This window comes from Cohnella rhizoplanae (assembly GCF_948329515.1).
In the GTDB taxonomy this organism is placed as follows: Bacteria; Bacillota; Bacilli; order Paenibacillales; family Paenibacillaceae; genus Cohnella; species Cohnella rhizoplanae.
Genome location: NZ_CAOJCN010000002.1, coordinates 469,769 through 526,595, shown reverse-complemented (window position 1 = coordinate 526,595; position 56,827 = coordinate 469,769). Strand labels below are relative to the sequence as shown.

Here is a 56,827-nt window from a genome sequence, read left to right as displayed (position 1 = left end):
TCCGGCTGCACGCCGGCGCTGGGATTCCAAGCCGTCCAAGGGAGAAAAAAGGCGACAAAAAAAGAAGCACCTCATCCCGCGCTTGGCGTTAGAGGTGCTTCCTCATCCGTTCGACCTGTCTGCTTCAGCGTAGCAAAAAAAGGCCACTTTGACAAGAGGGTTCGCCCCGCGATTTCACAGGATCGACTTTTGCCGGGCCATGGCCGATATGATAAGGTAAATTCAACATGCAGCGGAGTCCGCCGAATCGCGGGCGACAAGAGGAGCCGTTCACTATGACAAGCACCCGCGCAACCGATCTTGGCGCAATGTCCGCGCTTCCGTCCGAAGCCGGCAGCTTTCTCGCTCGTTATGCCGAAGAGACAGGCATGGAGCAGACTGCCGCCTCTGCGCGCATCCGAGAAGCGCTCGACGCAATCGCCGCCGACGGCACGTACCGGCATCGCCCCGACGAGCTGCGTCACGGCGCCAGGATGGCCTGGCGCAACGCGAATCGCTGCATTGGCCGCCTGTTCTGGAATCGGATGCACGTGTTCGACGAACGGGGTGCATCCAGCGAGACAGAGGTGTTCGAAGCGCTGCTCCGGCATCTCGCTTTCGCCACCAACGGCGGAGAGATCCGCCCTGCGATCACGATCCTGCCGCCTGCCGGAGAGGGCCGTGCCACGTTCCGGATCTGGAACCACCAACTGCTGAGGTACGCCGGTTACGAGAGGCCGGACGGCATCGTCGGCGACCCTGCTTCCGTCCGGTTCACCAAGGTATGCGAAAGGCTTGGCTGGCGCGGAGAAGGCACGCCCTTCGACCTGCTGCCGCTCGTCGTTCAGCATGGCAACAAGACGCCGCGACTGTTCGATATACCGCGCTCTCACGCGCTAGAGGTCCCGCTTACCCATCCGGACAGGGACCTGTTCGGCGATTTTCCCGCCAAATGGTACGCTGTGCCAGTCATATCCGACATGCTTCTGGAGATCGGCGGCGTACGTTATCCCGCGGCGCCCTTCAACGGCTGGTATATGGGCACGGAGATCGGCTCGCGCAACCTGGGCGACGAAGCCCGGTACGATCTGCTGCCTCTCATCGCCGCGAATCTCGGCTTGGACACGAGTTCAAATGCGACGCTGTGGAAGGACCGGGCGCTCCTCGAACTCAACGCCGCGGTGCTTCACTCGTACCGCCGGGCTGGCGTCGCGATCGTCGACCACCATACGGCGGCGCAGCAATTCGGCGTATTCGAGCGCAACGAAGAAAAAGCGGGCAGGGCCGTCACCGGCAGATGGTCGTGGCTGATCCCGCCGATGTCGCCGTCCGCGACCGCCGTTTTTCACAAGAGCTACGACGACCGGATCGAGAGCCCGCAATTCTCGCACCAGGAAGCGCCTTATTGATCACGAATTACCGCATTCGGAAAATAGAAGGGAGCCTACCCGGCATGGACTTGACGGACTTTGATTTTCTTTCCGATAGCACCGAGCAGACTTCTACCCGCTTCGTGACGTTCGTATCGCCCGGCCTGAACCGCTTCGATCTGGCCATTATCACCACCAACCGGTTTTACGGAAAAAAGCTTGTGGTCGACATGCAGTCCGGCCGCAGCGGCGTGCTCGCATACGACGATCTGGAGGAAGAAGGCGTGATCGCTTCGGTCTTCAGAATCGACGAGGAGCAGGCTGCCGATCTTTCCCGTTTTCTGGCGCTCGTGCTGGGCGAAGTTCACTTTACCGACTGAATTCCCATGCATGATTCGCCCGCCCAATACGCACAATAGGCCCATCTTGGATCAAAGGAGGGCTTATTCGTGTCCCGTTTCCTCTCTGAAGACCGTCGACCCGATACGGATCTGAGCACCGTCGAATCGACCCGCAACGATCTGTTCCTTGAGGAATTCCCGGAAGGCCCTTACGGCGCCAGCCTTGTCAACAACCTGAAGCTGGGCAGGTCCAAGCCCTGGCGAATCGACCAAGATACGCATTTCGGATACGAAAATATCGCGCTGCACGAGGACCTGTCCCGCGGCTTCCCCGGCGAAGATCCGATCGAGGATACCGGCGAAGACCAGTGACGCAAGCGTCGCTTAGCAGCATGCCATCTTAGCGATACGCGCGCTTGATCAGGCTTGAAGCAGGCAGCCGACGAGCGCGTCTTCGTGCGCTTACAAGCCCTAAGACAGGCGGCTATCCGCGATAGACGGACGGCGATCCTACTGACCGATCGTGCTATGGCGCGCGGCAGCGCCGGTATATATGCATTAAAAAATCGCCGGCGCTCGCTGCCCGGCGACTCTCTTATTTAAGCAAGCTTCCCGTCCGCCTCGGCGAATATCAGCTCTCCCTGCAAGACCTCAGGCTCGGCGAACGGATCCTCCGCCTCCGCAAGCAGATCGGCTTGGCCCAGCGCCTCCGCGACGCCCAACAGTTTGTACAGCCCGCCGAATTCCAGCTCCTCGAACTTGCGCGCCGCCGCTTCCCGCCTGATCTCCCAGACGCACTCCTCCAGCGAACAAGCGACCGGCGCATCCAGGCGGATCGTCGCCAGCTGGCGCGACAGATGGAGCAGTTCCAGGTTGGCTTCGATTTTTGCGCGCACGCCTTTGGCCAGCTTGTCGAGATTGTCCAGCACGCCTTCGACGGACCGGTACTCGAGCAGCAGCTTGTGCGCCGTTTTCTCGCCGATGCCCGGCACGCCCGGGTAATTGTCGCTCGTATCCCCCATGAACGCCTTCAGATCGACGATCTGACTGGGCGTAAGCTGCCGTTCGCTCATCAGCGTCTCGAGGTCGTATACGGCATAGTTCAGCTTGCCTTTTTTCATGATGACGACCTTCACGCGATCCGATACGAGCTGCAGCAGGTCGTGGTCGCCGGTCAGCACGTACACCTCCGCGTCGCCGCTAAGCGTCGCGGCCAGCGTGCCGATGCAGTCGTCCGCCTCATAACCGCGCATGCCCACGTTCAGGACGCCCATCTCGGCCACGACCTCCTTGACCAGGTCGAACTGCGGGATAAGCTCGAGCGGCGGCTCCGGCCGATTGCCCTTGTAGGCGCCGAACTGCTCGGTGCGGAAGGTAGAGCTCCCCATGTCCCAGCAGCAGACGACGTGCGTAGGACGGAACGTCTTGATCGCGTCGAAAAAATATTGGACGAAGCCATGGACCGCATTGGTCGGAAGACCGGCCTTCGTCTTGCGGATGTAGCCTGTATAGGAGGTCGCGAAGTAGGCTCTGAACAATATCGCCATGCCGTCGACGAGCAGTACTCTATGTTGGTTGTCGTTCATCTCTTGATCTCTCACCCTCGCGCGTTAGTCTATCACTCTATTATAGCATAGCGCGAGGAATGGGCCGGTTGCCTAAATTGTGCAGAAGCGGCAAGCCTCAACGCGTCTCCGAAGGCCCATGGTCCCGCAAGAACCGCCCGATGCGCGCCGCCGCCTCGCGCAGCCGATCCTCCGGCGCGACGAGCGCGAAGCGCACGTAGCCCTCGCCGAGCGCGCCGAAGGCGCTCCCGGGTATCGCCGCCACGCCGGTCCGCTCCAGCATCGTCCGGGCCAGCTCCCGCGAGCTCCACGCCCCCGGCACCGGCGCCCATGCGAACATCGAGCCCCGCGGCGGCGGGATGTCCCAGCCCGCCTCGGCCATCGCCGCGATAAACGCGTCCCTGCGCCGCTCATAGACGGGCCCGACGGGGTCCGGCGCCTTCATGTCCAGATCCAGCGCGGCGATCGCGGCTTCCTGGACGGCGAGGAATACGCCGAAGTCGATGTTGTTCTTGAGCGCGCGCAGGCTGTCCAGCGCGTCGGGATTGCCGACGGCGAAGCCGATGCGCGCGCCCGCCATGTGGAACGACTTGGACAGCGAATGAAACTCGATCGCGACGTCCTTGGCGCCCGGCACCTCGAGCACGCTCGGCGGGCGGAAGCCGTCGTACGCCATCTCGCTGTACGCGTTGTCGTGGACGAGCAGGACGCCTCTCTTCTTCGCGACGGCGACCGCTTGCTCGAAGAAGGAGAGATCCGCCACGGCCGCGGTCGGATTGCTCGGGTAGCTCAGCAGCATGAACTTCACCCTGTCCCAGACGCGGTCCGGAATGGCCTCGAAGTCGGGCAGGTAGCCGCGCTCCGCCGTCAGCGGCATCGGGACCGTCTCTACGCCGGCCACGGCCAGACCGGCCTGATAGACAGGATAGCCCGGATCGGGCAGCAGGGCCGCATCTCCTGGATTCGTCACGGCCAGCGCCAGATGGCCGAGGCCGTCCTGCGTCCCCATGAGCGACAGCACCTCCCGCTCGGGATCGAGCTTCGCGCCGAAGCGATGTTCGACCCACTCGGCGACCTTCCGCCGGAAGTCCGGGCTGCCGTCGGTGCCCGGATAGCGATACAGCTCCGGGCGCAGGCTGGCCTCCGCCAGCCGCTCGCGGATCCCGACCGACGGAGGCCGATCCGGACTGCCGATATCCAGCTGGATCACGTCCAGTCCCGCCGCTCGGGCCGCCGCCTTCCAGCCTGCGACCTCCGAGAAGATCGCGGACCCCAGACGATCCAGACGATCCGATCTCCATGCTTGCCGATTCATCGTCAACAGCTTCCTTCCCGTATGCGCACGTCCCGCCGCGTTATTGTACCGGGCTCGTCCAGCCCGCTTCTTGAATGACCCACATCATATAAACCAGCAGAAAAATGAGGCCGCCGTACAAAACGCCGATCCGCCATCGGTCGCGGCTCGCCACGTCGTAGTAATTGTCCGGCTCGTATACGTTGCCTTCGACCCGCACCTTCAAGGTCAGGTTCTGGTCCTCGTCCGGCCCTTCTATCTGATACGCGTAGACGCGGCGGATGAGGATCGCCTGGTCGACGGGCAGCTCGCCCTTGAACGATAGCGCTTCCCACTCGAACTCGACCACGTGCTGCCCGTCCAGCCTGCAATAGGCCGTATACGGCAGCTCGCGCAGATGGCTCGAGCCGCGGTAGTACCAGTCGGGCAGAGCGGGATCCGCCTTGGCCCGGTATACGCCTTCGGCGATATGCGCCGGTCCCTCGCCGCGCTTGGCGGTGAACTTGCGGTACGCCGAGAAAAGGAACCAGATCCAGATGAGGGTGAAAATCACGCTGTGCGTGTACCAGATAATGAACGGCCCGAGGACCGCGCCGGCGACCCAGATCCAGCGGCTCACGGCGGACGCGATCCTGCCGCCGTCGAGCGGACGGATCGGAACCAGGTTAAAGAGATTGAGAAAAAATCCGACATAGGCCAGCATATGCCATACGCCGCTGTCCGTGTATTCGCCGATGCCGTAGCAGACGAAGGCCGCCGCGGTACCCAGGTACGGTCCGCCCAGCGCGATGTCGGCCTCGGTCGCCGCATCCTTCGGGTTGCGCTTCATCATGATCGCGGCCCCGAGAAAAGGAATGAACAAGGGCGCCGTGACCGGCAATCCCTTGCGCTTCGCCACCCACACATGACCCATCTCGTGAACGAAAATAAGCGCCACTAGGCCGAAGGCGAACGCCCACGGGTAAATCAGCGCGTACGCGCCGATCGTAACCGCCATGGAGATCAGCGGCTTGCCGAACTTCAGCAGCAGCAGCAGCGCCGCCTTGCCCTTGCCAAGGAGAAACGCGAGGACCGCGCCGAACGCCCAGGAGCCGCCGCGGCCCTTGCGCTTGCTGCCGTCGCCCTCCGGCGCTGCTTCCTGCGTGTCGGATGTCGGCAGGACGGCCGGCGCGTCCCGATCGATCGGACGCGGCTGCGGCACATCCAAGCCCGGCTGACGTTCGGGACCTGGCTGTCCCTGTCCGGTCGCGTCTTTCCTGCTATCGTCTTGCGTCTCTCCCGGATTCCGTCCGTCAGTCGTCATAGGCGCGCTTCAGCTCCTCTTCCCGGTAGCCGACGGTAACTTGGACGCCGTCCGTGACGACCGGGCGTTTGATCAGCATGCCGTTACCGGCCAGCAGTTCCAGCTTTTCATCTTCCGTCAGTCCCGCCATGCGGTCCTTCAATCCAAGCGACCGATAGACGTCGCCCGCCGTATTGAACCATTTGCCGATGGGCAGCCCGCTATCTGCGACCAGCTTGCGGAGCGTCTCGACGGAGGGCGGCGTTTCCTTGATATGAATCAGTTCGAGCTCGTGTCCTTGAGCCTGCAGCGTCTTGACCGCCTTGCGGCAGGTGTCGCAGGACGAATATTGGTATACCGTCAATCGTTTGGGCATCGCTATGTTTCCTCCAGGTTGCGTAAATGCGGCTTAGCGGGCATCCAGGCCGGGCGGAAGCTCTCGCAGAATGCGCTCCAGCTCCTGCAGATCTGCCGGCAGGGGGGCCTCGAGACGCGTCTCGTCGCCCGTCACCGGATGGCGGAAAGAGAGCACCGCGGCATGCAGCGCCTGCCTGCCGATCGCGCCGTCCAGGGCGGAGGCGAGCGGCGTGCGCGCCCAAGCCGGATCGGCATAATAGGCGTCGCCGACGAGCGGGCACCCGATCGCTCCCATGTGCACGCGAATCTGGTGCGTCCGGCCGGTGCCCAGACGGATCGCGAGCGCGCTCGCGCCGCAGGCGAACGACTCGGCTAACGAATAATACGTAAGGGAGGGCTGACCATCCTCTCTGACGGCTCGCCGATGCGGATCCTCGGGCACGCGGCCGATCGGCGCGTTCACCTCGCCGTCGTCCGCAGGAGGCCGGCCATAGGCATAAGCGCGGTACTGCTTAAGCACGGTGCCCGCCGTCATCTGCGCGGACAGCTGCTGCTGCGCGTACGGATGCTTCGCGACGATCACGAGGCCCGAAGTATCCTCGTCCAGCCGGTTGACCGGACGGAACCTGCACCGCTCCCCGCGCTCCCGCCAGTAGTGCATGACGCCGTTGGCCAGCGTGTTGGCGTAGTGGCCCGTCGTCGGATGGACGATGACGCCCGCGGGCTTGTTCAGCACGAGCAGGTCCTCGTCCTCGTGCACGATATCGAGCGCCATCGGCTGCGGCAGGATATCGTCGGAGGACTCCTCCTCCATGCGCAGCGCCACGATATCTCCGGCGGACAGGATAAAGCTGGAGAACACGGCGTTGCCGTTGACCGTCACGCCCTCCTCCGATGCCTTCAGCTTCGTCCACAGCCGCCTCGAGATGCCGATCCGATTGCGCAGCACGTCTCGCAGCATGCGCCCTTCGTCCCGCTCGTCGGCGACATGCACGAGCGGCTTGTAGTAACCTTCCCTGCGTTCCCATTCCATCGTAGCTATAGCTCCTTGCCGATGCGGCGGAATACCGCCGCTCCCCTCTCGTATTCAACGTCCGGCACGCCGGCCGCCGCGTTGGCCGCCCGCGCGGCCGCAAAAAAATAATCGGACAGGCGGTTCAAGTACTTCGCGACCTCCGGCGGGCACGGTTTGCCCGTAGCCGCCAACGCCACGACCTCGCGTTCCGCCCGTCTGCAGACCGTCCTGCATACGTGCAGCGCCGCGGCGGTCGCCGTCCCGCCCGGCAGGATAAACCGCGCGATCGGCGGGTTGCCCGCCTCGTGGCGGTCGATCCAAGCCTCGAGGCGGTCGGCCATTCCGGCATGGACCTTAAGCTGCTCCGGCCTAGGCGCCGCATAGGACAGATCCGAGCCGCAGTCGAACAGCTCATGCTGAACGACCGCCAGCTCCTCCGCGAGCCGGGCTTGAAAATCGAGTACGGCTTGTTCGGCCAGGGCTTCTCGCGAATGCAGATACCCTGCGGCCAAAGCCGCCGTCGCAGCGGCCTGTCCCACGAAAGCATTCAGCTCGTCGATCGTCCCGAACGCCGCCACCCGCTCGTCGTCTTTATTTACATGGCCGCCGATAATCGAGGTTTTGCCTTGATCCCCGGTTCTCGTATATAGTTTCATGCCCATTCCTCCCGCTTCACAGCCGCTCTCCCCGGACCGTCTCCGCCATGCCGTAGGACAAACGATAGATCGTATGCGACGCCGCGGCCAGTCTTTGGTTGGATTCGGCCAGCAGCCTTATGTACGTGCGTTCCCGCGGATCGAAGACGAGTCCTGCGGCGGCCTCCTCGGTCACGACGATAAGGATGCCCTCGAATTCCAGGAGCGCGGTCAGCAGCTCGCCCGCCGCGGCTGCCGTCTCTTCCATGGTTCCGTCGTCCGGCGACCGTTCCAGCACGCGATGCCTGAGCCAGCCGGACAGGCTGTCCAGCACGAGCGTGCGACGCTCCGCGCGGTACGGATTCGAATCCAGATTCACGCGATGGAGCGCCTGCGCGCAATCTCCGTCCGCCGGCACATGCGTCCATGAGAACCCGCGCCGCCCGGACGCGGTCCCCCGCGCATCCGCCGCAGGGCCGCGCCGCAGCCTGTCGTCGCTTGGCGATAAGCCGGAACCTGCGCTCTCGCCGGTGCGCCGCGGAGGCCAAGCGGGGCACGTGAACGCGATCGCTTCGCGCCCCAGCGATTCCGCCAATCGCCTGGCATAGGCCGATTTGCCCGAGCCCGTGCCGCCCGTTACCAGCAGAAGCATGCCCCGTCACCTCCAGGCGCAAAATTTCTAGCTTTACTATAGCACAATCCCGGCCGGACTAGAAAAAACGCATGCCGGGAACCTCGCAGGACATCAAAATAAAAAGCCCGGAGCAAGCTCCGGACTTAACGGGTAGGATAGCCGAGTCTCATATATTCGTTGATCTTCACGTCCAGCATCCGGCTAATCTCCATGACGGGCTCCGCGGTGAAGGAATCCTCCCGAAGAAAAGTCTCCGTCATGCGCCGCCTCAGCAGATCGATCTCTTCTTGTAGGCTTCGGTCGTTATAGGAGGGAGGCGCGTCGACTTCACTGTAGGTATTCCTGACCGGCACCCAAGTAGCGGGATCCGCCGGATCCAGTGAATGGTTGCTTGCTGTCGCCATCGTTATCCCCCTCTCCGCAGCATCGGGCAAGTCTGCAAAACAAGGGTAATTATAGCAGAACTTCAGAAAAAAAACATCCCTTTTCCAAATCCCCCGATTACAGCTGCCTTACGAACTGATCGATCCGATCCAGCGCCTCGGACAGCTGCGCGACGGATGATGCGTAGGAACAACGCAGGAAGCCTTCGCCGCCCTTGCCGAATACATGCCCGGGGACCGCCGCTACCTTGGCTTCCTGCACCAGCCGCATGGAAAATTCCTCGGACGACAGGCCGGTCGATTCGATCGAAGGGAATACATAGAAGGCGCCCTGCGGTTCGTGGCATTGCAGCCCGATATCCCGGAAGCCCTGGACCACAAGCCTGCGTCTCTGGTTGTAAGATTCGACCATCCGGTACATTTCTTCCATGCCGTTGTTCAGGGCTTCGAGCGCCGCGACCTGGCCCATGATGGGCGCGCACATGACCGTATACTGGTGGATCTTGAGCATGGCGCCGATCAGATCGGGATGGCCGCAGGCATAACCCATGCGCCAGCCGGTCATCGCGAACGCCTTGGAAAATCCGCTGACCAGGATCGTGCGGTCCTTCATGCCCGGCAGCGTTGCGAAGCTCACGTGCTTGGAGCCGTAAGTCAGCTCTGCGTAGATCTCGTCGGAGACGACGATCAGATCGTGCTCCTCGACCACCTTCGCGATCGGCAGCAGATCCTCGTAGCTCATGATCGCGCCCGTCGGATTGCTCGGATAAGAGAGGATCAGCAGCTTGGAGCGCGGCGTGATCATGGCGCGCAGGCTCTCCTCGGTGAGCCTGAATCCGTCCTTGGCAAAGGTCTCGATACCGACGGGCACCCCGCCTCCGAGCGCCGTGATCGGGCTGTAAGGGACGTAGCTCGGCTCCGGAATAAGCACTTCGTCGCCGGGTTCGACGAGCGCCCGGATCGCGAGGTCGATCGCTTCGCTGCCCCCGACGGTCACGAGCACTTCGTTTTCCGGCTCGTAGTTTACTTGAAACTGCTTGCTCAAATACTCGGCGATCGCCTCGCGCAGCTCCAGCATGCCCGCGTTGGACGTATATTGCGTCTTGCCCTTCTCCAGCGAATAGACCGCCGCGTCGCGGATATGCCACGGCGTGACGAAGTCCGGCTCGCCGACGCCCAGCGAGATGATGCTGCTGTCCTTGCTGGCGCTCACGAGGTCGAAAAACCTGCGGATGCCGGACGGCGGGATGGCGCGCGCGCCGGCGGACAAATACTGCTTCATGCCGTCCGTCCTTTTCGTGTCGCGCGTCTGATGGTTCGTAATCATTGGACAACCGTCCTTTGCGGTATACTCGCTCCCTTAATGCTTCAAGGCGAGACGAGCAGGCGGTGATCGCCCTCGAATTCTTCGAGAATGATGCCGTCCTGTTTATATTTTTTAAGTATGAAAAAGGTCTTGGTCGCAATGACGGATTCGATGGTCGAGAGCTTGTCGGAGACGAACGAAGCGACCGACTTCAAGTTCTTGCCTTCGATCTCCACCTGCAGATCGTACGCGCCCGACATCAGGTACACGGACTTGACCTCGGGATACAGGTAAATGCGCTCTGCGATGCTCTCGAAGCCGCGTCCGCGCTCCGGCGTGCACTCGACCTGGATGAGCGCCGTCACTTTCTCGTCGTCGACCTTGCTCCAATTCACGACGGTCGCATACTTCACGATCACATGGTCCCGCTCCATCTCTCCGATGGCGGCAGACACTTCGGCTTCGTCCGCCCCAAGCATCGTAGCGATGGTCGAAGCGGACAATCTCGCGTCTTCCTTGAGCAGATCCAGAATCTTCAATTTAAATTCGTTCATTGGGATCCCTCCTGAATACATTTCAGTTTACATCAAAAACATGCCTCGTGAAAAGAAGTTTCAATCGGCGGAGGTTGGAACGGGCGCCGGGCAATGAGCATGAAAAAACCTCCCTCCGGACATTGCCGTCCGAAGAGAGGCCCTGCGGCATCTGGTCTCGATTAATGCTGCACGTGCTGCTGGCCGCTTGACTGCTGCTGCTGCCAGGCCGGCGTCGCGATCTGCTGCGCCTGCTGCACGAATTGCTGTGTCTTCGTTTGCGTATCCTGATACGACTTCAAGCTTCTGTCGATATCCTGCTTGAGGGCGGGCGCCGGTGCCGGATACATCTGAGCCGACTGCATCGCGTCGTACAGCTCGCCCTGCATCTGAAGCGTCACGTTCAGCAGTTGCGTGAATTGCTGGCGGACCGTCGGACATGCCGATTCGGTTGCCGCCGTCGCATATTCGCGGGTCACGCGCTTCAGATCGGCGAGCACGGTATAAGCCAAATCTTCGTCTGGCAAAAATTGCCGGTTAGCTGGCGCCATGTGGGGTCTCCTTTTCCGATACCGTATTTTAATTAGGCTTGGGGCTGGGTCGGCGCGAGCGGCTGGTGCTGCTGCATAAGCGCGAGCAGCGATTGATAATGCTGCGTATGCACCTGCGCCTGATGATTCAGCACCTGCTTGATCTGCTGGTTGGAGCACTCCGCGGAGGCAGCCGTGCACTGCTTGATGAGCAGGTCCTCGTTGGACATCGAATCCGCGATGTACTCCAGCTCCTTGCCGCTGATCGGTTGAAGCATGACAATCCCTCCTGTCGTTGGACAATCGACCCCTATTATGCAGCCGTCGTAAGGGAACTATGCAAGCGTGAGACCAGTTCGAATAACGAAGCGCAAAAAAACGGCTGCGCCGCTATTAACGGCACAACCGCTCGTCAAAACAAATCCATCGACAAATACCGTTCGCCCGTGTCCGGCGCGATGCAGAGCACGCGCTTGCCTGCGCCCAGCTTCCGGGCCAACTGCAGCGCCGCCCATACCGAAGCGCCGGACGAGGGGCCGGCCAGTATGCCCTCCATCCTCGCCAACCGCTTCATCGTATCGATCGCGTCTTCGTCCGTGACGCGGACGATCTCGTCGTACACATCCGTATTCAGGATGGAAGGAACAAAGCCGGGGCTCGTGCCGACGAGTTTGTGGGGTCCGGGCACGCCGCCCGACAGAACCGGCGAGCCGGCGGGCTCCACGACGGAGATATGGATATGGGGCAGCCTCTCCTTTAACGCCTCGCCGGTGCCGGTGATCGTGCCGCCCGTGCCGGCCGTCGCCACGAACGCATCCAGCCGTCCCTCCGTCTGTTCCAGAATTTCCAGCGCCGTGGTCCGCCGATGAACGGCGGGATTGGCCTCGTTCTCGAACTGATTGGGCATGAAGCTGCCGGGCGTTCGGGCCGCGATCGCCTGCGCTTCCCGGATCGCGCCGGGCATCCGCTGCGCCGCCGGCGTCAGCACGACCTCAGCGCCGTAGGCCTTCAGCAGATCGATCCGCTCCTTCGACATATTGTCCGGCATGACGAGGATCAGCCTGTAGCCTCTCGCCGCCGCGTTCATGGCCAGCCCGATCCCCGTGTTGCCGCTCGTCGGCTCGACGATCAGCGAATCGGGACCGATCAGTCCCCTCGCTTCGGCATCTTCGATGAGCGAGCTCGCCGCCCGGTCCTTGACGCTCCCGCTCGGATTGAAGCGTTCGAGCTTGACCAGCACCTCGGCGTCCTCGGGTCCCGTCATCCGGTTCAACCGGACGGCGGGGGTATTTCCGATCATTTCCGTTACGCTGCCGTATACCCGCTTTTTCACGCGCGAATCACTTGCCTTCCGCATCTAGATCCCGGCTCAGGTTCTCGCCGATCCGGCTCCGGTCTTCTTCTGACAGCGCGTACTCCATCGTAAAGCACGAAGGGCACATGTATAGCGTCATCGAGAACGGCGCCTCGAGGATCGCTCCGCCGCGAAGACGCTCGGAGCGCTTGGGAGCGAATGCGGCGGCCTGCACGGTCTGCCTTCCCGTTTCGAGCATGTATTCGCGGCACTGCGGACACTCGGGCACGAATTCCTGCTCGTCGAGGATCGCTTCGACCGCGTCCTCGTACTTCAGCAGCGCTTCGTCCTTGCCCCGCAGATCCTCGTCGACGTCCAGGCCGAGGCCCTCCAGGTCCTCCTCGGACAGATCGCGAAGGACCGGGCGGCCGAACGGCGCCTCGTCTTCCTCCTCCTCGTCCTCGGCGGGCTCTTCCTCGCCCAAGCCGAAGCGGAGCGTGCGATACCCGCTCAGCTCGTTGTCGCACACCGGACAGTACTTGTCCGGTTCCTCGCCCGCCTCCTGTATAATCTCGGATTGGCACCAGGGGCAGATGATCACATTGGCAGCCACGTCTTAACCCTCCCTCATCATGTAGACGACGCCCAGAATAAAGAAAAGGGCCGCAAGGGCGAACAGCGTTCCCCATAAATACTTCATATGAAACCTCCCGCGGCGGCGCGCTCAGCCGAGCGTGACCGCCGCTCCGATAATGTAAGACAGCGATACGGACAGCAGCATCGAGATCAGCCCAACCGCGCGGTTGTCCTTGCCGATCTCCTCGTCGATCCGGAATACCGGCGTGACGAACTCGAACAGCAGGTAGGCGGCCAGCAAGAGCAGGAACCCGCCGCCCGCCCATAGCATGCTCTCGTAAATGCTGTCGTTGGATTGAATGGAAAAGCGGAAGATGTTGCAGATGCCGAATATCTTGCCGCCCGTCGCCATGGCGACCGCGATGTTGCCTCGGCGGATCTCCGGCCAGCATTCGTACTTGGTCACCCGCTCGAAGCAATACAGGCATACGATCAGCATCAGGATCCCGACGGAAAAATAGGCGGGGATCGCGACGATCGGATGGGACAGCAGTCGATCGATGGCACTTGGCTCATTCATGCGGAACGCTCCTAACGCTAGTTCAGCTCCGCCACGGTAACGCCGGCGCCGCCCTCGCCATAATTGCCGAGCCTGTAGCTCTTCACGTGCTTGTGCCTGCGCAGGAACTCTTGGATGCCCGTACGCAGCGCGCCCGTTCCTTTGCCATGGATGATATAGACCTGATGCAGATTAGACAGGAACGACTCGTCGAGGAAACGGTCGGTCTCGATAATCGCCTCGTCGAGCGTCGCGCCACGCAGATCGAGCTCCGTGCGGATCTGGTCCGAGGCTGCGCGCTTCAAGGTAGCGCCCGCCGCGACGGGCTGCGTTTTCTTGGCCGCCGCGTCCTTGGGGGCTTTGACCGGTTCGAGATCGGCGAGCGGCACCTTCATCTTCATGATGCCGAGCTGGACGAAGGCGTCGCTTCCGGAAATTTCCGCGATATGCCCTTTCTGGCCGCCCAGGCTGTAGACCCGGACCTCGTCGCCGGGCCCGAGCTTCGCGGTCTTGGAAGCCGCGGGGCGCGGCTTCGCGACCGGATCCGGTACCGCGTCATCGAGTCTGCGGCGCGCTTCGATGAGCTTGTGCTCCTTGACGCTCGCCGCCTCGTCCAGCGCGAGCTTGCGCAGCTCGGCGATGATCTCCTCCGCCTCGCGCCTCGCCTTCGCCACCTGGACCCGCGCTTCCTCCCGCGCGTCCTCGAGCAGCTTCACGCGCTGATCCTGCATTTTGGCGCGGTCTTCCTCGAGCTTCAGCCGCAGCTCCTCGGCCTCGCGCTTGATCCGCTCCGCCAGCTGGCGCTCGGACTCCGCCGTCCGGCGATCCCGCTCGAGCGAAGCGATCATCGTATCGACCTTGAGCTCGTCGTCCGACACCTCGCCGCGCGCCCGGTCGATGATCGACCGCGGCAGGCCGAGCCGCTCCGCGATCGCGAACGCGTTGCTGCGGCCCGGCACGCCGACGAGCAGCCGGTACGTAGGGCTCAGCGTCGCGACGTCGAATTCCATGCTGGCGTTCATGATGCCGTCGCGGCTGTAAGCGTACGCCTTCAGCTCGCTGTAGTGGGTCGTGGCCAGCAGTCTGCAGCGCAAGCGGTGCAGGTGCTCGAGGATGGCGATGGCGAGCGCCGAGCCCTCCGCCGGATCGGTACCCGCGCCCAACTCGTCGAGCAGCACGAGGCTGCGGCCGGTTACCTGGCCGAGCATGCCGATCAGGTTTGTCATATGGCTGGAAAACGTGCTCAGGCTCTGCTCGATGCTCTGCTCGTCGCCGATATCGGCATAGATGCCGTCGAAGACGCACAGAATCGTACCTTCGTCGGCGGGAACGAATAGACCGGACATCGCCATCAGGCTCAGCAGACCGACCGTCTTGAGCGACACGGTCTTGCCCCCCGTGTTCGGTCCCGTCACGATGATCGCCGAATGGTCGTCGTCCAGCTCGATATCGATCGGCACGACTTTCTTGGAATCGATGAGCGGGTGCCGGGCCCGCTTCAGGCGCACGCGCCCCTCTCCGTTCATCTGCGGCTTGGTCGCCTGCATTCGGTCGGCCAGCTTGGCGCGCGCGAAGATCGAATCGATGTAGCCGAGCGCCTCCGCGTCGCCGATGAGCAGCTCGGCCTTCACGCCTACGCTCTCCGACAGCTGGCGCAGGATGCGCTCGATCTCGCGCGTCTCGCGGAGCTTGAGCTCGCGCAGCTTGTTGTTGATCTGCAGCACGGCCTCGGGCTCGATGAACAGCGTGGCGCCGCTGCCGGACTGGTCGTGCACGATCCCGCCGAAGTGCGAGCGGTACTCGGCCTTGACCGGGATGACGTAGCGGTCCCCGCGCATCGTGATCAGCGCGTCCTGCAGCATCTTCTGCACCGAAGAGGAACGCACCATGCCCTCGAGCTTCTCCCGGGCGCGGCTCTCGTTGGTGCGGATCTCCCTGCGGATCGCGGCCAGCTCCGCGCTCGCGCCGTCCATCACGTCGCCTTGTTCGTCTATGCAGCGGCGGATCTCGTCCTCCTGCTGCTTGGCGTCGATCAGCGGCTCGCACAGATCCTCCAGCAGCGGGATATCGGCCTCCTCGGACACCGTCGACACGTACTTGCGGATGCGCCTCGAGCCCATGATGAACTGGGCGATATCCATCAGCTCGGACGGGATCAGCATGGCCCCGAGCTTCGCGCGGCCGAGCGCCGGCCGCACGTCGGTGACGCCTCCGAACGGAGGCGCGCCCTTGACGTCCATCGCGCGCACGGCCTCCGCAGTCGTATCGAGCCGCCTGTTCACTTCCCTCAGGTCGGAGGACGGACGGATCAGCGCGGCCTGTTCCTTGCCGAGCGAGGTCTCCCCGAGTTCGGTCAGGCGGCTGCCGATTTTATCGTATTCCAATGTATATAGCGCCTTATCGTTCACGGCGTTGAGCCAACTCCTCTCGCCCTCCATTATATCCGATGGCGGCTGCGCTTGCATTACGGCTCGTAATAACCGGCGGGAATACGGGATACAATATCTGTATGGCCGGCGGTCCCGCCGGACGACAGCCCCAAGACGGGAGGTAATCAAGTCATGCATTTTCTAGGACATGTCGTACGCTTTATCGTATCGGCGATCATTCTGATGATCGTGGGATACCTTGTACCCCAATTTTCGGTGGGCGGATTCTGGAGCGCCCTCCTGCTCGCGCTCGTCATCGCGCTGCTCGGATGGATCATCGAAGCGATCTTCGGCAAGAACGTCACGCCGTTCGGACGCGGCATCGTCGGCTTCCTGTGCAGCGCGCTCGTCATCTGGCTCGCGCAGTTCGTCGTCGGCGGCATCGAGGTCTCGATCCTGGGCGCTCTGCTCGCGGCGCTCGTCATCGGGATCATCGACCTGTTCATCCCGATCGGCAATCCGTACAAGGCCGGCAAACGTCACAACTGATCGGCGAACGGCGTACGGTTAAACGGCGTCGTCTCCGATACCTCGCAGCTCCGGACGGAGCTTGCGAGGTTTTTTCGCGAGAAGGCCGACGGCGCCGCGGGAGCTTCCTTTCGTTTCCATCCCCCCGAACGGATATGATATGATAGCCTTGCCAGGGCATGTCCGATCATACCCGGCAATTAGGGACAGGGGGGAACTCATCTGATGCGCAAAAAATGGACCGCCGTACTGGCCGCGCTCACGCTGGTTGGAATGTTGGCCGCTTGCGGAGGCAAAAACGACAACGCCGCCGAGCAAGATACGGCCGCCGCTTCGCAGGATCTGGTGATCCGGGCCACCAACTGGAAGTTCGACAAGACCGAATATAGGGTTCCGAAGGATACGCCGATCCGCTACATGCTCGAGAACGAGCAAGGCGCGCACGGCGTCGAGATCGAGAAAGCCGGCGTCAAGCTGAGCAACGGAAAAAAATCGAAGGTAGCGACGCTGGCCGCCGGCACTTATACGATCAAATGCAGCATCGTATGCGGTCAAGGCCATCTGTCGATGCAGGCTAAGCTCGTCGTCGAATAAAAAGATCGCCCTTCCTCCGGCTTAGCGCCGGTATGGAAAGGCGATTTTTTTGAATGCAGCGCCGGTTAGGCCCTGTCTTCAGGTATGCTCCTCGAGCATGTCGATCCATTCGTTGTATTCGATCTGCAGCTTGTTGTACTCGATCTTGAGCGCCTCGTGCTCCTCCCGGATGCGCGCGAGCTCGCGTTCGAGGCGCTCCGCCTCGTCGGAAGCGACAGCGACGGAACCGCCGCTGCCGGCCTCCAGCTTAAGCGCCAGCTCGTCGCGCTCCGCTTGCAGCGCCGCCGCCGCGGCCGCTTGCTCGCGCGCGGACCGCAGCTCTTCCTCCACCCGGCCGAGCGACTCGCGCTCCCGCTGCTGCTCGCTCGCCGCCTGGCGCAGCCTCGCTTCGAGCGCCGCCAGCCGTTCGGACGCGCCGTCGCGTTCCCGCTCGGCGTCCTCGGCCCGCCGCTGAAGCTGACGCAGCGCGTCGGCCGCGATCAACTCGCGCTCGCCCAGCTCGTCCGCCAGCTCCTTCAGCCTGTTCGCCTCGCGTTCGGCCGCTTCGCGCGCGTCGGCTTCGTCGCGAAGGCGCTCCGCCGCAGCCTTCTCGGCTTCGCGCAGCGATGCTTCCCGCTCCGCCGCAGCCTGCTGATGCTGCCGCGCGGCAGCGCGCAGCGACTCCGCCTCCGATTCCAGGCGCGCCGCCCGCTCTTGCCATTCGCGCTCCGAGTCCACCCGGTTTCCCTGCGCGTCCTCCAGTTCCGCGCGAGCCGCCCGAGCGGCCGCAAGCGCCGCGTCCCGGCTCTCGATCGCCTGCCTCAGCTCGGCCTCGTACAGCTCCTGCGTCATGCGCAGCTCTTCCTCCAGCGCCTCGCGCCCCGATGCGGCTCCCGCCTCGGCTTCCGCGGCGAGCCGGCGCAGCTCGGCGTCGTACTCCGCGCAGGCCTGCGCCATGGCTTCCTCGTGGGCTGCGCGAGCCTGCGACAACGCTTCGTCGCGTTCGGCGCGGGCTTGCGACAACGCTTCGTCGCGCGAGGCTTGCAGCCGCGACAGCTCCTCGGCCTGTTCGGCGCGCGCCCGATCGAGCAGCTCGGCGCTCGAAGCGCGCTGCCGCTCGAGCTCTTGGCGGGCATCGCCCGCAGCTTGCCGCGCTGCCGCAAGTTCCGCTTCAAGCGGCGCGGTCGCTTCGAGCACGGCGGTATCCAACAGCTCGCCGGCCGTCTCGCGCTCGTCGGCCAGGCTGAGCGCGAATTGCTCGCCCGCCTCCCGAAGCCGCTCCTCGAGCGCGACCGCGGCTTGGGTGCGTTCAAGCTCGACCTTCGCCTCCAGCCGCGCGCGTTCCTCGGTCCACTGGTCCCGGGCCGCGCCCAGCTCCTGCTTCGCCGCTTCGGCAGCTTGCGCGGCGGCTTCGCGTTCGTCGATCAGACCCCTGCGCTCCTCGTCGAAGTCCGCTTCGGCGGCCGCCACGGCCTGCCGAGCGGCGGACATCTGCTCCGCGAGCTGCCCATGCAGCCGCTCGACCGCCGCCTTGGCGGCATCGAGCTCGCCTCCGAGCTCGGCCTTGGCCGCCTCCAGCGCATCCAGGCTTTCCCGCTTGACCGCCTCCAGCTCCTCGCGATGGGCGGCTCGCAGCCGCTCGGCCTCGCCGCGGCTCTCCTTGAGCACGCGATCGAGCTCGCCCGCATGCTCGGCGCGCAGCTTGGCGATCGCGGCCTCGCGCGCGGCAGCGGAACGCTCCAGCGCATCTTCCAGGCGGGCGACCGCCTCGTCGCGCTCCGCCGCCGCGCTTGCCAGCGCTTCGTCCAGCTGCCGCGCGGCGCTCGCCTGCTCCGTCTCGCGCGCTTCGCGCTCGAGCTCAAGCTCCAGCCGGAGCTCGTCCCGCTCGGCGTTGTGGCCAACGCTGAGCCGCTCCAGGTCGGCCAGATGGCCGGCGGTCAAGGCTTCCAGCTCCGAACGGTGAGCCGCGATCGCCAGCCCTCGCTCCTCGCCATAGCGCGACTCCAGCTTGGCCAGTTCCTCCGCATGCTGCTCGCGCAGCGAGCGAGCTCGCTCCTCGCCCTCGAGCAGCGCGGCGTCGAGCGCTTCCTGCAGCGCGCCGGCGCGGTCCTCGCCGGCTTGCAGCGCGGCGTCGAGGGACGCCTGCAGCCGCGACCTAATCTCTTCCCGTTCCCGCAGCGCGGTCTCGAGCTCCGTCGTCAGGCGCTGCAGCTCTTCCTGCTTGCCCTCGAGCAGCAGGGCGAGCTCTTCCTCGTAGCCCTGGCGCATCTTGCGCAGCTCGGCATGATGCTTCTCCGACGCTTCGGCGAGCGCGGTCTCGTGCCGGTCCTGCAGTTCCCCGAGCTGCGCCGCGTGTCCCGTAAGGGCCGCCTCGCGTTCGGACTCTCGCGCTGCGCGCTCCCGCTCCAGCTCCGAAGCGTGCGCCGCCTCGATCAGGTTCAGCTCGGAGGCGTGCGCGCCCTGAAGGCTGCTCACTTCCGCCGCATGGGACGCCTGAAGCCTGCTCAGCTGCGACGCATGCGCCGCCTTGAGCGCCTCGGTCTCTTCCTCGTACAGCTCGGACTCGGCCGCCCGGTCTGCCAGCAGCCGGTCGAGCTCGGCTTGATGCGCGGCGGCTGCGGCTTCGAGCTCGGACGCGTGCTTGTCGGCCGAAGCATCCAGCTCCGCGCGCAAGGCAGCGGTCGCCCGCTCCAGTTCGGACGCGTGCGCAATCGTCAGCTCGTCCACGCGGGCGCTCTGCGCGTTCGTCAGCTCCTCCACCTGGGACATGTGAGAGATCGTCAGCTCATCTACCTGGGACGCATGCGCGGACCTCATCCTCGCGAGTTCGGCCGCATGCGCCGACGTCACCTTCTCGAGTTCCTTCGCATGCGCGGATCGCAGCCGCTCGAGCTCGGACGCATGCGCAGCCTTAAGCGCTTCCGCTTCTTCGGCGTAGAGCTCGCTCTCGGCCGCATGATCGGCAAGGATGCGGTCCAGCTCGGCCTGATGGTCGACGCGCAGCCGCTCGCGCTCTTCGTCCGCGCGGGAGGACGCATCCGCTATCGCCGTCTCCGCGCTCAGACGCAGCGTCTCTTCCTTGTCGGCGTATTCGCGAGACGCGGCCTCGAGCGCCGCAGCGCTTTCCGCCTTCTGCTTGTCCCATTCGGCCAGCATCGACTCGATCTCAGCCGACAGTCGCTTGCGCTCGACCTCCTCGTGAAGGAGACGCTCGTTTTCCCGGCGAATGCGCATGAGCTCGTCCGCCATGTTGACCGACGCGAGCACGCCGAGCCTGGCGAGATCGAGGCGCGGAGACCCGCTCGCGATCTTGTGCATCTGATCGCTCACGAGCAGCGCGACCCGCTTCATATATTCGCTGCTGGAATGTCCGGTTAAAGTGTATTGCGTGCCGTATATGTCAACCGTTACGCGTGTCTTGTCGTCAGCATTCACGGTTATTCCTCCCACGTTCCATCTTAAGCAAAATCGCAGCGAACATCGCTCAGCCCGCTTATCGCGTTCTGATGTATTCGCTGCGCTTTGCGCCGTTTCCTGCTTATTTGCGAAGCTCCGCGCTGAAAGATTGTTCCAGCGCCCGCACGACGGAACTTTGCGCGTCCGCGATCTCTTCGTCGGTCAGCGTGCGATCCGGATGGCGGTACACGAGGGCCAGCGCCACGCTCTTCTTGCCTGCGCCAAGACGCTCTCCCGCATACACGTCGAACACGCGGACCGACTCTGCCCATTCGCCCGCCGCCGATTTGGCGGCTTCGGCAAGACTCGCGCCCGGCACGCCTTCATCGACCACGACCGCCAGGTCCCGCTCGGCGGACGGGAAGCGCGGCAAGGTCCTGTACACGATACGGGCGTCGGCTGCTTCGTACAGCGGCTTGAGGTCGATCTCGGCGGCGTAAGCGTCGCCCAGGTCGAAGTCGCGCTGCAGCTCGGGGTGCAGCTGGCCGACGTAACCGATCGTCTGCTCGCCCGATTCGCTCTTCAGCTTCAGCGCCGCGGCTCGGCCCGGATGGAAGTCCGCCGGCTTCGCCTGCTCGAAGCGCAGCGCATCGGCCAGGCCGAGTCTAAGCGCGATGCGCTCCACGATGCCTTTGATATCGTAGAAATCGTAAGTCTCCGCCGCTTGGTTCCAGGAGGAACTCCGTCGGTTGCCCGTCAACAGCACGGCCAGACGTTGATGCTCGGCCGGCAGCGTCGTGAGCTTCTCCTCGGCGGAATGGTACACGCTCGCGATCTCGAAGGCCGCCGTGCTCGCGTTGCGGCGCGACTTGTTGTAAGCCGCCGCTTCGAGCAGGTTCGGCAGCAGCGTCGCCCGAAGCGCGCTGCGCTCCTCGCTCATCGGCATCGCGAGGGGGATCGGACGCATGCCGCCAGCGGCTCCGGACAGCTCGGCGAACAGTGCGGCGCGGCCGGCGGAGGTGACGGAGTAGGTCACGGCTTCATTGAGGCCGGACTCGGACAGCAGCTTGCGCAGCTCCCGGCGGATCGCCTGGGGCTTGGTCAAGGCGCCCGTCGTCGTCGGTCCTTCGATGCGGGTCGTCGGGATGCGGTCGTAGCCGTTCAGGCGGGCGACCTCCTCGATCAGATCGACTGCGCGCGTGATGTCGCCTCTGCGCGTCGGCACCGTCAGGCGCCAGACGCCTTCTCCCGCCGGCTCGGCCTGGAACTGGAGTCTGGACCAGATCGTCTTGATCTCCAAGGACGAGAGCGAGGTGCCGAGCATCCGGTTAATGCGATCGAGCGACAGCTCGATGACCGCCGGCTCCGGCGTGGCCAGGCGCACTTCGGCGACGCCTTCGGTCACGAGGCCGCCGGCGACCTGCGCGATGAGCGCAGCCGCGCGGTCCAGCGCGCCGAGCACGCGTTCGGGATCGACGCCTTTCTCGAAGCGCGCGGAGGCTTCGGAGCGCAGGCCGAGCTGACGCGAAGTCTTGCGCACCGCCGGGCCGGCGAATCTCGCGGACTCGAGGAGGATATCGACCGTGTCCGGCGTGACCTCGGTGTCGAGGCCGCCCATCACGCCGGCCAGCGCGATCGCCCGCTCGTCGTCGGCGATGACCGGCATATGCGGCTCGAGCTTGCGCTCCTGGCCGTCAAGCGTGACCAGCGTCTCGCCTTCGCACGCGAAGCGGACGTTCACCGCGCCCTTCACCTTGGCCGCGTCGAACGCGTGAAGCGGCTGTCCGTATTCCAGCATGACGAAGTTGGTCACGTCCACGACGTTGCTGATCGGCCGGATGCCCGCCGCGATCAGCCGGTTCTGGAGCCAGAGCGGCGAAGGGCCGATCTTGACGCCCTTCACGGCGCGCATCGCGTAGTGGCTGCATGCCTCTACGGACGCGATGCCGACGCGGACCGCGTCCGAGGTCTTATCGGACGCCGGGTACAGCGCCTTCTCCGGCTCGGGCAGCGTGAGCAGCCGGCCGGTCAGCGCGGCGGTCTCATAAGCGACGCCGAGCAGGCTCAGGCAGTCCGAGCGATTCGGCGTCAGATCGAGCTCCAGCACCGAATCGTTCAGGCCGAGCAGATCGGCGATGTCCGTGCCGATCTCGGCGTCCGCGGGCAGGACCAGAATGCCTTCCTGCAGTTCCTTGGGGAGCAGCTTGTCGTTGATGCCAAGCTCCCGGGCGGAGCAGATCATGCCTTGCGACTCGACGCCGCGCAGCTTGGCGCGCTTGATCTGCAGGTCGCCCGGCAGCTTCGCGCCGACGAGGGCTACGGGCACCTTCTGCCCGGCGGCCACGTTGGGCGCGCCGCATACGATCTGCAGCGTCTCGCCCGTTCCCGCGTCGATCTTGCACACATTGAGCTTATCCGCGTCGGGATGCTTTTCCTTTTCCAACACATAGCCGACCACCGTCTTGGTGACGCCCGCGTTGCGGGACGCGACGCCGTCGATCTCGATGCCGCCGCGCGTCAGCAATTCCGCGAGCTCTTGCGGTTCGATGCCGCCGAGGTCGATATATTCGCTTAACCATTGATAGGATACGTTCACGGGTTATACCGCTCCTTCCTTTTCCACCTTCGTTGAATACGGCCCCGGGGCCGTCACATGCGGGCGAATTGCCCGAGGAACCGCAGATCGTTGTTGTAAAAATGACGAATGTCGTCGATGTCGTACTTCAGCAGCGCGATCCGCTCGACGCCCATGCCGAAGGCAAAACCGGATACTTCCTCGGGATTGTAGCCCCCGTGCTCCAGCACCTTGGGATGAACCATGCCGCAGCCGAGAATCTCGATCCAGCCCGTATGCTTGCACATCCGGCAGCCGTGTCCGCCGCACTGGGTGCAGGTGACGTCGACCTCGGCGCTCGGCTCGGTGAACGGGAAGAAGCTTGGACGTAGACGGATCTGCACCTGCTGCCCGTACATCGCCTGCACGAACTGCAGCAGCGTCCCCTTGAGGTCGCTCATGCGGATGTCGGGACCGACGACCAGTCCTTCGATCTGGTGGAACATGAACGAGTGCGTCGCGTCGTCGTCGTCGCGGCGGTAGACCCGGCCCGGGCAGATGACCTTGAGCGGCGTGGCGCCGTCCGCGTTTTTCATCGTGCGTATCTGCACCGGGGACGTGTGCGTGCGGAGCAGGATCTCGTCCGTGATATAGAAGGAGTCCTGCATGTCGCGCGCGGGATGGTCCTTGGGGAGATTCAGCGCTTCGAAGTTGAAGTAGTCGGTCTCAACCTCGGGACCTTCCGCGATCGTGTAGCCCATGCCGAGGAAAATGTCTTCGATCTCCTGCGTCACCTTGGTGAGCGGATGAATGCTGCCTGCCGCGGCGCTCCTGCCGGGCAGCGTGACGTCGATCGTCTCGGCGGCCAGCCTACGCTCGGTCTCGGCGCGGTCGAAGGCGGCTTGCTTGTCTGCGAGAACGGCCTCGATCGCTCCGCGCACGTCGTTGGCGACTTGGCCGATGACCGGACGCTCCTCGGCGCTAAGACCGCCCATCCCGCGGAGAATCTCCGTGAGTTGGCCTTTTTTGCCCAAATAATGCACGCGCAGGTCGTTCAGACGGCCGGCATCGGCCACCTCCTGCAATTGCGCCAGCGCTTCCGCGCGCAGCGCCTCCAACCGGTCCTTCATGATGCCACTCTCCTTTATCGCTTGGTCATTCGGAACGGCTTGCCTTATCGCAGCCGACAAAAAAAGCCCTTCCTCCCCGTAAAAGGGACGAAAGGACCGTGGTACCACCCTAATTGGAAACCGATTGCCCGCCGCCGAATGGCAGCATGGACAAGAAGGATTCCCGCTCGAACGGCGTAACGGGCCGCTCCCGGTTCACTCTACTGGCCTAGCGCGCTGCGCTGCGGCGTTCAAGCGACTGCTCCGGAGTGAATTTCGGCAGCTCTTCTCCTCGGGCACGCTCTCAGTCAAGGCGTCCCCTCCCTGATCAGGCAGGCGCTGCTTACTTGTCTCCATCGTCGCATTTGACGATTTTGCGTTGAATTACTGATTATTATAGGGGAACCCGGCACCGCAAGCAAGTAAGCGGCACGAATCGGGCGATATGAGGGGGGCGTGGCTGCAGTTACGCTGTTTTTCGAGGTAACTCTGGGCTCCGGGACTCCATTCGCCGCAGTTACGCTGTTTCTCGAGGTAACTCTGCACTCTCGAGCCTCCCGCGCCGCAGCTACGCTGTTTTTCGAGGTAACTCTGGGCTCTCGAGCCTCCCGCGCCGCAGTTACGCTGTTTTTCGAGGTAACTCTGGGCTCCATGACTCCAATTGCCGCAGTTACGCTGTTTTTGAGGTAACTCTGGGCTTTCCAGCCTCCATAGACCGCAGTTACGCTGTTTTTCGAGGTAACTCCCGCTTCCGTCCCTCTCGCGCCTATGGTGCCTGCAACCATCATCTTCTTCTCAACAAATCCGCGCCTTTGCCGCTCAATGCATAGCCATGACCACGCTTGTCCCCTCCGCCAACTTTGTCGATCAAGCCGTTGGCTAACATCCTTTTCATCAGCTTTCTCGTTTTTTCTTCACGGACTTTCAGCCAAGCGCGTACTTCTCTTTGTGTGAAAAAAGTCCGATCCGCAGCCATACGGATCACTTCTCGCTCGTCGGTGGATAGATCGAGAAGTCCCTTGCCGGCGCGCCCATATTTGCCTAACAGTTCCAATACCGCTCGCTTGCAGGCATCAGCCCTTTTATCCATCTCGTCCCAACCAAATGGCACATATAAATATCCGCCAAGCGTAAATGTCCGGACCCGCTGTCGCTCGAAAGAAAACCGGTCTCGCGTCATCATCTCGACGTGGGGAACGAACCCGTCGCATTCGAAGATGATTCCTAACGGCTCATAGTAAACGTCGGCATAGATCTTAACGCCGCTGGCGCTGACGATCTCATATTCCAAATGAAAACCCTCCAGCGTTCCGAACACGGGAAGTAAAATGTCGGTGAACAGCTTTATCGTGCCGCTCAGATCGCGCTGAAGCATCTCAAGCCGCCGTCCGGTCGCGGATTTCCGCTGCCGATCGATAAACGCCGCTACCTCAGCAGCTTTGCCGTTTACATCATTGGTTCTCTTTTTTGGAACAGCCATTTTATTACCTCCCTGAAAATAAAAAGTAGAATCAAAAAGCCGTCTTCTCCAAGGAGACGGCAGCGTGTGCTTCACGCATTCTTATGAATTTAACTTTGTTGAATGCTCTATTCGACGCCACTTTCGGTACCTCTTCCACTCCTTGTTACAATTCTCTCCGCTATCTCCAAACAAGCTCATCCCCCCATCATCCAGCCCAAACAAAAAGCGCCGAACGCGCTCCCCAACGGGAGTCACGTCCGGCGCATGCTATGCGACCGAGAATATGTCAATAAAGCTAGACTAACAGGATCTTCGGCTGACCGCAAGCGATCTAAATGTACCTCGATCTTTCAGCCCATGATCATTCTATCCCGCGATGCCGTGATCGTTTCATCCCGCGATGCCTTGACCGTTCTCACACGCCCTCAGTCCCGGGCCCGGGTCCGCGCCCGGGACGCCCGTCCTGCGGTCAACGCGACTTTTTGCGAAGCAGCGCGACCGCGAGCGCGGCCAGACCTGCTGCCAGACCCGCAATCGAGAGGCCGAGCGTCAGCGGGTCCCGGTCGCCGTCCGCCGCAGCGTCCGCCGAGGCTCCCGCGTCGTGCCCATGCCCGTCGCCTTCCGCAGAGGCAGCGGTCACCGCCGTCACCGATGCCGGCGTATCCGCGTCGGGCGCGCCGCTCCAATCGACGACTGCGCCGTCCGAGTACGTCTGATGCGCCTTCCACACAAGCTCCTTCGCGTCTTCCGCGACATGGCCCTGGAAGTTGAACTGCACGAACTCCGACACGTCGATGCCATCGCCGTCCGACTTCCAGGTGACGGACACGACCTTGCCGTCCGCATCTTTCTCGGCGGTGCTCGTCCAGCCGGGATAAGGCTCGAAGCGCGATACTTCCACGCCGGCAGGGACATCCAGCTTGACCTGCGTCGTATTCACGCCTTCATTCTCGCTGGGGATGCGAATCGTGAATACCTGGTACGCATTCTGCGCGACCTCGGCCGGCTCGACCCGGACGTGCGCGCTTGCCATGCCTGCATAACCGAACGCGAGCGTCGCGGCGAAGAGCAGGGCTCCTATCTTTTTCATCGATGACCAACCTTTCATTCTCGTGGATAAGCTTTATTGTAAAGCCGCCCGCCCCGGCACGCATGACTCCAAAGAGCCATGCGCAAATGCAAAAACCAAGGAGCCTCCGCTACACCGCAAAAAAACCTCCGCAGCCCCAAAGGGCGCGGAGGTTCGTCGCTCGTTATTGGCTTTCGTCGGCGTTCCACAGCTTTACGCGATCCTGCACGTATTTGGTATAGCCCTTCTCCATTTTCTCGACGCCGGCCTTGATCAGGTCGTTCTGGTATTCGTCCCACACCTTGTCGAAGTCTTCCGGCTTGGCGAGAATCGCCTGCGGGATGCGCTTCCAGGTGATGTCCTTCATCTTGTTGCCCAGAATGGACACTTCGTCCTCCCCGGGGATCTGAATGTTCCAGGCCGCGCCGTAAGCCTTGACGTTGAACTCGTCTTCCTTCGGGAACAAGTCCTTCCAGGTCGTCGCCTTGTAGGCCGCCAGCGTTTCCTTTTCTACGTCGCTGTACCCCTCGGTGATCAGTTCCGGACTGTTCTTGGTGTAGTAGTTGCCCGTCGAGTCCTTCACGCCGTCGCCGTAGTGAACCATGATGTTCCAGTAGAACCCGAGGCCCGACTCTTTGGTGAACGCGGTGTTGTCGTTGTTGATGCGGTCCTGGACTTCCTTGGGGACGACGCGCTTGCCGTTCTCCACGACGTAGTGCTTGCCCTCGATGCCCCAGTTGTTGAGAATTTGACCTTCGTCGGATGCGAGGTAATCGAGGAACTTGATGATGCGCACCGGATCCTTGGCCTTGCTGGAGATCGAGATGCCATACCCGCCCATGAATCCCGTCGGCCAGAACGACGTCTCCTTGAACTGTTCGCCCATCGTGACCGGATAGTGGCCGTACGTCTGGTCGAATTTGCCCGCGGTCTTCAGCGCCTGCTGTCCGTCGTTGTAATCCCAGTCCTGGTCGATCAGGCCAAGCACGCGCCCGGAGGCGACCTTCGCTTTGTACTGATCGTATTTTTGCACGAAGCTTTCCTTGTCCAGCAGTCCTTCCGCGTTCATATGATTGAGCCATCGGAAGTATTCCTTCTCTTCGGGGCGGCGGAAATGATAGACCGCTTCATGCGTCTCTTGATCGACGAAATATTCGCCGTCATCCGAGCCGCCCGTCACGAAGGTCGCCGGATTGGTAACCGAGATATACATATGCCAATCGTCCGCGTTCAGGGACAAGCCGATGTTTTTGTTGCCGTTCTCGTCCGTCGGGTGCTTGGCCAGGTAATCCTTGATCACCTTCTCGTAGTCCTGAACGGTACGTATAGTCGGGTAGCCCGCCTCCTTGACGACGCGGTGCTGCAGCTCGAACCCGCCGCCCGCGACCGCTTTCACCTCATCGACCGCCGACCAGGTCGGGATCGAATAGATCGACTGGTCTTCGGTCGTGTACTTGGCACGGTTCATGTACGGACCGAGCACCCGCTTGATATTCGGCGCATGCTTGTCGATCAGCTCGGTCAGATCGAGCACCGCGCCGGCGTCGACGAGCTTGCCGATGTCGCCCTTGGCCGCGATGATGTCCGGATATTCTCCGCTGGCCGCCATCAGCGCGACCTTTTGCGCCGGATCGCCTACAGCGTATTCCGCGTCGAGCGTCACGCCCGTTTTCTTGGTGATTTCTTTGGAGACGTCATCCTGCATGTTGTTCCAGTTCGGATTCGGATCCTCGGAGAAGTAAGTGAAGGTGACGGGCGAGAGATCCACGCCGGACGGGGCCGCGTCCGTACTCGCGGCAGCCGTGCCCGAAGGAGCGGCCGCGGATGAGGCGCCTCCGTTGCCGTTGTCCTTGCTGCAGGCGGACAGGAAGCTGAGCGTCATGACGCCGGCTAGCAGCAACGCATTTACTTTAAGCATGTTTTTCATGGCTTTATACCCTCCGATTTTTCTGATCGATTTATCGTATGGACAGGACTGCGCCTGTAAATACCGGTTGTCGTTTGCGCTTGGGCGAGCAAGAGCATCGTCAGCTCTTGACTGCGCCTAGCGTCATGCCTTTGACGAAGTACTTCTGCAGGAACGGGTAGACGACGAGGATGGGCACCGTGACGACGATCGTGATCGCCATCTTCACCGACTCGGGCGAGATCTGGCGCATCACCTCGGTCATGTTGCGCCCCCGGAACTGGTCGGCGTTCGTCGTCGTGCTCTGCAGCACCTTCATGAGCTCGAACTGCAGCGTGGTCAGCTTCTCGTCCGATCCGTTGTACAGGTACGTATCGAACCAGGCGTTCCACTGGCCGACCGCCAGGAACAGGGCAATGGTGGCGAGCGCCGGCTTCGTGAGCGGCAGGATGACCCGCCAAAAGATCGTCCAGTCGCTCGCGCCGTCGAGCTTCGCGGACTCTTGCAGCGCATAGGGGATGCCGTCGATGAACGAGCGGATAATAAACACGTTGAAGGCGCTCACGAGCCCCGGCAGCACGTACACGGCGAAGGTGTTCATCATGTTGAGGTCGCGGATCAGGATGTAGAACGGGATCAGGCCGCCAGATACGTACATCGTCAGCGCCAGGAAGGCGGAGATGAACCTTCTGCCCTGAAAATCCGTCCTGCTGATCGTGAACGCGAGCATAGAGGCGCTGACCAGTCCCATCAAGGTGCCGACGACCGTACGCAGCACGGAGATCTTGAGTCCGGTCATCAGACCGCTGAACGCGAAGATCGTCTCGTAGTTCTTGAGCGTCGGCACCCGGGGATAGACCGTCAGGCCGCCCCGCACGCTGTCCGTGGAGTCGTTGAGCGAGATCGCGAGCACGTTGAGAAACGGATACAGCGTAACGACGGTAACGAGAATCAAAATCAGATAGACGACTAGCTCGAACACCCTGTCCGACCAAGGACGGCCGGCGAATCTTTTGAGCGCATGCACGGGCACGGCCTCCTATTGTTAGAAAATGCTCTCCTTGGTCGTGCGTTTGAATATGCCGTTCGCGATCAGCAGCAGGAATACGCTGATGACGGAATTAAAGATGTTGATCGCGGTGCCGAACGAGAACCGGCCGAGCCCGAGTCCGTAATTGAGCGCGTACAGATCCAGTACCTGCGAATAGTCGCTGACGAGCGGATTGCCGAGCAGGAACTGCTTTTCGAAGCCGATGCCGATCAGGTGCCCGATCGATATGATGAGCAGGACGACGATCGTCGGACGAATGCCCGGCAGCGTGATGTGCCGGATCTGGCGCAGCCGGCTGGCGCCGTCTACTTTGGCCGCTTCGTAGAGCTCGGGACCGATGCCCGCGATCGCCGCGAGATAGATGATCGTGTTCCATCCCATCTCCTTCCACACGTCCGAGGCGGTCACGATATACCAGAACAGCCCGCCTTTGGCCATGAACTGGATCGGCTCGTCGATGATGCGGAGGGATAAGAGAACGTCGTTGACCACGCCGCCTTCGGTCGACAGCATCTTCGTGACGATGCCCGCCACGACGACCCACGAGACGAAGTGAGGCAGGTAGGAGACCGTCTGCACGAATCGCTTGATCGGCATCGCGCGCACCTCGTTCAGCACGATCGCGAACACGATCGGTACGATGAAGCCCGCGACCAGCCCCATCGAGCTCATCGCCAGCGTATTGCGCAGCACGCGGTAAAATTGCTCGTCGGCGAACAGCTCCCTGAAATACTGGAGTCCGACCCACTTCTGATCCGCGAACGGAATGCCGGGCTTGAACTTCTGGAACGCCATCGTCCAGCCCCAGAGCGGCAGGTAGCTGAATACGAAGGCCCAGAGGACGAACGGAACGGACATCAGGTAGAGATACCTTTGCTGAACAAAGATTCTCCAGAAGCTGGAGCGCTTCTTGGCCGAGAGGGGGGCGAGCTGCTTTTCGTTGCCGGCTGTCATTGTTTTCATGCGGCGACCTCCTTGCTTGATCTCATTATAGGAGAACGCTTTCAAAGCTCCTACCCTGCGAATCTGCCTACAATTCCGATGTAAATCAGCGTTTTCAGAAAACGTTTTCATTTTATGGCTAAAAAAGACGGATACCACAGCTAATATTAGCTGCCGTATCCGTCGTCATTGGTATCACTCCAGGACGATAGGCATCGATTGCGGTAAGCCGTAGGCGATACGCCCTCGTACTTGCGGAACTTGCCGTGAAAATAATCCGGATTGGCGTAGCCGACCTGATCCGCCACCTCGTACACTTTGAGGCCAGCCTGAAGTAATTGCTTGGCCTTGGCGATTCTGACCTTGTCGAGATACGTGTTGAAAGACTCGCCGGTCACCGCGCGGAACAGCTTGCCCAAATATGCGCTGTTGTAATTGAACGCCTCGGCCAACTTCTCAAGCTTCAGGTTGTCCTTGAAGTGACTGTCGATGAGCTGCGTCAGCCTGCGGATCTGCCCTTCGCCGCCGCCGTCGTCCACCTGCCGCATCACGTCCGCGAGCAGACCGGCGATCTGCCCGAGCATCGCGTCGTATCCGCGCGCGCCCAGGATCTCGAGCAGCCTCGCTTCTTGAATCCCGGAAGCGACTCGCGCGCCGGGCAGCCGCTCCGATAGCTTCTCGAGCAACCGCGCGAGCAGTTGGACGAATCGCGCTTTGAGCGCCGACTCTCCCACCCCGGCGCTCAGCATCAGGTCCCCGATCTCCGCTAGCAGCGGACCTGTCCGCGACGCGTTGCCGGAACTGACCGCGAGATACAGCCGTTCGGACAGGGGCGTCAGCAGCTCCGGGTCGAAGGGTCCGGCCGATGGCGCAGGCAATCGGCCGACGGTCTCGTCGCCGATAAAGTCCGCGCCATCGTAGAAAAAACGCAGCTGGGAGCGGAGCCTGGCCGTCGCGTAGGAGCGCGGGATGTCCGCCGCGCGCCCGACGCCATCGCCGGACGCCGCCAGGACGCGGCAGCCGAGCGGCTCCGCCCAGTCGGTCAGCATCGTCATCAGTCTGCGCCGCGACGAATCTCGAAGCTCCCGCTCCGCGAGCAGCAATCCGATCGCGGCGCCCGTTCTGAAGACGATGCCGAATGCCTTTTCGTACGAAGCCGCCAGACGGTCGCCGATCTGCCGCTCGGCAAGCGAGGTCTCGCCGTCTGCCGCCATCGACTCGATCTCGAACAAGAATACCCGGTATCCGTCTCCCGCGGCGCCCCAATACGACAGTTCAGCCTCCCAGGTCGCGGCGTCCGCCGGCGCGCCGGACAGCAGGCTGCCGAGGCGCTCGCCGCGGAGCGCCCGCTCCGCCCGGCCCTCGCGTCCGCGCTCGGCTGCCCGCCCGTCGAGCGCCTGCTTGATGACTGCGAGAATCTCGGATAGCTCGTCCTCGTCCACCGGCTTGAGCAAGTAATGATCGACGCCGAGCGCGATCGCCTCGCGCGCATAATTAAAATCGGCGTAGCCGCTTAGGACGATGATGCGTATGCCTGGATCCCGGCTTTTGAGCTCGCGGATCAGCTCCATGCCGTCCATGCCCGGCATGCGGATGTCGACGATCATGAGATCGGGACGGATGCATTCGAACAGCAGCAGCGCTTCCTTGCCGCTGGCGGCCGATCCGGCGATCCGGTAACCGAGCGAGGCCCAGTCGAGCAGCTCCGCTAGCCCCTGCCGGATCGACGGCTCGTCGTCGACAATGACGATCTTATGCATGATTGCCCGCCCCCTTTTCCCCAGGAATGACGAACCGGACGCAGGTGCCCTGCTCCGGCGCGCTTTCGATCGACAGCCCGTACCCTTCGCCGAAGGACAACCGCAGACGGGCATTGACGTTGCGCAGGCCGATATGATCGGACCCGTCCCCGTCCTCCGGGTCGTTCAAGCGGCAGACGACCTCGGCGAGACGCCCGGCCGACATGCCCGCGCCGTCGTCGCGAATCTCCACGCATAGCCCTTCGTCCCGCATTTTTAATGCGACCTCCACCGTGACCGCCCCTTCCTTGTTCTCCATGCCGTGGATGACGGCGTTCTCGACGATCGGCTGTATGATGAGAGACGGGATGCTCGCGGACATGGCGCCGGGATCGATATCCAGCTTGTACTGCAGCCGGTCCTCGTAGCGGAACTTCTGAATGTCCAGGTAGCAGCCGATCATATCGAACTCCGCCGAGACCGGGATGACGCCGCTGCCCGCTTCCAGGTTTTTGCGCATCATCTTGCCGAGGAGCTTCACCGTCCGGGCGATATCCGCTTCCTTCCTTACTACCGCCTTCATCCGGATCGATTCGAGCGTATTGAAGAGAAAATGGGGGTTGATCTGGCTGGCCAGCATCCGCAGCTTGATCTCGTTCTGCTTGGTCTCCAGCTCCCGCTTCTGCCGGTTGGACTCGGTTACCTCTCCCATCAGCGCGCGAATGCTGCCGAGCATCGCGTTGAATTGGCGGGACAGCTGCCCGATCTCGTCCTTGCCGTCGATCGCCAGCTTCAGGTCGAGCTTGCCCGTCGCGACCCGCGAGATATGCTTGCTCAGTCGCAGCAGCCGGTCGCCGATCAGCTTGGACAAGGCCAGGATAAGTACGAGAGCGACGACCAATCCGACGCCGATCGCGGTCAGCGCGGACCGTATGATCCGATTGGGCTCGCGGACGATGTCGTCGACCGAGAATACGGACAGAATGCGTAGATTGATCAGCTCGTTGTCCGGGTAGAGATCGACGATCTGTATCCGGACGCGCCGGTCGCCGAGCCGCGTCATGAACGCGCCGCTGCGCCGGTCCGCGATATCGGGCTCGAGCGAGAGCTCCTCCAGCGTCTTGCCGACGAGCCCGCTATCGTTCGCCGCCACGATATCGCGGTCCGCCACCAGCATCGTATCGAACGACTCCTGGCTGAGGATGCCGTTCAGCATTGCCGAGTTCGCGTTGATCACCAGCACGCCGTTGGTTGAATGCTTGTAAAAGTCGATGCGCCGGATCAGGCTCAGATAGCGGGCGCCGTCCCGCGAATCCTGGATGTAGCTCCAGCGGATCAGACCGTCCGATTGCTTCGCCCATCGATACCAGTCCGTTTTTTTCGTCTGCTCGTCGGTCGGTATAATCTCCCAGTTGTCGATAAGCGTCGGATTGTCTACGTACAGCCGCACGCTCATAATCTCCCGGTACAGGTTGACGTACTCCTTGAAGTCCGGATAGTCGCGGTAAGCGTTCACCACGCTGTAGGTCGTGTCGTAAGAATTGTTGGCCAGCTGCCCGAGCCGCGTATCGTTGGAGAGACGGTAGGAAATATCGTAGGACACGTTGAGCAGGTCGAGCGTCCTTTTTTTGACGCGGTCCATATTGGTCTCGATCTGCTCGGCCGCTCCCCGGAGCGCCATCGTCCTGAGCTCGACCGTGAGATAGACGCCGACGATCAGCGTCGGCACCAATACGACCGCGACGAACGAGAGAATCAGTTTATTCCTGATTTTCATATGGTTCGTAAAGTGTCGCAAATAAGTACGCATGCCGGGCCCCTCTCCGCGCAGCATACTTAGCGTAAGCGCTACCATATAGGTTCAGCCTGATTTTAAGCGGAATGGCATATCGTTGTTAACCGATAAAAGTGGATGAAATTCCATGTACAAATCAGCGTTTTTTCTGAAAATGCGCACAAAGCGTGGCGATGCGGTCGATGCCGAAGGTCCGCTTACGGATCGACGATGCCCTGCTCGTACGCGTACCGCGTCAGCTGCACGCGGTTGCCCAGATGAAGCTTTTGCAAAATGTTTTTCAAGTGGTTTTTGACCGTATGCTCGGACACGCCGAGCGCGGCCGCGACGTCCCGGTTCGTGAGACCCCTGGCCACCTCCAGCAGAATTTCCTTTTCCCTCGGGGTCAGGTCCTCCCGCAGCGGCTCGTCATCGGCGGACTGCGCCGCCGCGCCGCGCCTGACGGGGACGGGCGGGTCTCCTGCCGCGACCGGCGCCGCGCCGCGACCGGCGAACTCCCTGAGGATCGACAGCGCGATATCGGGGCTGAGCGGCGCGTCGTCCGAAGCGACCGCGCGCAGATATTCGCGCCAGGCCGCGGGATTCAGGTTCTTGAGCAAGTATCCCTGCGCGCCCTTCTTCAGCGCTTCGAACAGATGGGCAGGGTCGTCCGACACGGTCGCGATGACGACCTTGACCGACGGGTAAGCTTCCTTGATCGCTTTGGCCGCCGCAAGTCCGCCCATCCCCGGCATGTTGATATCCATCAGCACCACGTCCGGCACGGCGTCCGGCATCAGGGCGATCGCCTCCTCGCCGCTGGCCGCCTCGCCCGCTACCTCGAAGTCCGGGCAGCCGTCCACGATCTCCCTCATCCCCTGCCGGGCATGCCTGTGATCGTCAACGAGCAGTATTCGCCATCTGCCTTCCATTCGCGTCCGCTCCTCTCTTGGTCAGCTCGATCACGGTCAGGTCGTCCTTGCGCCCCGCCTCGAGCGTCCATCCCATGCGGCCCGCGCGCTCGCGGACCATGCGCAGTCCGAACCGGCCCGGCGCCGCCATCGGATCTCCCGCGAAGCCTACGCCGTCGTCCATGACTGCGCACCGGAATCCGCCGCCGGACGTACGTTCCCCGACGACGTACACGCGATCGGCGCGGGCATGCTTACGCACGTTGATGAGCGCCTCGCGCAGACAGGCGTGCAGCTCGACCTTTTCCTTGGCGCTCAGCATGTCTTCGGGAATATTCCAGCGGAACTCGGCCTCCGCCTCGGTCATCGCCGCCGTCTCGCCCAGCAGCTCCCGCAGAGGCTCCACCCAGGCGTGCTCCGCCGCTTCGGGCGGAAGGCGCAGTCGCGCGATCGCCTGGCGCACGTCCTCGTGCACGTCGCGCACGGTCTCGCGCAGCTGATTCGCCGTCGCGGTCCTGGCCGTCTCGCTCTGCGCGGCCTCCAGCTTGTCCAGCTTCACGGCGAGCAGGAACAGCGACTGCGCGATGCCGTCGTGGAGCTCGGCCGCGAGCCGCTCCCGCTCCTCGAGCGCCCCGCTGAGCGACCGTTCGCGCTGAAGCGCCCGCTGCGACGATTCGAGCCGGGCGAATAAGCCGCGCACGAGCGTCAGCGTCACGGCCAGCACGATAAAGGGCGCGAGCAGGTTGCCCAGCTCCATCGTCATGTACGGCAGCAAGAACGCGTGCCGCACGTATTCCCACAAGCCGATCGTCAGCGTGGGGATGAGCAGGATCGTCCATTTGATCCGGCGGTCGTTCATCGTTCACCCTCCCGTCCCCGTCGCCATCGCGATCCTCGCCCTTCGGCAGATTCCGTCAGAAGATCCGGAAAGTCGTCGTCCGGACGATCTCGGTGCCGGTGTCGTCCGACACCCGGATCTGCGCCTCCCAGCGGCCCCGGAACGCGAGGTAAGGTCCCTGCGACTTGAATGTCGCCTTCGCGAAGTCCGGGAAGTCGTCGATCTCCGAATCCGCGTACGCCTCGAGCGGCACGTCGATATAACCGACATCGTCCTTGCCGAGCGGACGCAGACGCAGGGCGACCTTCTTGGGGGCGCCGACGCTGTCCGGCAGCCATACCTTCAGCGTGAACGCATTGTCTCCCGGCGCGCCGGGTGCGATGCGCAGGGTCACGTGCAAGTCGGTGCCCATCCGGTGATAAGAGATCGGCGCGTTGGGCGGCAGCGGATTCTGATAGGTCAGCACGCCGACGCTGAGTACGATCGCGCCCAACAGGCCCAGATCGGTGCGGAGCAGACCGGCGCGAGGCAGCTCGCCCTTGCGCAGCCGCAGGCGGATCAGGAAGGCCGTGACGACGACGAGCAGCGAGAGACCGATCTTGATGAGAAGCCACGTACCCCAGGCGGTCTCGAACAAATAAGAGAGCGTCGGCAGGTACTGGAGCGTGCTGAGCGCGCCCGTCAGCGCGAGCGCCAGGAAGGACAGCAGCGCCCATCTGGAGAAATGAAGCGCGAATCTGCCCGCCTCGGGGCGCTCCCGATGCCAGACCGCGGCCAGCAGGACGAGACCGCCCGACCAGACGGCGGCCGCCAGCAGATGGACGAAGTCCAGCGCCAGCGTGTATGCCTCGGGGCTGAACGCCGCGGCATGGCCGTTCCAGGCCTCGGCCGCGAGCGCCAGTACCGGCCAGGCCAGCCTCGCGTACGTTCCCATGCCGCGGAGCAAGAGCGCGGCGAAAGCGAGCACGAGCTGCGCCGCGTACAGTCGTCCCACCGTGGTGTCGGTCAGGATGCGCGTCCATTCGGAGAACGGCTCGCCCTCGGTCAGGTTGTCCATCTGCAGCACGACGTAGACGAGCGTGGCGAGCGCCCCGAACTGAGCGGTCCATCCGATCCACGTCTCCCGGGACTGACGCTCCGCGGCCGAAGGCTGGCGGCGCAAGCCCCAGATCAGCAAGCCGGACAGCGCCAGCAGCGATGCGAAGAACAGCACCCGGCTCGCATAAAAGAGGAACCGCGCCGTCGTCAGATCCTGTTCCCCGCCGTGGTCATGCGAATCATGGCCGAGCGAGGCGTGCGGGTCGAGCTCGGACGCGTCCGGCAGCGGGGCCGGATCGCCGACGGTGAATACGTAGGCCCCCTCTACGGGATGCCCGTCCGCCGAGATGACCGAGTAGGTCACCGTATAATGTCCCTCGCCGAGCTTGGGCAGCGCCAGCCTCAGCCCCTTGCCCTGGGAGGTCCTCTCCGGCTTGCCCGAGGATACGGTCTTGGAATCGTCGTTCAGAACGGCAAGCTTGGCCGACGAGCCGCCGTCGAGCCGCTCGTTAAAAGTCAGCTCGACCGCGGCCGGCCCTTCCGCGAGCTGTTCGTTCTGCGCGGGAGCCGCCCGTTCCAGAATCGCGTGCGCCGAGACCGTAGGCGCGAAGGCCGCCGCCAGCGCGGCGATCAGGGCAAGCCACAGCGCCAGCATGGCCGCGCGCCGCCCGATGCGCGAGCGTCCTCTCCCAGCATATCCGGGCGTCGGCCCGGCCAGCGATCGATTTCTCATAAGCTGCATTCCGCCTTCCTGTCGTTCCGTCGAAAAAATTCATTCCTGCCAGTATACGTTTCTTCCTGCGCTTTCGCATGACGCGAAGGAGTCATCTTTTGCGGATCATACCATCGTATCGCAACGCGCGGACGACTTCAATCCGACTGCGCCGCGCCTGCGGCGAGTCGGGCAGCAGCGAGCCGTAGACGCAGATGCGATGCAGCCCGCGATGATGGCTAGATCCCGGTCATGCAGCTTTCCTCGTTTGCGCGCCAGCCCCGCCAGCGGCTACAATTAAACATATGTATCGGCGGCGCACGGTCCCCTGTTATATCGATCATAGCTCGCGTCGACCGTCCCGCCAATCGGCTTCGCATTCACTCTACGACTGGAGATCACGCACCCATGGAAACTTATGAATTGGCATCCCTGCAAGTCAAGCAAGGAAGCGATGAGTGGCCGGTCGCATTCGAGCGCGCCAGACTGTTCGTCATCCAGAATTACGGCACGTTCTCGTGGTATATCGAGCTGGACGGCATGACCCAGGGTGACCTGCTCCGGCATTTTGCCGAATCGCTCGACATCGCGGTGTCCGTACAAGCCGTGTCCGTCGGCGGCAAGGCGCTGGGCGGCGATGCTTACTTCCACCCGAATCCGCAAAAGCAGGCCGCGGCCATCCGAGGGCAGGGCGAGCTGGTTGGCTATCCCTGAGCGACTGGGCGGCAGAAGAGAAAGAAAACGGGGACGAAGCTGCGCAGTCGCGGCCTCGTCCCCTTCGTTTATCCGTATTACTTGCCGGGATAAACCTCCGGCGTCGTCATCTTGTCGTAGAAATCCGTGAAGCGGTCGCGCTCCGGCGAAGCGCGCCAGCCCATGGCGGACCGCGGGTGCTCATCGAGCGTGCCGGTGATCATGTCCGGAATCAGGTAGCCCCATTCTTCCTTTTCCCGCAGCTTCAGCATATGACGCTCGATCATGCCGAGCACGGGACGCAGGCTGTACCCCGGATTGGTAAGCTTGGCGAGCAGCAGCTCGGTCGGCGTATTGCCGGCGGCGCGGCCCATGCCGTAGACGGACGCGTCGAGCAGCTCGACGCCGAGGTCCGCCGCGGCCAGCGTGTTGGCGAACGCCAGCTGCATGTTGTTGTGAGTATGCACGCCCAGACGCTTGTGCTTCAGGCTCCGCTTGAACTTCTCCACCAGGAAGCGCATGTCGTCCGGATCGAGGCTGCCGTAGGAGTCGACGATGTAGACTACGTCGATCGGGCTGTCGCCGATCATGGCGAGCGCTTCGTTCAGCTCATTGTCCATCACGTTGGACAGCGCCATGATGTTGATCGTCGTCTCGTAGCCGCGTTCGTGGAACAGCGTGCCCAGCTCGATCGCTTTTTCCGTATCGCGCGCGTAGGTGGCGACGCGAATCAGATCCAACAGGGACTCGCTTCTCGGCAGGATGTCGTTCTCGTCGACGCGGCCGACGTCCACCAGCGCGGACAGCTTGGTGTTCAGCTTGTGCGGAATCACCTTGCGCAGGAATTCGTCGTCCAGGAACCGCCAAGGTCCCGCTTGGTCGGCGCCCTTCAGAAGGCGCGGCGAGTTCTTGTAGCCGACCTCCATATATTCTACGCCGGCCTCGTTCAGGCTCTGATACAGATCCTGCACGAATTCGACGCTGAAGTCCCAATTGTTGACGAGTCCGCCGTCGCGCACCGTACAATCGACGATTTTGCAATGGCTCGTTTTGCTGTGAATGGTCATCATAACTACCTTCTCCTTTTCGCTGCCTCATCGCCCGGCTTTAACGCAATTTCTCTATCGCATCGCAATCTCGCTTCACCTTAAGACACAACATGACATCAATTTTATAACGAAAGTGCCGCTGCCTACAAGCCTTTGCTTCATATCCGCAAAAAACGAGCATCCTTGCTTCATTGCGGAAACGCAAAAAGCCCGCGGACGAGGCCGCGGGCCGCCATGCTGCCGCCTATGCGATTGTTGTCGAGAGGCCGTGCCTGAAATCCGGATGACTCAGTCTTGCGCCCTTGTCGTCTGCCACTTCGCTTCCTGCACGAGCAGCGATGTCGCGGCGTCGATGCGTTCTCCGATATCGCCCGCGATATTCGCCTGCCCGTCCTCGCCCCAAGTGACCTGCGTATCCAGGACGAACACGCCTGTCAGAATATTGCGCGCGCCGAGCACGGACAGCACGGGCTTGAAGGCATAGTCGATCGCCAGCAGATGCGCGATCGTGCCTCCGACGACGAGCGGCAGCACGATCTTGTTCTCGAGCCCCTTCTGCGGCAGCAGGTCCAAGTAAGCCTTCAGGATGCCGGTAAAGGAAGCTTTGTAGACCGGAGAAGCGATGACGACCGCGTCCGCCTCGGCCACGAGCCGATTCGCCTCGGCGATCGCCGGGCTATCGAACCGGGCGTGCAGCAGATCCTCCGCCGGCAGGTCCCGCACGTTGATGACCGACACGAGGTCGCCGCTGCCCTCGATTTGAGCGCGCACGCGGTCCAATACGCCGTGAAGTCTCGATTTGGGCGTCGGGCTGCCTTGCAGAATCACGATTTTGGACATGTCGCTCACACCTTTTCGTTATTCCGATCTTGCATATCGGATTTTAAATAAATTATACGTTTATCGTTCCTTTATCGTCAAGAAACTTTATAGGCGCATGCGAGCGCATGCCCTGCGGCCTGCATCGTGATGGCTGCGCGAGAGGCAAGCCCGTTAGCTGCCCGAGGTCACCCGGGCGACTTCCTCCTTGTGGCGCTCGAGCGCAGCGCTGCCGCCGAACAGGATCAGCCCGTCCCGGTTCGGCAGGCGCAGCTCCAGCTCTCCGGCCTCGGGCACGAATCGGAGATCGAACGAGAAGTCCCGGCCGATCTCGTCCGAATGCGCTTGAAGACCGCCGTACACGAGCGTACCGTCCGCGCTCAGCGGCTTCTCGAGCAACGTGGACGTATCCGGCAGCGCGAACTTCACCGAGCGCTGGCCATTCCACAGCACGCCTTCTCCGCCGGCGATCAGGAAGCTCCCTTTGCGGACTACCTTAAGATCGATCGACAGCGCGCCCTCGAGGTCGGTGCCGGACACGTAGAGCGGATCCTTCTTGGTCATATCGACCTTGCCCGCCCACGCCGGCAGCGGCTCGACTCCGGTCGACTTCAGATCGAAGTGGTAGGACTTCTGCTCTCCGTCCGCAGGCAGCGCCGCCGCCGCCGATGCGGAAGCCTGGGCCGATGACGTCGCAGCCGCGCCCGGCGAATCGCTCGCCGAATTCGAATCGCCAGACGCGCATCCCGCCAGCAGCAGTGCCGACAACAGGGCGGCGGCGGTCCCTTTCCCAATAGATCTCAGTATCGCGTCCATCCTCCTTCACAGCCTTGTCGCAATGGATAGTAGTATAGGACACGGGAACGTTCGGCGACAAGGTCGAACGCGTGAACATTCAGCCGGCTGCGCCGTTAACGCTTCAGAAAACCCTTGCTGTTCAAAAAGTCCAGCATATGGAGCCGATTGGGCCTCGTCAGCCATTCCGCCATGATCTCCGTCCAAGGCGTGCTCTTGCGGCCATCCGTGCGCATCCGCAGGTAGCGGGTCATGGTCTCGTCGTAGTCCGCGACGCTGCCGAGCGCTTTTTCCGCGTCGTACGCGTTCATATGAAGCACCGCATCGACCGGCAATCTGGGACGCTGCCCGCTCAGCTGTCCGGGCACCCCGACGCACATGCCGAATACGGGATAGGCCAGCTCCGGCACATTCAACAGGGCGGACACTTCCGCGATCCGGTTGCGAATCCCGCCTATATAGCAAACGCCGTAACCCATGGATTCTGCCGCGATCGCGGCGTTCTGAGCGGCGAGCGCGGCGTCCACCGTCGCGACGATAAAGTTCTCCGCGGAGTCCGCGTACGTGTCGCTGCCGTCCGGGATATACTTGGCGGCGGCATGCGACAGGCGGTTCAGATCCGCGCACCACACGAGAAATACGGCGCATGTCTCCACGTATTCCTGATTGCCCGTCAAGACGGACAGCTCGCGCCTCAGCGCCGGGTCGGTCACCGCGATGACGCTGTAAGCTTGCACGTTGCTCGACGTCGATGCCATCTGGCCCGCCGCGACAATCACTCTGAGATCTTCCTCCGGCAGCGGAGATCCTTCGAAGGCGCGTACGGATCGGTGCTGCATCAGCAGCGAGACGATCTCGTTCATAGCGTTTCACACTCCTGTTCTCTTAATCCGCCGTTCGTTTTCGTCCATTTCCGCCTCTTAGCACTTTCCCCATTGCGCCCATGCGTGAAGCGATACGCCGGTGAACGGGCAACAGACCGGAAGCCGCGCTTCCGGTCTGTCTCATGCGTAAGGATAGGATTTAGCCGAGCGTCTTCTGGCCGGGCTTCCAGTTCACCGGACACAGACCGCCGGATTGGAGCGCCTGCAGAACGCGGAGGGTCTCGTCCACGCTGCGGCCGACGTTCATGTCGGTGACGACCTGGTAGCGCAGCACGCCTTCGGGATCGACGATGAACAGGCCGCGGTGCGCCGCGCCGCTGACATCGTCAAGAATGCCGTACGCATGCGCCGTCTCCTTGGTGAAGTCGGACACGATCGGAAACTTGATGGCGCCGATGCCGTTCTGTTCGACCGGCGTATCGATCCAGGCTTTGTGCGTATAGATGCTGTCCACCGATGCGCCAAGCACTTCGCAGCCCAGTGCCTTGAACTCGTCGTAGCTGTCGCTGAAGCCGCGAATCTCGGTCGGGCACACGAAGGTGAAGTCGAAGGGCCAGAAGAAGAAAACGAGCCATTTGCCGCGGTAATCTTCGAGCGAGATCTTCGTCTCGAGCGAGTCGAGGTTTTGCGTGGACAGCAGGTTAAAGGTAGGTGCGGGCAGACCGACCTTGGCGAATGGATAAGGGTTGGCGAGCGTCGTCATAATGGGATGATTCCTCCTAGGTGTAGTTTGTCGCGAATCGGGGATAACGCTGGCATGACATGTTCTACCGGCTTAAGTCTTAGAAAACGGCGGCAATCGAAGCCGGCGACTCGTTCGCTTCCAAGAAGCGTTCGCAGTCCAAGGCGGCCATGCAGCCCGTTCCGGCGGCGCTGATCGCCTGGCGGTACTTGCTGTCCTGAACGTCGCCGCAGGCGAATACCCCGGGAATGTTGGTCTCGGTCGTGCCCGGCGTGACGAGGATGTAGCCGGTCTCGTCCGTCTTCAGCTGACCTTCCAGGAACTTCGTGTTCGGCGTGTGGCCGATCGCCACGAATACGCCTTCCGCCTCGATCAATTCCTCTTCGCCCGTCTCGTTGTTGCGTACCTTGAGACCCTTCACGCCAAGCGGCCCGGCAACGACTTCAAGCGGCGTGCGGTTCAAGCTCCAGCTGATCTTGCCGTTCTCGCGGGCGCGCTCCTGCATGATCTTCGAGGCGCGCAGCTCGGAGCGGCGATTGACGAGCACGACTTCCGATGCGAAGCGGGTCAGGAAGTTCGCTTCCTCCATCGCCGAGTCGCCGCCGCCGATAACGACGATCTTCTTGCCGCGGAAAAAGAAGCCGTCGCAGGTCGCGCAGGTGCTCACGCCGCGTCCGACGTTGTCCTTTTCCCCGGGGATGCCCAGGTACTTGGCCGAAGCGCCGGTCGATACGATGACGGTCTGGGCTTGCAGCTCTTCCTTGCCGTCGACCGTGAGCGTGAACGGACGCTGCGACAGATCCGCCTTCGTCACCCAGCCGCTGCGGAATTCGGCGCCGAAGCGCTGCGCCTGCTTGCGCATATTATCCATCAATTCCGGGCCCATGATACCATCCGGGAATCCCGGAAAATTCTCCACTTCGGTCGTCGTCGTCAACTGTCCGCCGGGCTCCGGCCCTTCGATGACGAGAGGCGAGAGTCCTGCGCGTGCGAGGTAGATGGCAGCCGTCAACCCCGCGGGGCCGGTGCCTACGATAATGGTATGTCTCATATGACGCTCTCCTTTCGACGCTTGCCGTTCGTATGAATCTATCTTATCATCGCGCCGCATCCGCGGCATGAAGGCCGAATGAAGGCGGCATGAACGTTTCATGAAGAAGGACGCGCCGCGCGCCTAGTCCGCCGTGCGATAGCCTACGCCGCGAACCGTTACGATGTATCGCGGATTTTTCGGATCGTCGCCCAGCTTCTTGCGCAGACTTTTGATATGAACGTCGATGGAGTTGCTGCCGCCGAAGAAGCCCTCTCCCCACAGCTTCTCCATGAGGTCCTGGCGGGACAGCACGCCGCCCCCGGCCATAAGCAGCGTCCGCAAGATATCGAACTCGGTCTTGGTGAACTCGATCCTCCGCCCGTCCTGCTGCACGGTCACGCGGCGCAGATCCATGCGCACATCCTTGAATACGGCCTCGTCGGGTCCCGCTTGCGGCGCGCTCTTGCCTGCCATGTCTTCGATGCGGGCCAGCAGCGGTCCGATCTCTCCGGGCCATGCCTCGCTCGAGGCGGCATCCGCGGATGCCGTCCCTTGCCCTGCGGGATCCACGAGATACAGCGCGGGTACCTTGAGCTCGGCCATCCCGCTCAGCGGATCTTGTCCCGCGATCGAGCGGTCGGCGACGAGCAGGTCGATCTGGAGGGAGGAGAGCAACGCCTCCTGCCCATGCCGGAAGACGAGCACGTCGTAGCAGCGCGTCGTCAGCTCAGCCAGCAGCGGCTGCAGCCGGGCCGGGTACGCGCTGACGACCGCGATCCTCCGCGTCGTGTCGCAATACGCGCCCATCAGTTCTTCGGCTTGGATGTCCGGCATGCGGGGCACTCTCCTCTGAATATAAATTGTTCTTCCGTGAGCGCGTACCCGCTCTCCTCGGCGACCAGCGCGAGCCACTCGGCCGGCGGCGGCGTCATGACCTCGTCGACGCGCCCGCAGGACGCGCATACGATATGCGCGTGATCCTCGTCGCGGCCGTCGTAGCGGCTCGTCTTGCCCTCGAGCTTCAGCTCGCGGATCAACCCTTCGTCGGTCAGATAGCGAAGCGAATTGTAGACGGTGGCGTAGGCGACGGACTGTCCCTGCGACTTGAGCCGGTCAATGATATCGGCGGCCGTCGGATGATCGTCGGCGCGCATCACGATGTCGTAGACGAGCTTGCGGGGGGCCGTCAGATTGCGCTTTGTCATGGGAATCCCCTCTTTATTTGAAATAGATAGCATACGATTTAAACTTAGATTTAGTTTAAATTTATATCACTAATTTGTCAAGCTGGAGCGACCGTCACCGGTGGCATCGCCTCTTCTCGTGAAGGCGATGCGCTCCCGCCCCAACCAAACCGCCACATCGCCTCTTCTAGTGAAGGCGATGCGCCTCCGCACCAACCCAATTGCCCCATCGCCTCTTCTAGTGAAGGTGATGCGCCTCCGCACCAACCCAATTGCCCCATCGCCTCTTCTAGTGAAGGCGATGCGCTCCCGTACCAACCAAACCGCCACATCGCCTCTTCTAGTGAAGGCGATGCGCCTCCGCGCCAACCAAACCGCCACATCGCCTCTTCTAGTGAAGGCGATGCGCTCCCGTACCAACCAAACCGCCACATCGCCTCTTCTAGTGAAGGCGATGCGCCTCCGCCCGTCCGCCGGGCCGAGTCCGATGCACGCAAAAAAGAAGCAGGAGCGAGCCTCCTGCTTCTACTCTATCGCTCAATGCGCCTCTAGATCACGGCGCTGCCGACTGTCTGCGCAGCCTTCTCCACCGCCACGCGGCCGGAGAAAAATACCGCGCCGCCGCCCATGTCGGACAGCCGGTCCGGCGTGAGCGCGTTGACCGTAGCGCTGCGCCCGTCGGCTCTGTCCGCCCATAGCCCTTGGCTGACCACGACGCCGGGCAGCACATCTTCGCCGACCGCCGCGGTGAGCCAAGCCTCGCCTCGCCCGTTCCGGATCCGTACCTCTTCGCCGTTTGCGATGCCGAGCGCAGCCGCGTCCGCCGCGTTCATGTGCAGCTTGGGCGCCTTCTCCATCCCCGCGTGCTTGTCGTTGTTGGAGAAGGTGGAATTCAGAAAGTTGTGGTTCGGCGCCGGAATGAACGCGAACGGATAGTCCCCGTCGTCCGGCAGCGGCGCATACGTCGGCATCGGCGGCAAGCCGTGCCGTTCCATCGTCCGCGAATACAGCTCGATCTTGCCGCTCGGCGTCCGCAGCCTGCCCGGGAGCAGCGGCTTCACGTCGGCGCGCACGAACTTCCGGTCGACCAACGCTTCATAGGTAATCGGTCCATAGGCAGGATTGCCCGGGAAATCGACGGCCTGTCGAATCATCGCCGCATCGTCGTCCTTGAACGCCTCTTCCTCGTACCCCATGCCCGCGGCGAGCAGCCGGAATACGTCATTGTTGGATTTGCTGTCGCCGTAGGGCGCGATGACCGGCTCTTGAATCTGCACGTAATGATGCCAGTAAGAATGGTACAAATCGGTGTTCTCGAACGCCGACGTCGCAGGCAGCACGATGTCCGCGTACCTCGCCGTCTCCGTCAGGAACAAGTCGTGCACGACGGTGAACAAGTCCTCGCGCGCCAGCCCTTCCCTCACCTTGTTCGATTCCGGCGCGACGACGGCAGGGTTGCTGTTGTACACGTAAAGGGACGAGATCGGCGGCGTCAGCTCCAGCAGCGCGCTGCCGATCCGGTTCATGTTGACGCGGCGCGCCTGCCGGCCGCCGCGCAGATCGGGGCGCTCGAGCGCCTTGGCGTTATGCCCGACATAGCCGCCGTTGCCCTTGATCGCGCCGCCGCCCGGCACGAGCCACTGCCCCGTCAGCGCGGGCAGGCAGGAGATCGCGCGTACGTTCATGCCGCCGTTGTCGTGGTGCTGAATCCCGTTGCCGATGCGGATGAAGGACGGCGTCGTCCGTCCGTACAGCCGGGCAAGCTCCAAGATGTCCGCCTCCGGCACGCCGGTGATCCCGGATACGGTCGCCGGATCGTATGCCGCCGCATGCGCGCGCAGCTCCTCATGGCCTTCGGTATACTCGCGCAAGAACGCCTCGTTCGTCATCCCTTCCGCAAATAACACGTGCATGATCCCGAGCGCCAGCGCCGTATCGGTGCCGGGACGCAGCGGAATGAACCAATCCGCCCATTTGCCCGTCCGGTTGCGGTGCACGTCGATGGCGACGATCTTCGCGCCGGCCTTGCGCGCCTGCTCCGCGATCGTGACCTGATGCATGTTGGTGCTGACCGCGTTGATGCCCCAGAAAATGAACAGCTTGGCATGGACCGTCTCCTCGGGATCGGTGCCGTAGCTGCCGCCCATCGTGTACCGGTAACCGACCGTGCCTGCGGCCTCGCAGATCGTCTGGTCGAGCTCGGATGCGTTCATCCGGTTGAAAAAGCGCGTGCCCATGCCCTCCGTCCCGATCCGGCCCATATTACCGTAGAAGCTGTAAGGCAGGATGCTCTCCGGGCCCTGCGACGCGATCAACGCCTGCCAGCGTCCGGTAATCTCCGCGATCGCCTCGTCCCAGGAGATCGGCACGAACCTTCCCTCGCCCTTGGGACCGACGCGCCTCAGCGGCGTGCTTAGCCGCTTGTCGTCGTAGATGCGCGCAGCCATATGGCGCACCTTGTTGCAGATCGCGCCGCGGGTAACCGGGTGATCCGGGTCCCCTTCGACTTTGACGATGACGCCGTCCCGCTTGTGCACGAGCAAGCCGCATTGGTCCGGGCAGTCGAGCGAACAGACGGAGGGGAAAACGCCGTCCCGCTGCGTGATATAGTCGTTCATATTCCGAGTCAACTCCTTTAATCGTGCCCCCATTTTAACACAAAGAAGACGAATCCGCCGTCCATTACGGGCGAATTCGTCCTGCTTGACCTTCCGATTACGCTTTTCCCGCGATGCCGGTCTTCCGGCTGACGGTCAGCTTGTAGCCGACGCCGCGGATCGACTCGATCTGCACCGACTGCTGGTTCAGCTCTAGCTTCTTGCGCAGCGAGCTGACATGCACGTCGACCGTCCGCTGTCCGCCGATATAATCGAAACCCCAGACGACGTTCATCAGGTCGTCGCGGGTGATGACGATCCCGGGCCGCTCGGCCAGGTACAGCAGCACCTCGAATTCCTTGGGGCGGAGCGTGATCCATTCGCTGCCGACCTGTACCTCGTATTTGTCCGGATAGATCTGCAGCGCGCCGAGCGAGATGACCTTTTCCCCCGCCGGGTCGGCCTTGGGTCTGGCCTCCTCGTTGCGCGACCGCCGCAGCACGGCGGACGTGCGGGCGAGCAACTCCGCGACGCCGAACGGCTTGGTGATATAGTCGTCCGCGCCCAGCTTGAGCCCCTGCACGACCTCCTCCTCCGCGTTGCGGGCGGTGAGGATGATGACCGGCGTCTTCACGCCGTGCTGGCGCAGCTTCTGCAGCACCTCGAAGCCGTTCATGCCCGGCAGCATCAAGTCAAGGAATATAATGGCATACTCGTCGTGAATCGCCTTATGGAGACCCTCGGCGCCATTGCCGATCACTTCGGTCTCGTATCCGTCCTGCGACAGATTGTAGGTGACCAGACGCGCTATCGTAGGTTCGTCCTCAATAATCAGCACCTTGTCCGACATAAGCTCCTCCAGTCCGATCGGTCGGTCTGACGTCCCGGCCTCTTCAGTCAATTTATCATGCCGCCGTAAATTAAGTATCATCCCAAGGTAAACGCCGTGTAAAATCACATGTCGCTAATAGTCTTGGATCAGCGGCAGCTCGATGATAAAAGTCGAGCCTACGCCGACCGCGCTCTCCACCCGGATCGCGCCGTGATGCAGCTCTACAAGGTGCTTGACGATCGACAGTCCGAGTCCCGTGCCCCCCGAACTTCTGGAGCGGGCCTTATCCACCCGGTAGAATCGCTCGAAGATACGGGGCAGGTCCTTCTTCGGAATGCCGATCCCCGTATCCGATACGGTGATGCGGACGCGCTCTTCTCCGTCAGCCTCGTCTTCCGGCTCGACGACGGTGGCCCTGACCTTCACCCGGCCGCCCTCCGGCGTATAGCTGATGCCGTTCTGCAGCAGGTTGAGGGTAATCTGCCCGAGCCGGTCCTCGTCGGCCTCGATGAAGAGCTCCTCGGGCACGTCGAGCTCCAGCGCGATTTCCTTTTTGGAAGCTTCCGGTCCGAGGAACTCGAGCTGCCGCTCCAGGAACGTCTTCAGATCGATCGGGGAAAATTGCAGCGGCGAACGACGCGATTCGATCTTGGAGAGCTCCAGAATGTCGCCGATCAGGCGGTTCAACCGGTCGCTCTCCTCTTGGATGATCTTGAGGAACGACCTGGCGGTCTCCGGATCGTTCACCGCGCCCGCGAGCAGCGTCTCCGCGAAGCCCTTGACCGCGGCGACCGGGGTCTTGAGCTCGTGCGAGACGTTCGCGACGAACTCGCTGCGCATCCGCTCCAGACGCCGGATCGCGCTCACGTCCTGCAGGACCAGGAGCAGGCCCGGCGCCGTATCGTCGTCCATCGGGATCGGCACCAGATGCAGCTCCAGGAGGCGCTCCTCCGGGTAATAGACCGTGAGCTCCTCGTGAATCGGCTCGCCTGTCTCGAAGCCGCTGCGGATCAGCTGCAGCAATTCGTACTGCTGCTTGGCCTCGGTATAGCTGCGGCCGACCCGCTCCCGCGCCAGGCTGCCCAGCAGCAGCTCCGCGCTGCGGTTGTAGATGCGGATACGGCCGTCCGGACCGATCATGACGACGCCGCTGATCATATGGTCGAGCACCGATTGCAGATGGAGCTCGTTCCTGCGGATCTCGCCCATATGATCCTGCAGGTTGGCGGCCATCGCGTTGAGCGCCCTGCCCAGCTCGCCGATCTCGTCCTTGCCCGCGTCGGGAATGCGGACCTTGTAGTCCATCCCCGCCATCCGCTTGGCCGCCGCCGTCATGCGCTCGAGCGGCCGCGTAACGCTGAGCGCCACCCTGTAACTGACGAGCGCGGCTAGCGCGAACACCGCCAGCAGTCCGAGCGCGAGCGCCAGCCACATGCGGTCCAGGCTGTGCTCGACGGCGGAGAGCGACATCGCCAGGCGGATGACGCCGAGCGGCCGCTGCGACGCGTCGTCCTTCACCGCATACGCGACGTACAGCATATTCTCGTCCAGCGTACCGCTGTGGCGGATGCTCTGGCCGAAGCCCGACGCCAGCGCCTCGCGGACCTCCTCGCGGTCGGAGTGGTTGTCCATCGTGCCCGGCGCATGGTCGGAATCCCCGAGCACTTCGCCGCTCGGCGCTACGTACGTCACCCGCATGTCCGCCAGCTCCTTGAAGCGGGTCGCCTGCGCCTGGAGGTATTCGGACTGCTCCGCCGCCGTTTGGTCCCCGGGCCAAGGCGCGGCCGCGGAGAGGACGCGAAGCTGCGTTTCCATGTGGCTCCTCAGCGCTTCGAGATGATTATGCTTGTAGAACTGCCCCGTAAAGATGCCGGCCGCCAGCACGGACAAGCCGATGAGCAGCATGAACAAGGCAGTCAGTTTCAATCGGAATTTACTCATTTGCGCGCCCGTGCGGCCTGTCATGCGTATAGTTAATCCTCCCGATGCCGACTTTTCTCCATCTTAACACAGGAGTATTAGCGCAGTGTAAATTCGGCCCAACTTAACAGAACCTTGCTGTGCGACCCCACAGACCGTAAGGTATATTCATACTAGGAAAATCGAATAGGAGGTCAACGAACGTGCAGCAGCATCATTTTCTCGCGTACCTGTACCGTCTCCGCTATATCGAGCGATGGAGTCTCATGCGCAATTCGACCCAAGAAAACGTAGCGGAGCACTCCTATCACACCGCGCTGCTCGCCCACCTGCTCTGTACGATCGCGCGGGACGTGTACGGCCGCGAGGTCGATCCCGACAAGGCGGCGGGGCGCGCGCTGTTCCACGATGCGACGGAGGTGTTCACCGGAGATATCCCGACGCCCGTCAAGCATCACAACCCGGCCATCCTGTCCAACTTCAGGGATCTGGAGCGGCTGGCCGCCCAGCGCCTGCTCGAGACCGTGCCGCCCGAGCTCGCGCGTACGTACGAACCGCTGCTGACAAGGCAGTCTCAGGAGGACGAGCTGAATCGTTACGTCAAGGCGGCGGACATTCTCGACGGCTATCTCAAATGCGTCTCCGAGATGTCCGCGGGCAACCGGGAATTCGCCACCGCGCGCAAGCAGTTCGAGGAGCGGCTGTCGGCCCTCTGCATGCCGGAGGTGGATTGGTTCCTGAACCGCCTGGCGCCGAGCTTCGAGAAGACGATCGACGAGCTGTCGGAGCAGGCGCAGGCGCGGGACGATTTTTCCGATTAAAGCGCGCATGAACAAAAGAAGCTCCGCCCGCGCTGGTCGCGCCGGGCAGAGCCTCTCCGGGTATTCATATACCGGATTATAGATTAAGCAAACCACGGATTCTTCATGAGCCAGACGACGACCAGGAAGAGGATGAGAATGATGAAGCTGAGCGTCTGCACGCGAGAGATGTTGCCGGACGCGTCCTGGCCGCCGGAAGCGGCTGCCACGATGCGCTTAAGCGGCGCCTGCACGATGCCGGACAATGCGCCGAGCGCGACGAACAGCACGATGACCGTAACCATCCAAGATACCTCGTACTCCGATTGCGAGATGAGGTAACCGCCCGTCAACAACTGCAAGACCAAGGAATACTGGCCGATGCGACCCGCCGTCACGAGACCGCTGGCAAGGCCTTCTTGGGCCGGCGTGGACAGCTGCCGGAAGCGCTTGGCCAGAAACGGCAGAATGGCGTAGATCCCCATCCCGATCGCTCCGACGATGTGCAAGAAAATCATTACGTCATACATCGCGATAAGTACCCCCCGAACCAAAATAAGACAAGTCACCATTCAGTATACACAAATCGCGGGAACAAGTAAAAAAGGTCCCCTTTCAAGCCGAAAAGGGACCTTTTCCGATTCAAAACGCCCAATCGCCCTTGACGAACACCCGCTCTTCGCTGCCGTCCGCCGTCACGCCATAAATGTCCAGCTCGCCCGAGCCGACCATAAAGTCGGTATGCACCGTGCTATTGTTTAGCCCGCGCGCCAGCAGCTCTTCCTGGCTGAGGTCCGCGCCGCCGGCGATGCAAGACGAATAGGCGCCGCCGACGGCCAGATGGCAAGAAGCATTTTCGTCGAACAGCGTCTTGAAGAACAGCAAGCCGCTGTCCGAGATCGGCGACCGGTGCGGCACGAGCGCGACTTCGCCGAGATAAGCTGCGCCTTCGTCCATTTGAACGAGGGTCGCGAGCGCTTCGGCCCCGGTGGCGGCGGAAGTGCGGATCGCCTTCCCGTTCTCGAATTCCAGCGAAAAGCCGTCGATGATCCGGCCTGCATAGCTGAGCGGCTTCGTGCTGGACACCCTGCCGTTCACGCCTTCGCGCCGCGGAGCCGTGTACACTTCTTCGGTCGGCAGGTTCGGCACGAACCAGACGCCGTCCGCGTTCTGCTTGCGCCCGCCGAGCCATACATGATCCGTCGGCAGCTCGATCGTCAGGTCGGTGCCCGGCGCCGCGTAGCGCAGCGCGCGATATTGCTTGGCGTTCAGCGTGTCGGCCCTGCGCTTCAGATTCGACAGATGCGCTTCCCAAGCCTCCAGCGTGTCCTCGCGGTCCGCGCGCACGAGCTTGAAGATGGCGTCCCACAGCAAGCCGATCCGGGCCGACTCGGGCGCATCCGGGAATACTTTGTCCGCCCACCCCTGAGACGGCGTCGTCGCGATGGTCCAGCTGAACTTGAAGCCGCGCGACAGCACCCGGTAATCCTTCATCGCCCGGCCCGCGGCCAGCTGCGCATCCGCAATCCGGCTGCCGGGCACGCCGCTAAGCAGATCGGGATTGTCCGACATAATATTGATCGTCGCGGCGCCCGCGCGCGCCAGCTCCAGCTTCTCCGCCGCCGACCATTTCGGCTCCTCCCTGAACGCCTCGTCCGGCGCCAGGTCGTATTTCAACCTCGTCACCGCTTCGTCCGCCCAGAACACCTTGACGTTATAGGCGCCTGCCTCGTAGCACCTCTTCACCACCAGGCGCGTCAGCTCCGCTCCTTCGAGCGACGCGTTGACGACGACCGTCTGGCCTTGCTGCACGTTCGCTCCGATCCTGACGATCAGGTCGGCATACCGCCCCAGCTTTTGCTTAAAATCGTTCATTGGTCCACGCTCCTCTCTTCATCTTCGGCGGAAATGAGGGTTAACTGCTTGGGAAAACGCGTCAGCACGCCCGCCGTGCCGTCCTCGCGAATATAGACGTCATCCTCGATGCGCACCCCGCCGACGACCGTATCGTACACGCCCGGCTCGACGGTGAACACCATGCCGGGAGCAAGGAGCGTATCGTTCACGCCGGACATGGACGGCTGCTCGTGTATATCCATCCCGAAGCCGTGTCCGACCCGGTGCGTGAACAGCGGACCGAAGCCGGCGCCCTCGATCTTCCCGCGCGCGGCGGCATCGACCGCGGATACCGGCACCCCGGCAGCGGCCGCTGCGATACCCGCTTCGTTGGCGGCCAGCACCGCCTCATAGATGGCGCGCTGCGCTTCGGAGGCTTCGCCGACGACAAAGGTGCGCGTGATGTCCGAGCAATAGCCGCCCGCCTGCACGCCGATGTCGATGAGCAGAAAATCGCCGCGCCGGATCGCGTGCTGGCCCGGCACGCCGTGCGGCAGCGCCGAACGCGGCCCCGTCAGCACGATCGTCTCGAAGGCCGGACGGTCCGCGCCCAGCTCCCGCATCTTGCGCTCGATCTCCGCCGCCAGCTCCAGCTCGGTCATGCCGACGCGAACCCGGGATACGGCGTGCGCCATGACCGCTTCAATGATATCGACCGCCCGCTGGATGCGGCCGATCTCGTCCGCGCTCTTGGCGATCCGCATGTCCAGGATCGGCTGCTCGAGGTCTGCGAAGCCAGACCCTGGGTATACGGCTTGAAGCTTCTCGGCCTTGGCCAGACTGACGACGCCCTTCTCGACGCCGATCTGTCCCGCAGCCGGACCGGGCGAATGCCGTCCCAGCAGCTCGTATGCATCGTCGCTGTCCGAGATCGGCAGAATCTCGAGACCGGATGCCGCCTCTTCCGCCGCGGTCGCGTCCAGCAGGGGCACGTAAAGTTTGGCATCGCGCGTATCGCTGTCCAGCGCCAGCGCCAAAAAACGCTCGTGCGGGTTGCAGGAGAAGCCGGTCAAGTAAGCGACGTTCGTCGGAGAGGTCACGAGACCGATGCCGATCCCTTGACGCGTCATCGTCTCCATCAGGCGACTCCTTCTCTCTATGTATACCTCGTTTGCCATCGGGATCTCTTCCTTTCGTTCGCAGCTTCGCCTTCGCGCAGCATAGCGTATCGCAAAAACAACTCCAAGGCACGGACCCTGGAGTTGGACTCAAAGCAGGCCAAGCGCATTTTACACGCTTTCGACGACCTTGATGACATTGCGGACGGACTCGGCGGACTTCTCGAGCGCTGCCTTCTCTTCATCCGTCAGGTCCAGTTCGAATACCTTCTCGATGCCGACGCCGCCCAGAACGGCCAGCACGCCCATAAACAGGTTATCGTAACCGTATTCCCCTTGAAGCAAGGCGATGACGGGGAGGATCCGCTTCTTGTCCTTGAGGATCGCTTCGGTCATCTGGACGAGCGAGGCCGCGGGGGCGTAGTAGGCGCTGCCGTTGCCAAGCAGGCTGACGATCTCGCCGCCGCCGACGCGCGTACGGGCGACGATTGCTTCGATCTCTTCCTTTGGCAGCAGCTTGTCGACCGGGATGCCGCCGATGGTCGTGTAGCGCACGAGCGGAACCATGTCGTCGCCGTGGCCGCCGAGCACGACGCCGCGTACGTCTTCGACGGAGACGTTCAGCGCCTGGGCGAGAAACGTGTTGTAGCGTGCCGTGTCGAGGACGCCGGATTGGCCGATGACGCGGTTCTTAGGGAAGCCAAGCGCCTTGTTGGCTACGTAAGTCATCGCGTCGACCGGGTTGGACAGGATAATGACATAGGCGTTCGGACTGGTAGCCTTCACGTTCTCGCAGACGGACTTCACGATGCCCGCGTTGGTGTTGACCAGATCGTCTCGGCTCATGCCAGGCTTGCGCGCGATGCCGGCCGTGATGATGACGACGTCGGAGTCGGCGGAATCCGCATAGTCCGCAGTGCCGACGATCTTGGCGTCGAAGCCTTGAACCGGTCCAGCTTCCGCCATATCCAGCGCCTTGCCCTTCGTCGGATTTTCCAGCTGCGGAATATCGACCAGTACGACGTCCCCCAATTCCTTCTGCGCCAGCATCAACGCCGTAGTCGCGCCCGTAAACCCGGCCCCCACGACCGTAATTTTCGCCCGTTTAATTGTCATTCGTTTTTCCCTCCTAGAAGTTCCTCCCGAATAGGTTACCCGTTTCCTCGCCCGCGCTACTCTTCCCTTGCCCTGAATGATCGCCGTGCCCAGCCGTCCATATCTCTCTAAAAAAACAATCCCCCTCGCCGACACGTGGAGCACCGACGAAGAGGACCGTTATTTATAGCGTTTCTCCCCCGCCTAGCCCAGTCCTGAACCGACTCTATCACGCAATCGTTATTCGGACAGGGTGTCCAGAGGGCAACGCCCTTTGGAATCCCCCTTTGAAGGGGGACTTAGGGGGTGAATTTCATTACATGTTCTTAATGATCTCGTCCGCGAACGCCGAGCACTTCACCTCGGTCGCGCCTTCCATCAGACGAGCGAAGTCGTACGTGACGATCTTGTTGTTGATGGACTTTTCCAGACCCTTGTAGATCAGGTCCGCCGCTTCGAGCCAGCCCAGGTGCTCGAACATCATGACGCCGGACAGGATAACGGAGCCCGGATTAACGACGTCCTTGTCGGCATACTTCGGCGCGGTGCCGTGCGTAGCTTCGAAGATGGCGTGGCCGGTCATGTAGTTGATGTTCGCGCCCGGCGCGATGCCGATGCCGCCAACTTGGGCAGCCAGGGCGTCGGACAGGTAGTCGCCGTTCAGGTTCAGCGTCGCGATGACGTCGAAGTCCGTCGGACGCGTCAGCACTTGCTGCAGCGCGATGTCGGCGATGGCGTCCTTCACGAGGATCTTGCCTTCTGCAAGCGCGGCCTTCTGCGCTGCGTTAGCCGCTTCTTCGCCTTGCTCGGCCTTGATGGCGTCGTATTGATTCCAAGTGAACACTTGGCCGCCGAACTCGCGCTCGGCCAGATCGTAGCCCCAGTTCTTGAACGCGCCCTCGGTGAACTTCATGATGTTGCCCTTGTGCACGAGGGTGACCGACTTGCGCTTGTGCTTGATCGCGTACTCGATCGCGGCGCGAATCAGGCGCTCGGAGCCGTCCTTGGATACCGGCTTGATGCCGATGCCGGAAGTCTCCGGGAAACGGATCTTCTTGACGCCCATTTGCTGCTGCAGGAACTCGATGACCTTCTTCGCGTCCGCAGTCTCGGCTTGGTACTCGATGCCGGCGTAGATGTCCTCGGTGTTCTCGCGGAAGATGACCATGTCGACCAGCTCGGGACGCTTGACCGGCGATGGCACGCCGTCGAAGTAACGAACCGGACGCAGGCACACGTACAGGTCGAGCTCTTGGCGAAGCGCGACGTTCAGGGAGCGGATGCCGCCGCCGATCGGCGTCGTCAGCGGGCCCTTGATCGCGATGATGTATTCGCGGATCGCGGTCAGCGTGTCGGCAGGCAGCCATTCGCCGTAAGCATTAAACGCTTTTTCGCCGGCGAATACTTCGTACCAGGCGATTTGCTTCTCGCCGCCGTAAGCTTTCTCTACGGCTGCGTCGAGCACGCGCTTGGAAGCGCGCCAGATGTCGCGGCCCGTGCCGTCGCCTTCGATGAAGGGGATGATCGGATTGTTAGGGACGTTCAGGACGCCGTTATCGTTGACTTTGATCGGTTCGCCGGATTGCGGCAGTTCGAATTTTTCGAGTTGCATGGATGGGTAGCCTCCTGGAATATAAAGTGTTGAATGAATCGCGAAGTTGGAGCGAAGCCGAGTGCCGAAGCGCTCTGCGTGGCGCGGCAAACCGGCGCGCCTCGCGACCGGTACGGTCGGACGGCACGCCGGACGCCGCCAAGCCCTTGATTAACGCTCGTCGATCGGCGCGTAGTGCTGGTCGACGGGGCCGACGTACTCCGCGCGAGGACGGATCAGACGGTTGTCCGCGAGCTGCTCGAGAATGTGCGCGG

General features: G+C 62.5%; 53 protein-coding genes and 1 other annotated feature (1 of these 54 only partly in view). Of the genes, 7 read left to right on the top strand and 46 right to left on the bottom strand.

Annotation, left to right across the window (positions count from 1 at the left end; all coding sequences use genetic code 11):
• Positions 1-275 precede the first annotated feature (275 nt).
• The 3 genes from PQG80_RS06475 (at position 276) to PQG80_RS06465 (ending at position 2,062) form a co-directional block, all read left to right on the top strand.
• Positions 276-1,388 carry a nitric oxide synthase oxygenase gene (locus PQG80_RS06475; protein ID WP_271750407.1) on the top strand — a complete coding sequence of 371 codons (1,113 nt, stop codon included), beginning with the start codon at positions 276-278 and terminating at the stop codon, positions 1,386-1,388.
• 44 nt (positions 1,389-1,432) lie between these two features.
• Entirely contained in the window at positions 1,433-1,729 is a 297-nt protein-coding gene (locus PQG80_RS06470) for a DUF3055 domain-containing protein (RefSeq protein ID WP_271750406.1), read from the top strand.
• Positions 1,730-1,798: 69 nt separating this feature from the next.
• Positions 1,799-2,062 (top strand): hypothetical protein, encoded by a 264-nt coding sequence (locus tag PQG80_RS06465; RefSeq protein ID WP_271750405.1) that lies wholly within the window; start codon positions 1,799-1,801, stop codon positions 2,060-2,062.
• A 227-nt stretch (positions 2,063-2,289) separates the two neighbouring features.
• Here the strand turns inward: PQG80_RS06465 and PQG80_RS06460 are convergent, their stop codons facing one another.
• From PQG80_RS06460 to PQG80_RS06385, 16 genes are all read right to left on the bottom strand, one after another.
• On the bottom strand, positions 2,290-3,276 hold the full coding sequence (locus PQG80_RS06460) for a 5'-3' exonuclease (RefSeq protein WP_271750404.1): 987 nt from the start codon (positions 3,274-3,276) through the stop codon (positions 2,290-2,292).
• A gap of 97 nt (positions 3,277-3,373) precedes the next feature.
• Positions 3,374-4,570, bottom strand: a complete 1,197-nt coding sequence (locus PQG80_RS06455) for an aminotransferase class I/II-fold pyridoxal phosphate-dependent enzyme (protein ID WP_271750403.1) — start codon at positions 4,568-4,570, stop codon at positions 3,374-3,376.
• 40 nt (positions 4,571-4,610) lie between these two features.
• Complete coding sequence (locus tag PQG80_RS06450; RefSeq protein WP_271750402.1) at positions 4,611-5,852, bottom strand: site-2 protease family protein; 1,242 nt, start codon at positions 5,850-5,852, stop codon at positions 4,611-4,613.
• The gene (locus PQG80_RS06445) at positions 5,842-6,207 is read right to left on the bottom strand and encodes an arsenate reductase family protein (RefSeq protein WP_271750401.1); all 366 of its coding nucleotides are present in this window, start codon (positions 6,205-6,207) and stop codon (positions 5,842-5,844) included. Before PQG80_RS06445 ends, PQG80_RS06450 begins: the two co-directional genes overlap by 11 nt.
• 33 nt (positions 6,208-6,240) lie before the next feature.
• A complete protein-coding gene (locus tag PQG80_RS06440; protein ID WP_271750400.1) occupies positions 6,241-7,221 on the bottom strand; it encodes an RluA family pseudouridine synthase in 981 nt (326 codons plus the stop codon).
• Positions 7,222-7,226: 5 nt separating this feature from the next.
• The gene (locus tag PQG80_RS06435; RefSeq protein ID WP_271750399.1) at positions 7,227-7,859 is read right to left on the bottom strand and encodes a cob(I)yrinic acid a,c-diamide adenosyltransferase; all 633 of its coding nucleotides are present in this window, start codon (positions 7,857-7,859) and stop codon (positions 7,227-7,229) included.
• 16 nt (positions 7,860-7,875) lie between these two features.
• Positions 7,876-8,490: a bifunctional adenosylcobinamide kinase/adenosylcobinamide-phosphate guanylyltransferase gene (locus PQG80_RS06430; protein ID WP_271750398.1), complete on the bottom strand. Its 615-nt coding sequence runs from the start codon at positions 8,488-8,490 to the stop codon at positions 7,876-7,878.
• A 125-nt stretch (positions 8,491-8,615) separates the two neighbouring features.
• Positions 8,616-8,876 carry an aspartyl-phosphate phosphatase Spo0E family protein gene (locus PQG80_RS06425; protein WP_271750397.1) on the bottom strand — a complete coding sequence of 87 codons (261 nt, stop codon included), beginning with the start codon at positions 8,874-8,876 and terminating at the stop codon, positions 8,616-8,618.
• 97 nt (positions 8,877-8,973) lie between these two features.
• Positions 8,974-10,137 (bottom strand): aminotransferase class I/II-fold pyridoxal phosphate-dependent enzyme, encoded by a 1,164-nt coding sequence (locus tag PQG80_RS06420; RefSeq protein WP_432432724.1) that lies wholly within the window; start codon positions 10,135-10,137, stop codon positions 8,974-8,976.
• A gap of 86 nt (positions 10,138-10,223) precedes the next feature.
• A complete protein-coding gene (locus PQG80_RS06415; protein WP_271750395.1) occupies positions 10,224-10,715 on the bottom strand; it encodes an Lrp/AsnC family transcriptional regulator in 492 nt (163 codons plus the stop codon).
• Positions 10,716-10,876: 161 nt separating this feature from the next.
• Positions 10,877-11,245, bottom strand: coding sequence for a spore coat protein (locus PQG80_RS06410; RefSeq protein ID WP_271750394.1), 369 nt, complete (start codon positions 11,243-11,245; stop codon positions 10,877-10,879).
• A 32-nt stretch (positions 11,246-11,277) separates the two neighbouring features.
• The gene (locus tag PQG80_RS06405; RefSeq protein WP_271750393.1) at positions 11,278-11,502 is read right to left on the bottom strand and encodes a spore coat protein; all 225 of its coding nucleotides are present in this window, start codon (positions 11,500-11,502) and stop codon (positions 11,278-11,280) included.
• A gap of 134 nt (positions 11,503-11,636) precedes the next feature.
• Positions 11,637-12,524: a cysteine synthase A gene (gene cysK, locus PQG80_RS06400; protein ID WP_432432723.1), complete on the bottom strand. Its 888-nt coding sequence runs from the start codon at positions 12,522-12,524 to the stop codon at positions 11,637-11,639.
• Positions 12,525-12,564: 40 nt separating this feature from the next.
• Complete coding sequence (locus PQG80_RS06395) at positions 12,565-13,131, bottom strand: hypothetical protein (protein ID WP_271750391.1); 567 nt, start codon at positions 13,129-13,131, stop codon at positions 12,565-12,567.
• A gap of 111 nt (positions 13,132-13,242) precedes the next feature.
• A complete protein-coding gene (locus PQG80_RS06390; RefSeq protein ID WP_271750390.1) occupies positions 13,243-13,674 on the bottom strand; it encodes a DUF350 domain-containing protein in 432 nt (143 codons plus the stop codon).
• A gap of 17 nt (positions 13,675-13,691) precedes the next feature.
• On the bottom strand, positions 13,692-16,061 hold the full coding sequence (locus tag PQG80_RS06385) for an endonuclease MutS2 (RefSeq protein WP_271750389.1): 2,370 nt from the start codon (positions 16,059-16,061) through the stop codon (positions 13,692-13,694).
• A 153-nt stretch (positions 16,062-16,214) separates the two neighbouring features.
• Between PQG80_RS06385 and PQG80_RS06380 the strand changes: the two genes are divergently transcribed.
• Together PQG80_RS06380 and PQG80_RS06375 are read left to right on the top strand one after the other, a co-directional pair.
• A complete protein-coding gene (locus PQG80_RS06380; RefSeq protein ID WP_271750388.1) occupies positions 16,215-16,571 on the top strand; it encodes a phage holin family protein in 357 nt (118 codons plus the stop codon).
• Between the two features lie 204 nt (positions 16,572-16,775).
• Entirely contained in the window at positions 16,776-17,144 is a 369-nt protein-coding gene (locus PQG80_RS06375) for a cupredoxin domain-containing protein (RefSeq protein WP_271750387.1), read from the top strand.
• A 78-nt stretch (positions 17,145-17,222) separates the two neighbouring features.
• On the opposite strand, the gene PQG80_RS06370 is transcribed toward PQG80_RS06375, so the two are convergent.
• The 13 genes from PQG80_RS06370 to PQG80_RS06310 all read right to left on the bottom strand — a co-directional run bounded on the left by PQG80_RS06370 (position 17,223) and on the right by PQG80_RS06310 (position 37,645).
• A complete protein-coding gene (locus PQG80_RS06370; protein ID WP_271750386.1) occupies positions 17,223-20,558 on the bottom strand; it encodes a cell division protein ZapA in 3,336 nt (1,111 codons plus the stop codon).
• Positions 20,559-20,661: 103 nt separating this feature from the next.
• The gene (gene pheT / locus PQG80_RS06365; RefSeq protein WP_271750385.1) at positions 20,662-23,115 is read right to left on the bottom strand and encodes a phenylalanine--tRNA ligase subunit beta; all 2,454 of its coding nucleotides are present in this window, start codon (positions 23,113-23,115) and stop codon (positions 20,662-20,664) included.
• Positions 23,116-23,168: 53 nt separating this feature from the next.
• Entirely contained in the window at positions 23,169-24,203 is a 1,035-nt protein-coding gene (gene pheS / locus PQG80_RS06360) for a phenylalanine--tRNA ligase subunit alpha (RefSeq protein WP_271750384.1), read from the bottom strand.
• Positions 24,204-24,283: 80 nt separating this feature from the next.
• Positions 24,284-24,551, bottom strand: a binding site (T-box leader).
• A 415-nt stretch (positions 24,552-24,966) separates the two neighbouring features.
• Positions 24,967-25,662 carry a hypothetical protein gene (locus PQG80_RS06355; RefSeq protein WP_271750382.1) on the bottom strand — a complete coding sequence of 232 codons (696 nt, stop codon included), beginning with the start codon at positions 25,660-25,662 and terminating at the stop codon, positions 24,967-24,969.
• Between the two features lie 451 nt (positions 25,663-26,113).
• Positions 26,114-26,734 (bottom strand): YcnI family copper-binding membrane protein, encoded by a 621-nt coding sequence (locus tag PQG80_RS06350; protein WP_271750381.1) that lies wholly within the window; start codon positions 26,732-26,734, stop codon positions 26,114-26,116.
• 163 nt (positions 26,735-26,897) lie between these two features.
• Positions 26,898-28,640, bottom strand: coding sequence for an ABC transporter substrate-binding protein (locus tag PQG80_RS06345; RefSeq protein ID WP_271750380.1), 1,743 nt, complete (start codon positions 28,638-28,640; stop codon positions 26,898-26,900).
• Positions 28,641-28,740: 100 nt separating this feature from the next.
• Positions 28,741-29,646, bottom strand: coding sequence for a carbohydrate ABC transporter permease (locus PQG80_RS06340; RefSeq protein WP_271750378.1), 906 nt, complete (start codon positions 29,644-29,646; stop codon positions 28,741-28,743).
• Between the two features lie 18 nt (positions 29,647-29,664).
• Positions 29,665-30,633, bottom strand: coding sequence for an ABC transporter permease (locus PQG80_RS06335; protein ID WP_271750377.1), 969 nt, complete (start codon positions 30,631-30,633; stop codon positions 29,665-29,667).
• A gap of 146 nt (positions 30,634-30,779) precedes the next feature.
• Positions 30,780-32,372, bottom strand: coding sequence for a response regulator transcription factor (locus PQG80_RS06330; RefSeq protein ID WP_271750376.1), 1,593 nt, complete (start codon positions 32,370-32,372; stop codon positions 30,780-30,782).
• Complete coding sequence (locus tag PQG80_RS06325) at positions 32,365-34,161, bottom strand: histidine kinase (RefSeq protein WP_271750375.1); 1,797 nt, start codon at positions 34,159-34,161, stop codon at positions 32,365-32,367. Before PQG80_RS06325 ends, PQG80_RS06330 begins: the two co-directional genes overlap by 8 nt.
• Before the next feature lie 182 nt (positions 34,162-34,343).
• A complete protein-coding gene (locus tag PQG80_RS06320; protein WP_271750374.1) occupies positions 34,344-35,057 on the bottom strand; it encodes a response regulator in 714 nt (237 codons plus the stop codon).
• A complete protein-coding gene (locus PQG80_RS06315; protein ID WP_271750373.1) occupies positions 35,026-35,895 on the bottom strand; it encodes a sensor histidine kinase in 870 nt (289 codons plus the stop codon). The genes PQG80_RS06320 and PQG80_RS06315 overlap by 32 nt, the downstream gene beginning before the upstream one ends.
• 55 nt (positions 35,896-35,950) lie before the next feature.
• Positions 35,951-37,645, bottom strand: a complete 1,695-nt coding sequence (locus PQG80_RS06310; RefSeq protein ID WP_271750372.1) for a copper resistance CopC/CopD family protein — start codon at positions 37,643-37,645, stop codon at positions 35,951-35,953.
• Between the two features lie 387 nt (positions 37,646-38,032).
• On the opposite strand from PQG80_RS06310, the gene PQG80_RS06305 reads away from it, so the two are divergent.
• Positions 38,033-38,338 carry a hypothetical protein gene (locus PQG80_RS06305; RefSeq protein ID WP_271750371.1) on the top strand — a complete coding sequence of 102 codons (306 nt, stop codon included), beginning with the start codon at positions 38,033-38,035 and terminating at the stop codon, positions 38,336-38,338.
• 77 nt (positions 38,339-38,415) lie between these two features.
• On the opposite strand, the gene PQG80_RS06300 is transcribed toward PQG80_RS06305, so the two are convergent.
• The 11 genes from PQG80_RS06300 to pnpS form a co-directional block, all read right to left on the bottom strand.
• Positions 38,416-39,384, bottom strand: a complete 969-nt coding sequence (locus tag PQG80_RS06300; protein WP_271750502.1) for an aldolase catalytic domain-containing protein — start codon at positions 39,382-39,384, stop codon at positions 38,416-38,418.
• A gap of 270 nt (positions 39,385-39,654) precedes the next feature.
• Positions 39,655-40,206 (bottom strand): NADPH-dependent FMN reductase, encoded by a 552-nt coding sequence (gene ssuE / locus PQG80_RS06295; RefSeq protein WP_271750370.1) that lies wholly within the window; start codon positions 40,204-40,206, stop codon positions 39,655-39,657.
• A gap of 153 nt (positions 40,207-40,359) precedes the next feature.
• The gene (locus PQG80_RS06290) at positions 40,360-41,001 is read right to left on the bottom strand and encodes a hypothetical protein (RefSeq protein ID WP_271750369.1); all 642 of its coding nucleotides are present in this window, start codon (positions 40,999-41,001) and stop codon (positions 40,360-40,362) included.
• A 95-nt stretch (positions 41,002-41,096) separates the two neighbouring features.
• Entirely contained in the window at positions 41,097-41,843 is a 747-nt protein-coding gene (nfsA, locus tag PQG80_RS06285) for an oxygen-insensitive NADPH nitroreductase (protein WP_271750368.1), read from the bottom strand.
• Positions 41,844-42,003: 160 nt separating this feature from the next.
• Positions 42,004-42,567: a peroxiredoxin gene (locus tag PQG80_RS06280; RefSeq protein ID WP_271750367.1), complete on the bottom strand. Its 564-nt coding sequence runs from the start codon at positions 42,565-42,567 to the stop codon at positions 42,004-42,006.
• Positions 42,568-42,646: 79 nt separating this feature from the next.
• Positions 42,647-43,597, bottom strand: coding sequence for a thioredoxin-disulfide reductase (gene trxB, locus PQG80_RS06275; RefSeq protein WP_271750366.1), 951 nt, complete (start codon positions 43,595-43,597; stop codon positions 42,647-42,649).
• Between the two features lie 123 nt (positions 43,598-43,720).
• Positions 43,721-44,413 (bottom strand): winged helix-turn-helix transcriptional regulator, encoded by a 693-nt coding sequence (locus tag PQG80_RS06270; protein ID WP_271750365.1) that lies wholly within the window; start codon positions 44,411-44,413, stop codon positions 43,721-43,723.
• Entirely contained in the window at positions 44,386-44,784 is a 399-nt protein-coding gene (locus PQG80_RS06265; protein ID WP_271750364.1) for a Fur family transcriptional regulator, read from the bottom strand. Before PQG80_RS06265 ends, PQG80_RS06270 begins: the two co-directional genes overlap by 28 nt.
• Before the next feature lie 527 nt (positions 44,785-45,311).
• The gene (locus PQG80_RS06260; RefSeq protein WP_271750363.1) at positions 45,312-47,381 is read right to left on the bottom strand and encodes a molybdopterin-containing oxidoreductase family protein; all 2,070 of its coding nucleotides are present in this window, start codon (positions 47,379-47,381) and stop codon (positions 45,312-45,314) included.
• A 97-nt stretch (positions 47,382-47,478) separates the two neighbouring features.
• Positions 47,479-48,210: a response regulator transcription factor gene (locus PQG80_RS06255; RefSeq protein WP_271750501.1), complete on the bottom strand. Its 732-nt coding sequence runs from the start codon at positions 48,208-48,210 to the stop codon at positions 47,479-47,481.
• 114 nt (positions 48,211-48,324) lie between these two features.
• Positions 48,325-50,133 carry a two-component system histidine kinase PnpS gene (gene pnpS, locus PQG80_RS06250; RefSeq protein WP_271750500.1) on the bottom strand — a complete coding sequence of 603 codons (1,809 nt, stop codon included), beginning with the start codon at positions 50,131-50,133 and terminating at the stop codon, positions 48,325-48,327.
• Positions 50,134-50,315: 182 nt separating this feature from the next.
• Here pnpS and yfbR point away from each other — a divergent pair, with 182 nt between their 5' ends.
• Positions 50,316-50,933: a 5'-deoxynucleotidase gene (gene yfbR / locus PQG80_RS06245; protein ID WP_271750362.1), complete on the top strand. Its 618-nt coding sequence runs from the start codon at positions 50,316-50,318 to the stop codon at positions 50,931-50,933.
• An 83-nt stretch (positions 50,934-51,016) separates the two neighbouring features.
• Here the strand turns inward: yfbR and PQG80_RS06240 are convergent, their stop codons facing one another.
• The 6 genes from PQG80_RS06240 to citZ form a co-directional block, all read right to left on the bottom strand.
• Positions 51,017-51,442: a DUF2269 family protein gene (locus PQG80_RS06240; protein WP_271750361.1), complete on the bottom strand. Its 426-nt coding sequence runs from the start codon at positions 51,440-51,442 to the stop codon at positions 51,017-51,019.
• Positions 51,443-51,554: 112 nt separating this feature from the next.
• Positions 51,555-52,787 (bottom strand): aminopeptidase, encoded by a 1,233-nt coding sequence (locus PQG80_RS06235; protein WP_271750360.1) that lies wholly within the window; start codon positions 52,785-52,787, stop codon positions 51,555-51,557.
• Entirely contained in the window at positions 52,784-53,926 is a 1,143-nt protein-coding gene (locus tag PQG80_RS06230) for a M24 family metallopeptidase (protein WP_271750359.1), read from the bottom strand. The genes PQG80_RS06235 and PQG80_RS06230 overlap by 4 nt, the downstream gene beginning before the upstream one ends.
• A gap of 111 nt (positions 53,927-54,037) precedes the next feature.
• Positions 54,038-54,982 (bottom strand): malate dehydrogenase, encoded by a 945-nt coding sequence (gene mdh, locus PQG80_RS06225; protein WP_271750358.1) that lies wholly within the window; start codon positions 54,980-54,982, stop codon positions 54,038-54,040.
• A gap of 295 nt (positions 54,983-55,277) precedes the next feature.
• Positions 55,278-56,573 (bottom strand): NADP-dependent isocitrate dehydrogenase, encoded by a 1,296-nt coding sequence (gene icd / locus PQG80_RS06220; protein WP_271750357.1) that lies wholly within the window; start codon positions 56,571-56,573, stop codon positions 55,278-55,280.
• Between the two features lie 150 nt (positions 56,574-56,723).
• Positions 56,724-56,827 carry the final stretch of a citrate synthase gene (citZ, locus tag PQG80_RS06215; protein ID WP_271750356.1) on the bottom strand. 1,009 nt of this gene lie beyond the right edge of the window, so only the last 104 of its 1,113 coding nucleotides appear in the window; its start codon lies beyond the right edge, outside the window — the gene reads right to left on this strand; its stop codon occupies positions 56,724-56,726.

What these genes read in the sequence shown, in the direction of transcription:
- PQG80_RS06310 (WP_271750372.1), bottom strand. Translation starts at nt 37,645, where the DNA reads ATGAGAAATCGATCGCTGGCCGGGCCGACGCCCGGATATGCTGGGAGA.
- PQG80_RS06355 (WP_271750382.1), bottom strand. Translation starts at nt 25,662, where the DNA reads ATGGCTGTTCCAAAAAAGAGAACCAATGATGTAAACGGCAAAGCTGCT.
- PQG80_RS06380 (WP_271750388.1), top strand. Translation starts at nt 16,215, where the DNA reads ATGCATTTTCTAGGACATGTCGTACGCTTTATCGTATCGGCGATCATT.
- PQG80_RS06270 (WP_271750365.1), bottom strand. Translation starts at nt 44,413, where the DNA reads ATGCCGGACATCCAAGCCGAAGAACTGATGGGCGCGTATTGCGACACG.
- PQG80_RS06470 (WP_271750406.1), top strand. Translation starts at nt 1,433, where the DNA reads ATGGACTTGACGGACTTTGATTTTCTTTCCGATAGCACCGAGCAGACT.
- PQG80_RS06260 (WP_271750363.1), bottom strand. Translation starts at nt 47,381, where the DNA reads ATGAACGACTATATCACGCAGCGGGACGGCGTTTTCCCCTCCGTCTGT.
- PQG80_RS06415 (WP_271750395.1), bottom strand. Translation starts at nt 10,715, where the DNA reads ATGAACGAATTTAAATTGAAGATTCTGGATCTGCTCAAGGAAGACGCG.
- PQG80_RS06390 (WP_271750390.1), bottom strand. Translation starts at nt 13,674, where the DNA reads ATGAATGAGCCAAGTGCCATCGATCGACTGCTGTCCCATCCGATCGTC.
- PQG80_RS06375 (WP_271750387.1), top strand. Translation starts at nt 16,776, where the DNA reads ATGCGCAAAAAATGGACCGCCGTACTGGCCGCGCTCACGCTGGTTGGA.
- PQG80_RS06405 (WP_271750393.1), bottom strand. Translation starts at nt 11,502, where the DNA reads ATGCTTCAACCGATCAGCGGCAAGGAGCTGGAGTACATCGCGGATTCG.
- PQG80_RS06345 (WP_271750380.1), bottom strand. Translation starts at nt 28,640, where the DNA reads ATGAAAAACATGCTTAAAGTAAATGCGTTGCTGCTAGCCGGCGTCATG.
- PQG80_RS06255 (WP_271750501.1), bottom strand. Translation starts at nt 48,210, where the DNA reads ATGTCGGACAAGGTGCTGATTATTGAGGACGAACCTACGATAGCGCGT.
- PQG80_RS06290 (WP_271750369.1), bottom strand. Translation starts at nt 41,001, where the DNA reads ATGGACGCGATACTGAGATCTATTGGGAAAGGGACCGCCGCCGCCCTG.
- PQG80_RS06445 (WP_271750401.1), bottom strand. Translation starts at nt 6,207, where the DNA reads ATGCCCAAACGATTGACGGTATACCAATATTCGTCCTGCGACACCTGC.
- PQG80_RS06435 (WP_271750399.1), bottom strand. Translation starts at nt 7,859, where the DNA reads ATGAAACTATATACGAGAACCGGGGATCAAGGCAAAACCTCGATTATC.
- nfsA (WP_271750368.1), bottom strand. Translation starts at nt 41,843, where the DNA reads ATGAACGAGATCGTCTCGCTGCTGATGCAGCACCGATCCGTACGCGCC.
- PQG80_RS06305 (WP_271750371.1), top strand. Translation starts at nt 38,033, where the DNA reads ATGGAAACTTATGAATTGGCATCCCTGCAAGTCAAGCAAGGAAGCGAT.
- PQG80_RS06235 (WP_271750360.1), bottom strand. Translation starts at nt 52,787, where the DNA reads ATGAACGATTTTAAGCAAAAGCTGGGGCGGTATGCCGACCTGATCGTC.
- pnpS (WP_271750500.1), bottom strand. Translation starts at nt 50,133, where the DNA reads ATGAGTAAATTCCGATTGAAACTGACTGCCTTGTTCATGCTGCTCATC.
- PQG80_RS06460 (WP_271750404.1), bottom strand. Translation starts at nt 3,276, where the DNA reads ATGAACGACAACCAACATAGAGTACTGCTCGTCGACGGCATGGCGATA.
- PQG80_RS06430 (WP_271750398.1), bottom strand. Translation starts at nt 8,490, where the DNA reads ATGCTTCTGCTGGTAACGGGCGGCACGGGCTCGGGCAAATCGGCCTAT.
- trxB (WP_271750366.1), bottom strand. Translation starts at nt 43,597, where the DNA reads ATGAGACATACCATTATCGTAGGCACCGGCCCCGCGGGGTTGACGGCT.
- PQG80_RS06240 (WP_271750361.1), bottom strand. Translation starts at nt 51,442, where the DNA reads ATGTATGACGTAATGATTTTCTTGCACATCGTCGGAGCGATCGGGATG.
- PQG80_RS06315 (WP_271750373.1), bottom strand. Translation starts at nt 35,895, where the DNA reads ATGAACGACCGCCGGATCAAATGGACGATCCTGCTCATCCCCACGCTG.
- PQG80_RS06300 (WP_271750502.1), bottom strand. Translation starts at nt 39,384, where the DNA reads ATGACCATTCACAGCAAAACGAGCCATTGCAAAATCGTCGATTGTACG.
- PQG80_RS06450 (WP_271750402.1), bottom strand. Translation starts at nt 5,852, where the DNA reads ATGACGACTGACGGACGGAATCCGGGAGAGACGCAAGACGATAGCAGG.
- PQG80_RS06425 (WP_271750397.1), bottom strand. Translation starts at nt 8,876, where the DNA reads ATGGCGACAGCAAGCAACCATTCACTGGATCCGGCGGATCCCGCTACT.
- PQG80_RS06350 (WP_271750381.1), bottom strand. Translation starts at nt 26,734, where the DNA reads ATGAAAAAGATAGGAGCCCTGCTCTTCGCCGCGACGCTCGCGTTCGGT.
- mdh (WP_271750358.1), bottom strand. Translation starts at nt 54,982, where the DNA reads ATGACAATTAAACGGGCGAAAATTACGGTCGTGGGGGCCGGGTTTACG.
- pheS (WP_271750384.1), bottom strand. Translation starts at nt 24,203, where the DNA reads ATGAAGGACCGGTTGGAGGCGCTGCGCGCGGAAGCGCTGGCGCAATTG.
- cysK (WP_432432723.1), bottom strand. Translation starts at nt 12,524, where the DNA reads ATGATCGGAAATACCCCCGCCGTCCGGTTGAACCGGATGACGGGACCC.
- PQG80_RS06335 (WP_271750377.1), bottom strand. Translation starts at nt 30,633, where the DNA reads ATGAAAACAATGACAGCCGGCAACGAAAAGCAGCTCGCCCCCCTCTCG.
- PQG80_RS06325 (WP_271750375.1), bottom strand. Translation starts at nt 34,161, where the DNA reads ATGCGTACTTATTTGCGACACTTTACGAACCATATGAAAATCAGGAAT.
- PQG80_RS06230 (WP_271750359.1), bottom strand. Translation starts at nt 53,926, where the DNA reads ATGGCAAACGAGGTATACATAGAGAGAAGGAGTCGCCTGATGGAGACG.
- PQG80_RS06265 (WP_271750364.1), bottom strand. Translation starts at nt 44,784, where the DNA reads ATGACAAAGCGCAATCTGACGGCCCCCCGCAAGCTCGTCTACGACATC.
- PQG80_RS06440 (WP_271750400.1), bottom strand. Translation starts at nt 7,221, where the DNA reads ATGGAATGGGAACGCAGGGAAGGTTACTACAAGCCGCTCGTGCATGTC.
- PQG80_RS06330 (WP_271750376.1), bottom strand. Translation starts at nt 32,372, where the DNA reads ATGCATAAGATCGTCATTGTCGACGACGAGCCGTCGATCCGGCAGGGG.
- PQG80_RS06280 (WP_271750367.1), bottom strand. Translation starts at nt 42,567, where the DNA reads ATGACGACGCTCGCCAACCCTTATCCATTCGCCAAGGTCGGTCTGCCC.
- PQG80_RS06410 (WP_271750394.1), bottom strand. Translation starts at nt 11,245, where the DNA reads ATGGCGCCAGCTAACCGGCAATTTTTGCCAGACGAAGATTTGGCTTAT.
- PQG80_RS06420 (WP_432432724.1), bottom strand. Translation starts at nt 10,137, where the DNA reads ATGAAGCAGTATTTGTCCGCCGGCGCGCGCGCCATCCCGCCGTCCGGC.
- PQG80_RS06320 (WP_271750374.1), bottom strand. Translation starts at nt 35,057, where the DNA reads ATGGAAGGCAGATGGCGAATACTGCTCGTTGACGATCACAGGCATGCC.
- PQG80_RS06455 (WP_271750403.1), bottom strand. Translation starts at nt 4,570, where the DNA reads ATGAATCGGCAAGCATGGAGATCGGATCGTCTGGATCGTCTGGGGTCC.
- ssuE (WP_271750370.1), bottom strand. Translation starts at nt 40,206, where the DNA reads ATGTCCAAAATCGTGATTCTGCAAGGCAGCCCGACGCCCAAATCGAGA.
- PQG80_RS06475 (WP_271750407.1), top strand. Translation starts at nt 276, where the DNA reads ATGACAAGCACCCGCGCAACCGATCTTGGCGCAATGTCCGCGCTTCCG.
- icd (WP_271750357.1), bottom strand. Translation starts at nt 56,573, where the DNA reads ATGCAACTCGAAAAATTCGAACTGCCGCAATCCGGCGAACCGATCAAA.